This is a genomic window from Blastococcus sp. TBT05-19, assembly GCF_003319095.1.
Taxonomy (GTDB): Bacteria; Actinomycetota; Actinomycetes; order Mycobacteriales; family Geodermatophilaceae; genus Blastococcus.
Genome location: NZ_QOHI01000005.1, coordinates 283,780 through 340,995, shown reverse-complemented (window position 1 = coordinate 340,995; position 57,216 = coordinate 283,780). Strand labels below are relative to the sequence as shown.

Annotated in this window: 54 protein-coding genes (2 of these 54 cut by a window edge); 16 read left to right on the top strand and 38 right to left on the bottom strand. The window is 74.7% G+C overall.

The window, feature by feature from the left end; all coding sequences use genetic code 11:
• A protein-coding gene (locus tag DQ244_RS15260) for a sulfite exporter TauE/SafE family protein (protein ID WP_113812321.1) crosses the window boundary here: on the top strand, positions 1-669 show its 3' portion. Its footprint begins 108 nt before the window's first position; 669 of the gene's 777 nt are visible here — the last part of the coding sequence; its start codon lies beyond the left edge, outside the window; it ends in the stop codon at positions 667-669.
• Positions 666-1,439 carry a sulfite exporter TauE/SafE family protein gene (locus DQ244_RS15255; protein ID WP_113812320.1) on the top strand — a complete coding sequence of 258 codons (774 nt, stop codon included), beginning with the start codon at positions 666-668 and terminating at the stop codon, positions 1,437-1,439. Before DQ244_RS15260 ends, DQ244_RS15255 begins: the two co-directional genes overlap by 4 nt.
• 44 nt (positions 1,440-1,483) lie before the next feature.
• Here DQ244_RS15255 and DQ244_RS15250 read toward each other — a convergent pair whose 3' ends face one another.
• The 4 genes from DQ244_RS15250 to DQ244_RS15235 form a co-directional block, all read right to left on the bottom strand.
• Positions 1,484-2,032, bottom strand: a complete 549-nt coding sequence (locus tag DQ244_RS15250; RefSeq protein ID WP_113812319.1) for a hypothetical protein — start codon at positions 2,030-2,032, stop codon at positions 1,484-1,486.
• Between the two features lie 109 nt (positions 2,033-2,141).
• Positions 2,142-3,812, bottom strand: coding sequence for an alpha-amylase family protein (locus DQ244_RS15245; protein WP_113812318.1), 1,671 nt, complete (start codon positions 3,810-3,812; stop codon positions 2,142-2,144).
• A complete protein-coding gene (locus DQ244_RS15240) occupies positions 3,809-4,801 on the bottom strand; it encodes a TIGR03885 family FMN-dependent LLM class oxidoreductase (protein WP_113812317.1) in 993 nt (330 codons plus the stop codon). Before DQ244_RS15240 ends, DQ244_RS15245 begins: the two co-directional genes overlap by 4 nt.
• 16 nt (positions 4,802-4,817) lie before the next feature.
• Complete coding sequence (locus DQ244_RS15235) at positions 4,818-5,441, bottom strand: LysE family translocator (protein WP_113812316.1); 624 nt, start codon at positions 5,439-5,441, stop codon at positions 4,818-4,820.
• Between the two features lie 77 nt (positions 5,442-5,518).
• Between DQ244_RS15235 and DQ244_RS15230 the strand changes: the two genes are divergently transcribed.
• The 3 genes from DQ244_RS15230 to malQ are packed head-to-tail and all read left to right on the top strand — an operon-like array spanning position 5,519 to position 11,434.
• Positions 5,519-7,069, top strand: a complete 1,551-nt coding sequence (locus DQ244_RS15230; protein WP_113812315.1) for an HNH endonuclease signature motif containing protein — start codon at positions 5,519-5,521, stop codon at positions 7,067-7,069.
• A 20-nt stretch (positions 7,070-7,089) separates the two neighbouring features.
• Positions 7,090-9,567: an ATP-dependent helicase HrpB gene (gene hrpB, locus DQ244_RS15225; protein ID WP_113812314.1), complete on the top strand. Its 2,478-nt coding sequence runs from the start codon at positions 7,090-7,092 to the stop codon at positions 9,565-9,567.
• A 37-nt stretch (positions 9,568-9,604) separates the two neighbouring features.
• On the top strand, positions 9,605-11,434 hold the full coding sequence (malQ, locus tag DQ244_RS15220; protein WP_113812313.1) for a 4-alpha-glucanotransferase: 1,830 nt from the start codon (positions 9,605-9,607) through the stop codon (positions 11,432-11,434).
• Positions 11,435-11,527: 93 nt separating this feature from the next.
• On the opposite strand, the gene DQ244_RS19980 is transcribed toward malQ, so the two are convergent.
• Positions 11,528-16,087, bottom strand: a complete 4,560-nt coding sequence (locus DQ244_RS19980; protein ID WP_233491574.1) for an ExeM/NucH family extracellular endonuclease — start codon at positions 16,085-16,087, stop codon at positions 11,528-11,530.
• A 284-nt stretch (positions 16,088-16,371) separates the two neighbouring features.
• Between DQ244_RS19980 and DQ244_RS15210 the strand changes: the two genes are divergently transcribed.
• Genes DQ244_RS15210 through DQ244_RS15195 form a run of 4 tightly spaced genes read left to right on the top strand, consistent with a single transcriptional unit; the run spans position 16,372 to position 18,142 of the window.
• Positions 16,372-16,680 (top strand): hypothetical protein, encoded by a 309-nt coding sequence (locus DQ244_RS15210; RefSeq protein ID WP_233491569.1) that lies wholly within the window; start codon positions 16,372-16,374, stop codon positions 16,678-16,680.
• A gap of 45 nt (positions 16,681-16,725) precedes the next feature.
• A complete protein-coding gene (locus DQ244_RS15205; RefSeq protein ID WP_113812311.1) occupies positions 16,726-16,926 on the top strand; it encodes a hypothetical protein in 201 nt (66 codons plus the stop codon).
• 41 nt (positions 16,927-16,967) lie between these two features.
• On the top strand, positions 16,968-17,384 hold the full coding sequence (locus DQ244_RS15200) for a hypothetical protein (protein ID WP_233491566.1): 417 nt from the start codon (positions 16,968-16,970) through the stop codon (positions 17,382-17,384).
• The gene (locus DQ244_RS15195; protein ID WP_369832120.1) at positions 17,372-18,142 is read left to right on the top strand and encodes a DUF998 domain-containing protein; all 771 of its coding nucleotides are present in this window, start codon (positions 17,372-17,374) and stop codon (positions 18,140-18,142) included. The genes DQ244_RS15200 and DQ244_RS15195 overlap by 13 nt, the downstream gene beginning before the upstream one ends.
• Before the next feature lie 10 nt (positions 18,143-18,152).
• Here the strand turns inward: DQ244_RS15195 and DQ244_RS15190 are convergent, their stop codons facing one another.
• A complete protein-coding gene (locus DQ244_RS15190) occupies positions 18,153-19,070 on the bottom strand; it encodes a DMT family transporter (RefSeq protein WP_113812308.1) in 918 nt (305 codons plus the stop codon).
• Between the two features lie 103 nt (positions 19,071-19,173).
• Positions 19,174-19,935, bottom strand: coding sequence for an SDR family oxidoreductase (locus DQ244_RS15185; protein ID WP_113812430.1), 762 nt, complete (start codon positions 19,933-19,935; stop codon positions 19,174-19,176).
• Positions 19,936-19,995: 60 nt separating this feature from the next.
• On the opposite strand from DQ244_RS15185, the gene DQ244_RS15180 reads away from it, so the two are divergent.
• Positions 19,996-20,688: an HAD family hydrolase gene (locus DQ244_RS15180; RefSeq protein ID WP_199580421.1), complete on the top strand. Its 693-nt coding sequence runs from the start codon at positions 19,996-19,998 to the stop codon at positions 20,686-20,688.
• Here the strand turns inward: DQ244_RS15180 and DQ244_RS15175 are convergent.
• Genes DQ244_RS15175 through DQ244_RS15165 form a run of 3 tightly spaced genes read right to left on the bottom strand, consistent with a single transcriptional unit; the run spans position 20,648 to position 24,161 of the window.
• Positions 20,648-21,406, bottom strand: coding sequence for an SDR family NAD(P)-dependent oxidoreductase (locus DQ244_RS15175; RefSeq protein WP_113812306.1), 759 nt, complete (start codon positions 21,404-21,406; stop codon positions 20,648-20,650). The two genes, DQ244_RS15180 and DQ244_RS15175, sit on opposite strands and share 41 nt — an antisense overlap.
• A 55-nt stretch (positions 21,407-21,461) precedes the next feature.
• On the bottom strand, positions 21,462-22,220 hold the full coding sequence (locus DQ244_RS15170) for a DUF5995 family protein (protein WP_113812305.1): 759 nt from the start codon (positions 22,218-22,220) through the stop codon (positions 21,462-21,464).
• 3 nt (positions 22,221-22,223) lie between these two features.
• The gene (locus DQ244_RS15165) at positions 22,224-24,161 is read right to left on the bottom strand and encodes a helix-turn-helix domain-containing protein (protein WP_233491562.1); all 1,938 of its coding nucleotides are present in this window, start codon (positions 24,159-24,161) and stop codon (positions 22,224-22,226) included.
• Between the two features lie 260 nt (positions 24,162-24,421).
• On the opposite strand from DQ244_RS15165, the gene DQ244_RS15160 reads away from it, so the two are divergent.
• Entirely contained in the window at positions 24,422-25,426 is a 1,005-nt protein-coding gene (locus tag DQ244_RS15160) for a DUF2877 domain-containing protein (protein WP_113812303.1), read from the top strand.
• 4 nt (positions 25,427-25,430) lie between these two features.
• Here the strand turns inward: DQ244_RS15160 and DQ244_RS15155 are convergent, their stop codons facing one another.
• The 8 genes from DQ244_RS15155 to rpe are packed head-to-tail and all read right to left on the bottom strand — an operon-like array spanning position 25,431 to position 31,248.
• Positions 25,431-25,892 carry an SSI family serine proteinase inhibitor gene (locus DQ244_RS15155; RefSeq protein ID WP_113812302.1) on the bottom strand — a complete coding sequence of 154 codons (462 nt, stop codon included), beginning with the start codon at positions 25,890-25,892 and terminating at the stop codon, positions 25,431-25,433.
• Between the two features lie 11 nt (positions 25,893-25,903).
• Positions 25,904-26,770: an ATP phosphoribosyltransferase gene (gene hisG, locus DQ244_RS15150; protein WP_113812301.1), complete on the bottom strand. Its 867-nt coding sequence runs from the start codon at positions 26,768-26,770 to the stop codon at positions 25,904-25,906.
• A gap of 17 nt (positions 26,771-26,787) precedes the next feature.
• Positions 26,788-27,051 (bottom strand): phosphoribosyl-ATP diphosphatase, encoded by a 264-nt coding sequence (locus DQ244_RS15145; RefSeq protein WP_113812300.1) that lies wholly within the window; start codon positions 27,049-27,051, stop codon positions 26,788-26,790.
• Positions 27,048-27,566 (bottom strand): 6,7-dimethyl-8-ribityllumazine synthase, encoded by a 519-nt coding sequence (gene ribH, locus DQ244_RS15140; protein ID WP_113812299.1) that lies wholly within the window; start codon positions 27,564-27,566, stop codon positions 27,048-27,050. Before ribH ends, DQ244_RS15145 begins: the two co-directional genes overlap by 4 nt.
• On the bottom strand, positions 27,563-28,882 hold the full coding sequence (locus DQ244_RS15135) for a bifunctional 3,4-dihydroxy-2-butanone-4-phosphate synthase/GTP cyclohydrolase II (RefSeq protein WP_113812298.1): 1,320 nt from the start codon (positions 28,880-28,882) through the stop codon (positions 27,563-27,565). The genes ribH and DQ244_RS15135 overlap by 4 nt, the downstream gene beginning before the upstream one ends.
• On the bottom strand, positions 28,879-29,502 hold the full coding sequence (locus tag DQ244_RS15130) for a riboflavin synthase (protein ID WP_113812297.1): 624 nt from the start codon (positions 29,500-29,502) through the stop codon (positions 28,879-28,881). The genes DQ244_RS15135 and DQ244_RS15130 overlap by 4 nt, the downstream gene beginning before the upstream one ends.
• Before the next feature lies 1 nt (position 29,503).
• Positions 29,504-30,580 (bottom strand): bifunctional diaminohydroxyphosphoribosylaminopyrimidine deaminase/5-amino-6-(5-phosphoribosylamino)uracil reductase RibD, encoded by a 1,077-nt coding sequence (gene ribD / locus DQ244_RS15125; RefSeq protein ID WP_199580420.1) that lies wholly within the window; start codon positions 30,578-30,580, stop codon positions 29,504-29,506.
• Complete coding sequence (gene rpe, locus DQ244_RS15120; protein ID WP_233491559.1) at positions 30,577-31,248, bottom strand: ribulose-phosphate 3-epimerase; 672 nt, start codon at positions 31,246-31,248, stop codon at positions 30,577-30,579. Before rpe ends, ribD begins: the two co-directional genes overlap by 4 nt.
• An 84-nt stretch (positions 31,249-31,332) precedes the next feature.
• On the opposite strand from rpe, the gene DQ244_RS15115 reads away from it, so the two are divergent.
• Together DQ244_RS15115 and DQ244_RS15110 are read left to right on the top strand one after the other, a co-directional pair.
• Complete coding sequence (locus DQ244_RS15115; RefSeq protein ID WP_113812295.1) at positions 31,333-31,887, top strand: hypothetical protein; 555 nt, start codon at positions 31,333-31,335, stop codon at positions 31,885-31,887.
• A 47-nt stretch (positions 31,888-31,934) separates the two neighbouring features.
• Complete coding sequence (locus DQ244_RS15110) at positions 31,935-33,407, top strand: aldehyde dehydrogenase family protein (protein ID WP_113812294.1); 1,473 nt, start codon at positions 31,935-31,937, stop codon at positions 33,405-33,407.
• Positions 33,408-33,490: 83 nt separating this feature from the next.
• Here the strand turns inward: DQ244_RS15110 and DQ244_RS15105 are convergent, their stop codons facing one another.
• From DQ244_RS15105 to pyrR, 20 genes are all read right to left on the bottom strand, one after another.
• On the bottom strand, positions 33,491-34,870 hold the full coding sequence (locus tag DQ244_RS15105) for an RsmB/NOP family class I SAM-dependent RNA methyltransferase (protein ID WP_113812293.1): 1,380 nt from the start codon (positions 34,868-34,870) through the stop codon (positions 33,491-33,493).
• The gene (fmt, locus tag DQ244_RS15100; protein WP_233491556.1) at positions 34,867-35,844 is read right to left on the bottom strand and encodes a methionyl-tRNA formyltransferase; all 978 of its coding nucleotides are present in this window, start codon (positions 35,842-35,844) and stop codon (positions 34,867-34,869) included. The genes DQ244_RS15105 and fmt overlap by 4 nt, the downstream gene beginning before the upstream one ends.
• Positions 35,793-36,326 carry a peptide deformylase gene (gene def, locus DQ244_RS15095; protein ID WP_113812427.1) on the bottom strand — a complete coding sequence of 178 codons (534 nt, stop codon included), beginning with the start codon at positions 36,324-36,326 and terminating at the stop codon, positions 35,793-35,795. Before def ends, fmt begins: the two co-directional genes overlap by 52 nt.
• Positions 36,323-37,048, bottom strand: coding sequence for an aspartate/glutamate racemase family protein (locus tag DQ244_RS15090; RefSeq protein WP_113812292.1), 726 nt, complete (start codon positions 37,046-37,048; stop codon positions 36,323-36,325). The genes def and DQ244_RS15090 overlap by 4 nt, the downstream gene beginning before the upstream one ends.
• Before the next feature lie 54 nt (positions 37,049-37,102).
• Positions 37,103-37,774, bottom strand: a complete 672-nt coding sequence (locus DQ244_RS15085) for a hypothetical protein (RefSeq protein WP_113812291.1) — start codon at positions 37,772-37,774, stop codon at positions 37,103-37,105.
• 96 nt (positions 37,775-37,870) lie between these two features.
• Complete coding sequence (locus DQ244_RS15080; protein WP_233491554.1) at positions 37,871-39,859, bottom strand: primosomal protein N'; 1,989 nt, start codon at positions 39,857-39,859, stop codon at positions 37,871-37,873.
• A gap of 43 nt (positions 39,860-39,902) precedes the next feature.
• The gene (locus DQ244_RS15075) at positions 39,903-40,541 is read right to left on the bottom strand and encodes a transcriptional regulator (protein ID WP_113812290.1); all 639 of its coding nucleotides are present in this window, start codon (positions 40,539-40,541) and stop codon (positions 39,903-39,905) included.
• The gene (locus DQ244_RS15070) at positions 40,538-40,918 is read right to left on the bottom strand and encodes a hypothetical protein (protein WP_113812289.1); all 381 of its coding nucleotides are present in this window, start codon (positions 40,916-40,918) and stop codon (positions 40,538-40,540) included. Before DQ244_RS15070 ends, DQ244_RS15075 begins: the two co-directional genes overlap by 4 nt.
• Positions 40,919-40,969: 51 nt before the next feature.
• On the bottom strand, positions 40,970-42,160 hold the full coding sequence (metK, locus tag DQ244_RS15065) for a methionine adenosyltransferase (RefSeq protein WP_113812288.1): 1,191 nt from the start codon (positions 42,158-42,160) through the stop codon (positions 40,970-40,972).
• Positions 42,161-42,249: 89 nt separating this feature from the next.
• Positions 42,250-43,476, bottom strand: coding sequence for a bifunctional phosphopantothenoylcysteine decarboxylase/phosphopantothenate--cysteine ligase CoaBC (coaBC, locus tag DQ244_RS15060; RefSeq protein WP_113812287.1), 1,227 nt, complete (start codon positions 43,474-43,476; stop codon positions 42,250-42,252).
• A 142-nt stretch (positions 43,477-43,618) separates the two neighbouring features.
• Positions 43,619-43,882 carry a DNA-directed RNA polymerase subunit omega gene (rpoZ, locus tag DQ244_RS15055; protein ID WP_113812286.1) on the bottom strand — a complete coding sequence of 88 codons (264 nt, stop codon included), beginning with the start codon at positions 43,880-43,882 and terminating at the stop codon, positions 43,619-43,621.
• A gap of 16 nt (positions 43,883-43,898) precedes the next feature.
• Complete coding sequence (gene gmk, locus DQ244_RS15050; RefSeq protein WP_113812285.1) at positions 43,899-44,501, bottom strand: guanylate kinase; 603 nt, start codon at positions 44,499-44,501, stop codon at positions 43,899-43,901.
• A gap of 41 nt (positions 44,502-44,542) precedes the next feature.
• Complete coding sequence (gene mihF / locus DQ244_RS15045; RefSeq protein WP_104525303.1) at positions 44,543-44,869, bottom strand: integration host factor, actinobacterial type; 327 nt, start codon at positions 44,867-44,869, stop codon at positions 44,543-44,545.
• A 327-nt stretch (positions 44,870-45,196) separates the two neighbouring features.
• Positions 45,197-46,033, bottom strand: coding sequence for an orotidine-5'-phosphate decarboxylase (pyrF, locus tag DQ244_RS15040; RefSeq protein WP_113812284.1), 837 nt, complete (start codon positions 46,031-46,033; stop codon positions 45,197-45,199).
• The gene (locus tag DQ244_RS15035) at positions 46,030-47,352 is read right to left on the bottom strand and encodes a dihydroorotate oxidase (RefSeq protein ID WP_233491543.1); all 1,323 of its coding nucleotides are present in this window, start codon (positions 47,350-47,352) and stop codon (positions 46,030-46,032) included. Before DQ244_RS15035 ends, pyrF begins: the two co-directional genes overlap by 4 nt.
• Complete coding sequence (gene carB / locus DQ244_RS15030) at positions 47,349-50,645, bottom strand: carbamoyl-phosphate synthase large subunit (RefSeq protein WP_113812283.1); 3,297 nt, start codon at positions 50,643-50,645, stop codon at positions 47,349-47,351. The genes DQ244_RS15035 and carB overlap by 4 nt, the downstream gene beginning before the upstream one ends.
• Positions 50,645-51,811, bottom strand: coding sequence for a glutamine-hydrolyzing carbamoyl-phosphate synthase small subunit (carA, locus tag DQ244_RS15025; RefSeq protein WP_113812282.1), 1,167 nt, complete (start codon positions 51,809-51,811; stop codon positions 50,645-50,647). The genes carB and carA overlap by 1 nt, the downstream gene beginning before the upstream one ends.
• Positions 51,808-53,097: a dihydroorotase gene (locus tag DQ244_RS15020; RefSeq protein WP_113812281.1), complete on the bottom strand. Its 1,290-nt coding sequence runs from the start codon at positions 53,095-53,097 to the stop codon at positions 51,808-51,810. The genes carA and DQ244_RS15020 overlap by 4 nt, the downstream gene beginning before the upstream one ends.
• Complete coding sequence (locus tag DQ244_RS15015) at positions 53,094-54,014, bottom strand: aspartate carbamoyltransferase catalytic subunit (protein WP_113812280.1); 921 nt, start codon at positions 54,012-54,014, stop codon at positions 53,094-53,096. The genes DQ244_RS15020 and DQ244_RS15015 overlap by 4 nt, the downstream gene beginning before the upstream one ends.
• Positions 54,011-54,571 carry a bifunctional pyr operon transcriptional regulator/uracil phosphoribosyltransferase PyrR gene (pyrR, locus tag DQ244_RS15010; RefSeq protein ID WP_113812279.1) on the bottom strand — a complete coding sequence of 187 codons (561 nt, stop codon included), beginning with the start codon at positions 54,569-54,571 and terminating at the stop codon, positions 54,011-54,013. The genes DQ244_RS15015 and pyrR overlap by 4 nt, the downstream gene beginning before the upstream one ends.
• Before the next feature lie 244 nt (positions 54,572-54,815).
• Here pyrR and DQ244_RS15005 point away from each other — a divergent pair, with 244 nt between their 5' ends.
• From DQ244_RS15005 to DQ244_RS14995, 3 genes are all read left to right on the top strand, one after another.
• Positions 54,816-55,373: a transcriptional regulator gene (locus DQ244_RS15005; RefSeq protein ID WP_113812278.1), complete on the top strand. Its 558-nt coding sequence runs from the start codon at positions 54,816-54,818 to the stop codon at positions 55,371-55,373.
• A 156-nt stretch (positions 55,374-55,529) separates the two neighbouring features.
• Positions 55,530-56,453: an ABC transporter ATP-binding protein gene (locus tag DQ244_RS15000; RefSeq protein ID WP_113812277.1), complete on the top strand. Its 924-nt coding sequence runs from the start codon at positions 55,530-55,532 to the stop codon at positions 56,451-56,453.
• Positions 56,450-57,216: the 5' portion of an ABC transporter permease subunit gene (locus tag DQ244_RS14995; RefSeq protein ID WP_113812276.1), read on the top strand. 247 nt of this gene lie beyond the right edge of the window; 767 of the gene's 1,014 nt are visible here — the first part of the coding sequence; the start codon lies at positions 56,450-56,452; its stop codon lies beyond the right edge, outside the window. The genes DQ244_RS15000 and DQ244_RS14995 overlap by 4 nt, the downstream gene beginning before the upstream one ends.

Here is a 57,216-nt window from a genome sequence, read left to right as displayed (position 1 = left end):
GTCGGGCTGCCGCCCCTGCCGGCGACGATCAGCAACTCGCTCGGCCTCATCGCCGGGAACCTCAGCGGCTCCATCGGGTACCGCCGGGAGCTGCGCGGCCAGCGGCCGCTGCTGCTGCGGCTGCTCCCGGCGTCGGTCCTCGGCGCGCTCACCGGCGCCTTCCTCCTCCTGCACCTGCCACCGGAGACCTTCGAGGCGGTCGTCCCGGTCCTGATCGGCATCGCCGTCGTCCTCGTCGCCGTCCAGCCGCTCCTGCAGCGCCGGCTCCGGTCCGGCGCCGGGGACGAGCCCGCCCCGCCCGTGCGCGGTCGCCGCCTCGCGGCGCTCCTGGCCGGCGCCTACGCGACCGGTACCTACGGTGGCTACTTCGCGGCCAGCCAGGGCGTGCTGCAGATCGGGATCTTCGGGCTGGTGCTGCGCGAGTCGCTGCAGCGCCTCAACGCCCTGAAGAACGTGCTGACCCTCACCGTCAACACCGTGGCCGCCGGGGCCTACGTCGTCGTCGCCACCGACCGGATCGACTGGGTGGCGGCGGGGCTGCTGGCCGTGGGCTCGCTGGTCGGCGGGGCGGTGAGCTCCCGGTACGGCCGGCGGCTGCCCGCCCCGGTCCTGCGCGCCGCGATCGTGGTGCTCGGCGTCGTCGCCATCGTGGTCCTGGTGACCGGATGAGCGTCGTGGAGTTCGGGTTCCTGGTGCTGGCCGGGATCGGCGCGGGGCTGACCGGGAGCATCGCCGGCCTGGCCTCCCTGATCAGCTATCCCGCGCTGCTGGCCGCCGGTCTCCCGCCGGTGACCGCCAACGTCACCAACACGGCCGCGCTGGTCACCGTGGGCATCGGGTCGGTCAGCGCCTCGCGGCCGGAGCTGCGGGGCCAGGGCCGGCGGCTGCTGCCGCTGGCGGTCGCGGCGGTGCTCGGCGGGGTCGCGGGCGCAGCCCTGCTCCTGCTGACCCCCACGGAGGCCTTCGAGCGGATCGTCCCGTGGCTGATCGGCGGCGCCTCGCTGGCGATCCTGGTCCAGCGGCCACCGCGCGAGCTCGCCGCCGAGGCGGCAGCGGCGTTCGCGGGGCGGCCGCACCGAGACCCCCGGTGGCTCCCGCTCGTGGTGTTCGCGATCTCGATCTACGGCGGCTACTTCGGCGCCGCAGCGGGCGTCCTCATGCTGGCCGCGTTCCTGCTCACGACGGGCGAGCCGCTCGCGCGCAGCAACGCCATGCGCAACGTGATCCTCGGGGTGGCCAACACGGTCGCCGCGATCGGCTTCGTCCTGTTCGCCTCGGTCGCGTGGTCCGCGGCGGTGCCGCTGGCGCTGGGGCTGTTCCTGGGTTCGCTGCTCGGGCCCCGCATCGTCCGCCGGGCGCCGCAGGCGGCGCTGCGCCGGATCATCGCGCTGGCCGGACTGGGCCTCGCGATCCACCTCGGGATCCAGGCCTACTTCTGACCGGGCTCCGTCCCGGCGCCCTGCGGGCGCCGGGACGGGGCGGGCTACCGGCCGACGTAGGCGGCGAGCACCAGGACGACGACGCCGACCAGCAGCAGCAGCCGGGCCGGGGTCAGGCCGTTGACCAGGTCGGCCGTGGCCTCGACCCACTGCGGGCGGACACCCGCGTCGCGGGAGCGCTGCCGGACGATGCGGACCTCGTCGGCCAGCAGCGTGCCGGCCGTGCCCATGACCCCGAGCCCGAGCACCACGAAGACCAGGGCCAGCCGCTGCTCGAAGCTCTCGGCGACGCCGCCCAGGATCGCGGCCACGATCCCGCCGACCACCAGCCCGAGCAGGCCACCGGCCACGGGCGCCCAGGGGCCCATGACCGTCAGGGGTCCGCGGCGCGGCATCCGGGGCGCCGGCCGCACGGTGACCGGGGAGGTCCCGTGCACCTCGGGCGGCAGGTCGCCGCCGGTCGCCGCGGCAGCGGCCGGTGACGGCGTGACCAGCGTGTCCGCCGGGGGCGGCGGTGGCGTGCCGGTGGGCCGGACCACCGGGATCTCGGCGGTCCCGGGACCGCTGGACGTGCTTCCGTTGCGTTCACTCATGACTCGATCACCTCGCCCGCCACGCTAGGCGCAGGCCTCCCACCGGTCCGGGACGCCGCCCCGGCGGGGTGCGCACGCTGCGTGATGCCGCGCCGGGCGACGGCGCAGGTCACACCAGCCGGCGGCTGTCCTGCGCCACGACCCGCAGCCATCGGTAGCCGTAGCCGCCCAGCGCGATCTCCGCGACCCCGCGGTCGGAGACGGGGACCTCGCCCGGCTGCAGCAGGTCGACGAGCCGGTGGGAGTCGTCGCAGCCCTCCAGCGTCAGAGGCACGGTCCGTGGCTCGGGACCGAGGTTGTGCGCGGCCACCAGCGCGCCGTCGTCCCAGGTGCACAGGTGCGCGAGCACCTCCGGGCACGGCTGCTCCAGCACCGTGAACCCGCCCCAGCCGAGCTCGGGGGACTCCCGGTACCGGCGGATCAGCAGCTTCATGAACGACAGCAGCGAGTCGGGGTCGTTGCGCTGGTCGGCGACGTTGACGTACTCGGGCGCGAAGCCACCGGTGACCACCGGCCCGGGCAGCTTGCGCGGCTCGGCGGGCGAGAACCCGCCGTTGCGGCCTGACGTCCACTGCATCGGCGTCCGGACGGCGAGGCGACCCTCGGCCTCGAGGTCCTCCCCCATCCCGATCTCCTCGCCGTAGAAGAGCACCGGGGTGCCCGGCAGCGAGAACAGCAGGCTGTAGACCATGCGCACCCGCCGCGGGTCGCCGTCCAGCATCGGTGGGAGCCGCCGCCGGAGCCCGCGCCCGTACACCTGCATCCGCTCCTCGGGCCCGAACGCGGCGAAGACCTCGGCGCGCTCCTCGTCGGAGAGCTTGTCGAGGGTCAGCTCGTCGTGGTTGCGCACGAACGTGGCCCACTGCGAGTCCGGGTTCAGCGCGGGCCGGCCCTCGAGCGCGGCCGCGAGGGGGCCGGCGTCCCCGCGGGCCAGCGCCAGGTACATCGCCTGCATGCCGACGAAGTCGAACTGCATGGTGAGCTCGTCGCCGTCGGTGCCGCCGAAGAACTCCAGCTGCTGCTCGTAGGGCAGGTTCACCTCGCCCAGCAGGACCCCGCTCCCCGAGCGCCGGCCGACCAGCGCCCGCAGGTCGCGCAGGTAGTGGTGCGGGTCGGGCAACGCCCCGCTGTCGGCCTGCTGCGTCTCCAGGAAGAAGGGGACGGCGTCCACGCGGAAACCCGACAGCCCCAGCTGCAGCCAGAAGCCCATGATCTTGGCGACCTCGTCACGGACCAGCGGGTTCGTGACGTTCAGGTCGGGCTGCTCCTTGTAGAACTTGTGCAGGTACCACTCCCCCGTCTTCTCCGACAGCGTCCAGATGCTGTCCTCCTGGTCGGGGAAGACGACCTGGTCGGAGGTGTCCGGCGGCGGGTCGGACCGCCAGACGTAGAAATCGCGGTACGGGGAGTCCTTCGACTGCTCGGCCGACCGGAACCACGGGTGCTTGCGCGAGGTGTGGTTGACGACGAGGTCGGCGATCACCCGCATGCCGCGGTCGTTGGCCGTGCGGATGACCTCCACGAGGTCGCCGTGGGTGCCGAGACGGGGGTCCACGCCGTAGAAGTCGGTGATGTCGTAGCCGTCGTCGCGCTCGGCGGTCGGGTAGAAGGGCATCAGCCACAGGCAGGTGACGCCGAGGTCGGCGAGGTGGTCGATCCGCTGCGCGAGACCGGCGAAGTCACCGATCCCGTCGGCGTTCCAGTCCATGAAGGTCTCGACGTCGAGGCAGTACACGACGGCGTTCTTCCACCACAGGTCGCTGGTGTCGGTGATCCTCACCGCGGCACCGCCACGGCGGGGGCCGGGACGGTGACACCGAGCTGCGGCAGCACGTGGCTGCCGAACGCGTCGAGGAACGCCTGCTGCTCGACCCCGACGTGGTGCAGGTAGATCTGGTCGAACCCGAGCTCCACGTACTCCTGCAGCCAGGCCGTGTGCTGACCGAGGTCGGCCGAGACGCGCACCGCCTCGGTCACGTCCTCGGGCGCCACGTGCGCGCTGGCCTGCTCGAACGCCTCGGGGCTGTCGAGGTCCCAGCACAGGGGTGGCGGGAAGACGTTGCTGCGCCACTGGTCGTGGGCCATGCCCAGCGCCTTGGCCGGGTCGGGGTCCCAGGAGACGTGCACCTGCAGCGCGAGCGTGCCCCGGCCGCCGGCGTCCCGGTAGGCGGCGATCATCTCGCGCAGCTTGTCGTGCGGCTGGTTGATGGTCACCAGCCCGTCGGCCCAGTCCGCCCCGTTGCGGGCGGTGGCCACGCTGACCGCGGGGGCGATGAGGGCCGGGGACTGCTCGGGGAGCGTGTAGACCTTGGCCCGGTCGACGGTCACCAGACCGTCGTGGCTGACCTCCTCCCCTGCCAGCAGCGCCCGGATGACGTCGACGCACTCGCGCAGGCGGGCGTCGCGGAGCTCCTTGCGCGGCCACTTGTCGCCGGTCACGTGCTCGTTCATCGCCTCGCCGCTGCCCAGCGCGACCCAGAACCGGCCGGGGAACATCGCGCCCAGGGTCGCGATCGCCTGGGCGATGATCACCGGGTGGTAGCGCTGGCCGGGCGCGTTCACGGCGCCGAAGGGCAGCGACGTCGTCGCCAGTGCGGCACCCAGCCACGACCAGGCGAAGCCGGACTCCCCCTGGCGCGGGTTCCACGGCGTCAGGTGGTCCGAGCACATCGCGGCGGTGAAGCCGACCTCCTCGGCGTGCTGGACGGCGCGCAGCAGCGCCGCGGGGTGGACCTGCTCGTGGGAGTTGTGGAACCCGATCACCGGCATGGGTCCATGCCTACGGTCAGCGGGCGGTCAGCGCCAGTCGCACCCCGAACCCGATCAGCGTCATGCCGGTGAGGCCGTCGATCACCCGCACCGTGCGGGGCCGCCGGAGCCACCGGCCGAACGCCGCCGCCAGGCCGATGAGCGCCGCGAACCAGACCACGGACAGCGCCGCGTGCACCCCGGCGAGCAGCAGCCCGCCCAGCAGCGGGTCGCTCCCGACGGGGAGGAACTGCGGCAGCAGCGCCGCGTAGAACACGCCGACCTTCGGGTTCAGCAGGTTCGTGGCCAGCCCCGTCCGGGCGGCCCGCCACGACGAGCCGGCGCCGCCCTCCAGCTGGTCCGGAACCGTGCCACGCCGGGTGGCCCGCAGGACCAGGAGCACGCCGAGGCCGACCAGGTAGGCCGCCCCGGCGAAGCGGAGCACGTCGTAGGCCAGCTGCGATGCAGCGAGCAGGGCCGAGATCCCGACCGCCGCGGCGGCACCCCAGACGAACAGTCCGGCGACGATCCCCGCCGCCGTGGCGGCCGCCTCCCGGCGGCCCCGGGTGAGCGCGGCGCGCAGGACGAGTGCGGTGTCCAGGCCCGGGGTCACGGTGAGCGCCGCGGCGACGACGGCGAAGCCCAGCACGGCGGAGGTCACGGGCCCATCCTCCTCTCCCGCACCTTCCACCGGCCTGGACCAGCGGAGATGTCGTACCCCGGTCCTAGCGTGCAGGCATGCCCCGCGTCTCCGGCTCCTCGACCCTCGAGGGCGTGCTGGTCGACTGGTCGCTGGACCAGCCGGTCAGGCCATCGGGGCTGCCGGTGGGGCTGCTGTCGCAGGAGCAGGCCGCCGCGGAGCTGGTGCGCCACCAGCGACGGCAGGCCATGGCCGCCGCCTACGAGGCGGAGCTGGTCCTGCGGATGGCCGAGCTGACCAGCGACGAGTTCGATCCGGGACCGGGCAGCCCGGGAGGCCGCTCCGCCCGGTGGGCGGACGGCAAGGACACGGCGGGGGTGAGCGAGTTCTTCACCGGGGAGCTCGCGCTGGTGCTCAACCGCGGCCGCGGCACGGCCGCCCACCTGCACTCCCGCGCACTGGTGTGGCGGGAGAAGCTGCCCGCCACCTTCGCCGCCCTGGCCTCCGGTGAGCTCGACGTGGCGCGGGCGGCGGCGCTGGCCGACGTGCTCGGCCACACCGCTGCCGAGCTGGCGCGGGTGATCGAGGCGCGACTGCTGCCCGAGGCGGTCGATCTGTCCGTGGCCCGGCTGCGGGCCCGGGCGCTGGAACTCCTGCTGTCCCTGGACGCCGCGGCCGCGGAGGAACGCCGGCAGCAGGCGGAGAAGTCCGCCGACGTGTTCCTGCAGCCCGTCCAGGACGGGATGGCCACGCTCGGCGCCGAGCTGCCCGCGGACGAGGCCGCCGAGGGCTACGCGATGATCGACGCCCTCGCCCGGATGGCCAAGGCCGACGGCGACGACCGCCCCATCGCCCAGCTCCGCACCGAGCTGTTCTCGCTGCTGCTGCGTCGCCCCGGCGGGGCCGACCAGCCACCGGTCGCCGCGCACCTGACCATCACCGCCACCCTGGATTGCCTCACCGGGGCCTCGACATCACCGGGGTGGGTGAACGGTCTGGTCATCACGGCTGCGCAGGTGCGCGAACTGCTCGCCCGGATCGGCGCGCTCGGCGTGCAGGACCCACCGGCCGGCGGGCTCACCTTCGCCCTCACCGACGCCGACGGCCGGCTGCTGGCCACCACGACCGTCGCCGAGCTGCTGCGGCTGGCCAAGGCCGGCTGCCCCGAGCACCCCGACGGCGCGTGCGGGTGCCCGGTGCTCAGCGCGCCGCCCGCCACCGCGGCCTACGCGCACACGGACCGGCAGGAGCGGTTCGTGACGACCCGCGACCGCGCCTGCCGGATGCCCGGCTGCGGGCAGCGCGTCGGCTGGACCGACCTCGACCACGTCGTCCCGCACGCCTGCGACGGCGCGACGACGTGCACCAACCTGTGCTGTCTGTGCCGCTCCCACCACCGCCTCAAGACCTTCGCCCGCGGCTGGCGCTTCGTCATGGATCCCGACGGCACCCTGCACGTCACCACGCCGTCGGGGATCACCCGCACGACCCGCCCACCCGGCCTGCGCCCACCACCGCCACGACCACCCGACCCGGCACCACCGCAGGGGCGAGGGACACCCAGACGGTTCGGGATCCTGGAGCTCCTGCGGCGCCCGCCGGCGACGCCACCCGGCACCGGATCGGACGGCGACCCGCCCCTCTTCTAGCGCCCCTCCACACTGGACGCGTGCTGCCACCGCCCGGAACACCGGGGACCGACCTGCCCGTGCGGGCGGCCCTCCCCGAGCTGGCCGACGCCCTGGCGAGCCGCGGCACCGCCGTCCTCGTTGCTCCGCCGGGAACCGGGAAGACGACGCTGGTGCCCCTCGCGCTGGCCGGCGAGGTTCCCGGGCGCATCGTCGTCGCCGAGCCGCGCCGGGTGGCCGCACGGGCCGCCGCCCGGCGGATGGCCGCGCTGCTGGGCGAGCCGGTGGGCGGCCAGGTCGGCTACAGCGTCCGCGGCGACAGCCGGCGCAGCGACGCGACCCGCATCGAGGTGGTCACCACCGGTCTGCTGGTCCGCCGGCTGCAGGCCGATCCGGAGCTGCCCGGCGTCGACGCCGTCGTGCTCGACGAGTGCCACGAACGGCACCTGGACACCGACCTGGCCCTCGCCTTCTGCCTCGACGCCCGCGGCGCGCTGCGGCCCGACCTCCGGCTGCTCGCCATGTCGGCGACCGCCCAGGCGCAGCGGCTCGCCGCGCTGCTCGGCGGCGACGACGGTCCGGCACCGGTCGTCGAGGCGGCCGGCGTGCTGCACGAGGTCGACGTGGCGTGGGCACCGGCGACCGGCCCGATCGACCCGCCGCACGGCCTGCGGGTCGATCCGCGGCTGCTCGACCACGTCGCCGCCACCGTCCGCCGGGCGCTGGCGGAACGGCCCGGCGATCTCCTCGTCTTCCTCCCCGGCGCCGGCGAGATCGGCACCGTCGCCGGGCGGCTGCACGGCGTCGGCGCCGACGTGCTCCCCCTGCACGGCCGGCTCCCCGCCGCGGCGCAGGACGCCGCCCTCCGGTCCGGGCCGAACCGCCGGGTGGTCCTGGCCACCGCGCTGGCGGAGAGCAGCCTGACCGTGCCGGGCGTCCGCGTCGTCGTCGACGCCGGGCTCTCCCGGGTGCCGCGGGCCGATCTGGCCCGCGGCCTGGGATCGCTGGTCACCGTCCGCGCCTCGCGGGCGGCGGTCACCCAGCGCGCCGGCCGGGCCGGTCGGGAGGGGCCGGGCGCCGTGTACCGCTGCTGGACCGCGGCGGAGCAGGACCGCCTGCCCCCGCACGACGAGCCGGAGGTGAGCACCGCGGACCTCACGGCATTCGCCCTGGAGCTCGCCTGCTGGGGAGCGCCCGGAGGCCAGGGGCTGGCGCTGCTCGACCCTCCCCCGCGTGCGGCGGTGCTCGTCGCCGAGGAGACCCTGCGCAGCCTCGGGGCGGTCGACGACGACGGCCGCGCGACCGCTCGCGGGCGGGCGCTGACCGCGATGGGGGTGCATCCGCGGCTGGCCCGCGCCCTGCTCGACGGCGCGCCGCGGGTCGGCCGTCGCCGGGCGGCCGAGATCGTGGCGCTCCTGTCGGCCGACCTGCCGGTGCGTGGCGACGACCTCACCGCCACCTGGCGCGGCCTGCGCTCCGGCGCCGACCGCGGTGCCACCGCCCGCTGGCGGGAGGAGGCCGACCGGCTCCAGCGCGCCGTCGCCGACGCTCCGGTCCTCCCGCTCCCCGACGACACCGCCGCCGGCCTGGTGGTCGGCCTGGCCCACCCCGAGCGGCTGGCCCGGCGCCGGTCGGGCAGCGCCGGCACCTACCTCATGGCCGCGGGGACCGGCGCCGAACTGGCTCCCGGGACGGCGCTGACGGGCGCCCCCTGGCTGGCGATCGCCGTGGCCGACCGGGCCCCGGGCCGCCGCGACGCCCGGGTGCGGTCGGCGGTCGCGGTCGACGAGGCGACCGCGCTGGAGGCCGGCGCCGCCCTGCACTCCGACGGCGACCAGGTCCGATGGCGCGACGGCGACGTCTCCTGCACCCGCGTGGAGCGGCTGGGGGCCGTCGTCCTGACCGAGCGGCTCCTGCCCGACCCGGACCCGGCCGATGTCGCCGCCGCCGTCGCCGAGGGCCTGCGGAGCGAGGGGCTGGGGCTGCTGCGCTGGACGCCCGCCGCGGTCGCGCTGCGGGCGCGGCTCGCGGCCGCGCGCGCCGGGCTCGGGGACCCCTGGCCGGCGGTCGACGACGAGGTCCTGCTGTCCGCCGTCGACGTGTCCGGGGCACGCAGCCGCGCCGACCTCGCCCGCGTGGACGTCGTCGCGGCGCTGCGCGCCCTGGTGCCGTGGGAGATCGCCGGCCGGCTGGACGACGTCGTCCCCGAGCGGGTCGAGGTCCCGACCGGCTCCCTGATCCGGGTCGACTACTCCGACCCCGCCGTTCCCACCCTCTCGGTGCGGGTGCAGGAGGTGTTCGGCTGGGCGCGGGCACCGCTGGTCGCCGGTCGGCCGCTCCGGTTGCAGCTCCTCTCCCCCGCCCAGCGGGTCGTCGCCACGACCGCGGACCTCGCCGGCTTCTGGACGACCGGCTATCCGGCGGTCCGCAGCGAGCTGCGCGGCCGCTACCCCCGGCACCCCTGGCCCGAGGACCCGGCAGTGGCACCCGCCACGAAGCGGGCGAAGCCACGATCCTGAGGCTGCAGGCTCGCGCCCGCCCGGCGAGGATCGACCGGTGACACCGAAGCCGACGACAGACGACCGGGGTATCGATGCGAGCTGGCTGGACGCGCTCGACGAGGAGCACCAGGTAGCCCAGGAGACCATCGACACGTTGCGGGAGGTCATCGGCGAACCACCCGCCGACCTCGAGGACCGGGCGCCGATCGTCGCCCGGCCCGGCGACGCGCTGGAGGTCGACGAGGCCACCGTCGTCTGCGAGGACGGCGAGGTCCGGCAGATCGACGGCCACCTGCCCGCCGACTTCCCGCTCGGCTACCACTGGCTGCAGTCCGCCGAGGGACGACGACGCCGGCTCATCGTCTCCCCCGGCCGCTGCTGGCTGCCCGAGGACCGGGCGTGGGGCTGGGCGGTGCAGCTCTACGCCGCGCGCAGCCGCGCCAGCTGGGGCATCGGCGACCTGGCCGACCTGCGCAGCATCCGGCGCATGGCCGAGGACCAGGGCGCGGGCTTCGTGCTCATCAACCCGCTGCACGCCGTCGCCCCCATCGAGCAGCAGGAGGCGAGCCCCTACCTGCCGGCGACCCGGCGCTTCCGCAACCCGGTCTACCTGCGGGTGGACGAGGTGCCCGGGGCCGAGAAGGTGGACCTCGAGGAGGACGCCGGCCGCGCGCTGTCCGAGGGCCCGCTGATCGACCGCGACGCCATCTGGGCCCGCAAGCGCGAGGTGCTGATGCGGATCTTCTTCGCCCACGGCGGCGGCGAGGCCTTCGCCCGCTGGCGGGAGGAGCAGGGGCAGACGCTGCAGGACTGGGCGACCTGGGCGGCCATCACCGAGGAGCACGGCGCGGACTGGCACACCTGGCCCGAGGAGCTGCGCCGACCCGACGGGTCGGCGCCGGCCGCCTACCGGGAGCAGCACGGCGCCGTCGTCGCGTTCCACGCCTGGCTGCAGTGGGCGCTGGACCTGCAGTTCACCGCGGCCACCGGCGATCTGACCGTGATCCAGGACCTGCCGATCGGCTTCGCCGGCGGCGGGGCCGACGCCTGGGCCTGGCAGGAGGTGCTGGCCGACGGCGTGAGCGTCGGCGCACCGCCGGACGCGTTCAACTCCGCCGGCCAGGACTGGGGTTCCCCGCCGCTGATCCCGTGGCGGCTCCGCGACGCCGACTACGAGCCGTTCATCCAGTCGATCCGCGCCACCATGGCCGGCGCCGGAGGCCTGCGGATCGACCACGTCATGGGCCTGTTCCGCCTCTGGTGGGTGCCGGCCGGCGGCAGCGCGGCCGACGGCGCCTACGTGCGCTATCCGGCCGAGGACCTGCTGAACATCGTCGCCCTGGAGAGCCACCGGGCGCAGGCGCTCGTGGTCGGCGAGGACCTCGGCACCGTCGAGGAGGGCGTGCGCGAGGCCATGGCCGAGCACGGCGTGCTCTCCTACCGGCTGCTCTGGTTCGAGGACGACGCCCCGGCGGAGTGGCCTGCCGAGGCGATGGCCGCGATCACGACCCACGACCTGCCCACCGTGGCCGGGCTGTGGACCGAGGCCGACGTGGACGAGCAGCGCGAGCACGGCACGGGCACCGACGAGGAGCTGGAGCGCGGCCGCGGCTCGCTGCTCGCGCACCTGCCCGGGCTGTCCGACGACGCGTCGGTGGAGCAGGCGGTGCAGCGAGCGCACGAGCTGCTCGGCCAGGCGCCCTCGCTGCTGCTGTCGGCCACCCTGGACGACGCCGTCGGCGAGCAGCGCCGGCCGAACATGCCCGGCGCCGACCAGCGGCCGAACTGGTCGCTGCCGCTGCCGGTCCTGGTCGAGGACCTGCCGGGGCACGCTCTGCTGCAGACGGTGGCGAAGACCCTGGCCGACGGGCTCACCGCCGGCTGACGCGACGCCCGTCCGCTCGCGAGCGGGCGGAGAACGACCGGAGGCCGGCCCCCGTGCGGGAGCCGGCCTCCGGCCGTTCGTGCTGTCGTGCGGTCAGTCGGCGGTCTGCCGACGTCGGCGCGCGATCACCAGGGACGCGGCCCCGGCGGCGGTGAGCAGCCCGGCCAGGCCGATCAGCCCGCCGATCTCGGCGCCGGTGTAGGCCAGCGCCTCACCGCCGCTGCGACCACCGGCCGGAGCGGGGACCTTGCCGCCGTGACCGGCGGGGGTACCGCTGCCCGGGGGCGTGACGCCCGCGGCCGGAGGGGTGCCACCCGTGGCCGGAGGCGTACCGCCGTTGCCCGGAGGCGTGCCATCGCTGCCCGGGAGGGTCCCGCCGTCGCCGTCGCCGTCGCCACCGTCACCGTCACCGGTGCCACCGTCGCCGTCGCCACCACCGGTGCCACCGTCGCCGTCGCCACCACCGGTGCCACCATCGCCACCGTCGCCGGTACCGCCGTCGCCGTTGCCATCACCGGTGCCGCCGTCGCCACCGTCGCCGCCGTCGCCACCGTCGCCGTCACCCGGCGGCGGGCAGACCCCGGCCGGGGCCTCGGTGGTGTGGTCGGCCGCCGGCGGGCTCACCGGGGAGTTCGCCCGGAAGTAGGCGACCAGCGCGTCGACGTCCAGCGGACCGGTGGTGTCGGCGCCCGCCGCGAAGGTGGTGAAGGAGTCACCACCCCCGATGAGGAAGGAGTTCGCCGCCACCCGGTAGTCCGCCGCCGGGTCGATCATCTCGCCGTCGAGCATGATCGAGCAGGCGTCCACGCGGTCCCCGTAGGCCCGACTCAGGTCGTAGGAGTACGAGAACCCCTGCGAGGTCCCGAGGATCAGCTGGGACTTGCGCGGCCCGTCGAGCTGGAACTGCTCCTCCAGCAGCGCGTCGATCTCCGCCCCCGTCAGCGTGGTGGCGTTGATCGTGTTGCCGAACGGCTGGACGTTGAACAGCTCCCCGTAGGTCACCTCGCCGGCCAGGATGTTCGCTCGCGTCCCACCCGGGGCCTGGAACCCGATGACCGGGTTGCCGAACTGCTCGTCCTGGAGGGTCTCCAGCGCCACCTGGGCGATCAGGTTGTTGATCGGCGTCTCGGTGTCCCGGTCCGCGGAGGCGTTGGACGTGATGTCGGCCGTGGCCGACCCCACCACCTCGTTGCGGGCCTCGGCCGACTGGCCGACCCAGTAGTCGACGATCGCCTGGATCCCGGCGTCGGGGTTGTCGCGCAGGACCGGCACGTTGGTCGCGCCGTAGGTGTCGTCCCGCACGACGTCGCCGGTGACGCCGTCGACGGTGAACCGGAGGTCGGTCAGGAGCCGGCCGTAGAACCCGGCCTGCGTGACCAGCCGCTCGCCGCCCGCGTTGTCGGGCAGCAGGCAGTTGTACGCGGAGTGCGTGTGCGCGCTGATCACCAGGTCGACCGCGGGCAGCAGCTCCGCGTTGATGTCGACGATGGGTCCGGTCAGGTTCGTGCAGCCGTTGAAGTCACGGCCCTCCACGGTCCCGCCCTCGTGCACCAGCGCACCGATGGCCTGGATGCCCTGGGCCTGCAGCTCCAGCGTGTACCGGTTGATGGTGTCGGCCTCGTCGAGGAACTCGACGTCGGCGACACCGCCCGGGGTCACGATGCCCGGCGTGGTGTCGGTGACGACGCCGATGAGCGCCATCTTCTTGCCACCGCCCAGATCGAAGACCTGGTACGGCGGCAGCATCGGCTCACCGGTCGTGCTGTCGACGACGTTGGCGGCCAGGTACGGGAACTGGGTGCCCGCGAACGGGTCGCCCTGGCTGTCCTCGTAGCACCCGTCGTCACCGGGGGTCACGCCCTCGCAGGCGGTGACGTCGTCGGTGAACGTGCCGTCGGTGACGCCGGAGACGCGCCGCAGCTCGTCGGTCCCGCGGTCGTACTCGTGGTTGCCGACGACGGTGTTGACCAGGCCGAGGGCGTTCGCGACCTCGATGGTCGGCTCGTCCTTGAACACCGCCGACTCGAACGGCGAGGCGCCGATCAGGTCGCCGGCGCTGAGGAACAGCGAGTTGTCCGCGCTGCCCCCACCCGTGGTGAAGTCGCTCCGCTGCTCGGCCGCGGTGGAGGCCAGGTTGGCTGCGCCGCCGACCACGACGTTGCCGTCGTCCGCGTTGCCCGCGGTGCCGTCGGGCCCGGGGCCCTGCCCCGTGAACAGGAGGCTGTCGTTCCCGGTGGTCGGCGCGATCCGGCCGTGGAAGTCGTTGAACGACAGGATCTGCACCGGGATGTCGGCCGGCACGGCGAGGCCGCCGAGGTCGACGCCCAGCACCAGCGGGTCGTGGTCGCTGGAGCGGTACTGGTGGTCGTCGTACAGCCCCGGGGCACCGGTGTACTGGTAGGCGAAGGACTCGACCGCGTTGATGTTCCAGTGGGTCAGGTCCGTGACCTTGCCGGTCAGCTCCTCGGTGGCCATGGCGTGGTCCAGGGACCCCGACATGTCGTCGAAGACGTAGCTGTACCGGCCCTCGTCGAACTCCACGCCGAGGTCGGTCAGACCGGCGTCGCGGAGGATGACGATGGGGTCCTCCTCGGAGTAGGCGTTCAGGTCGCCGAGCGCCAGGACGTCGTCGTCACCCGTGCTGGTGCGCAGGTCCTCGACGAACGTCGCGAGGGCCTGGGCCTGACCGACCCGGTCGGGGTTGGACGCACCCTGGCCGTCGCCCTGGTCGGCGTTGGCGCCGCTGCCGCTGCCCTTGGACTTGAAGTGGTTGGCGACGACGGTGAACGTGTCGCCCTGCGCCTCGAAGGTCTGGGCGATGGGCTCGCGGGCGTTGTCGAAGTTCGTCTCGTCCACCAGACCGACCGGCTCGCCGACGGTCGTGACCGCCGCGGGCTGGTAGATGATCGCGTTGCGGATGACGTCGCGGTCGGTTCCGTGCAGCGCGGCCGGGAGCGGGACGTAGTCCCACTTGTCGGTGTCACCGGCGAACTCGTTCAGCCGGCTCACGAGGTCGGCGATCGCGGCGTCCGCGTCGCCCGGGGTGTAGCCCGTGGAGTCGGTGTCCTCGATCTCCATGAGCGTGACGACCTCGGCGCCGAGGCCGTCGATGGCCGTGACGATCTTGTCCGCCTGCTCCTCGAACTCCGCCGGGCTGGTCGCGCCGCGCGCGTCGGCCCCGGTGAGCGTGAGGAAGTAGTTCAGCACGTTGAAGGCGCCGATCTGGATGTCGCCGCCCACGTCCTGCGGCGACTCCTCACGGGTGTTCTGCGGCGCGAAGGTGCCCTCGGCCGAGCCGTCGGCGGGCTGCAGGCGCCACTGGTTGAAGCCGTGGCCCAGGACGAGCGGCGAACGGAAGTCCAGCGCGTCGCCGACCCGGACCGGGGTCTCCGGCGTCAGGTAGGGAGCCGTCGCCGGCGTGACCCGCGCGCTGGCGCCGTCGTCGAGGACGATGCGGCGCAGCGTGTTGTCGGCAGCGATGGCCTTCGCCGCGTCCGAGTTCGGCCGGGCCAGCTCGGTCGGCTGCACGAGCAGCCCACCCTCGGAGACCGTGAGCTCGCCGAAGCTGGTGAGGTCGAAGACCTCGCTGACCGTGAGCTCGTCGGCCGGGGCCACGCGCATGCCCTCGAGCCGCTCGCGGTCGGCGTCGGCGGCCGGCAGGTCGAGAGCGGCCGCGGCAGGGAGGTTCGCGGCGGTCCCCTCGGCGCACACCGCGACCCTGTCGTCGGCGGTGATCTGCGTCTGGCCACCGAACTCCGAGACGGCGCCGCTCACGGCGACGGTGTCGCCGAGATCGACCGCCGCGTTGCGGCTGAACACGAAGACGCCGTCGGAGGTGGCGGCGTCGCCGTCGCCGTCGGCGTCCTGCAGGTAGAAGCCGGAGAAGCCGGGCAGGTCACCCACGACGACGCCGCGGACGGTGACGGTCTGACCCGCCACCGGCGTCGTCGCGCCGGTGCCCTGGACCGCACCGATCTCGGTCGGGGTCGTCTCGCAGAGGCCGGCCGGCGGCTGCGGCGGGTCGGGCTGCTGCGCTGCGCCGCCGTTGACCGCACCTCGGGTGCTGGTGGCCGGGCCGGACCAGACGAGCGCGTCGCGCCCGGCGTCGTAGGCCCGCGACAGGGACTGGCCCTCGGGGACACCGTTCTCGGCCACCCCGATGTCCGTGCTCGTCATGCCGGCGGCCGGACCGTTGGCGGCGGTGAGGACGCCCTCGTAGGAGAGGAACTCGAGCACCGTCCCGTTGCTCACCAGGGCGATGGCGTCCGGGCCGTTCTGGATGCCGTCGACCGGGTAGTCGAGGACGGCGACGGCGGGCGAGCCCGCGGGCGCGGTGACGTCCGGGAAGGCGTCGGTGTCGTAGGTGATGGCCGCCGCGGCCGCCGCGGCGTTGTTCCCACCGTTGTAGAGGACGGCCGACAGGCCCGCCGTGCTCGTGCCGGCCGGGATCTGGACCTCGATGAACTCACCGGTGTCGCCGCCGGCGTCGTCGTAGTGGATCTCGGAGATGAACGGCGCCGTCGGCGGCGCCGCGGAGGCGGTGAGCGGCATGCCCACGACCGCGACGGAGGCGGCGGTGGTGCCGAGGGCGGCACGGCGCACGAACGCGCGAGCGGCGCGTCGACGCGAGGTGGTGCCGGGGTGTTCGAGCACGCGGGGTTCCTTCCGGGTGACGAGCTGACCGCCGGAACCTAAGAGCGGTGTGTGACTGACGGGTAACGAGCTGGCCACGTCTCGGGCCGGGTCGCGTGTCGATCCGCCCGCGCAGTTCGCCTGTCGTGGTACGTCGCTCACGAAGAGCGACGGCTCGACGGTCGGCGAGGTCGTTACTTAGACGAAGGAACTGCCGGCCACCAGCGTTCACCGATGTGCGGAACATCACGTTCGCGCGAAGGCCGACACGCGGGCCCGCCCGTTCGAACGCATGTTCGGAACTCGTGCAAGACTCGGTCGTGGCCGGAGGGATGAACCGAGGGAGATCGGGGCGCTCGCTGGGTGACCGCGCGGCCAGCTCCGGCATCCCCGTCGACCGGGCGCCCGACCCCGCGCCCGCTGCCGACGACGAGGGCCGGCACTGCTGGGTCCGGGACCCGCCGGAGACGCCCGGCACCTGGCCGGGCCTGCTCGTGGAGTGGCGCCGGGGCGACGACGGCTGGCAGGGCCGGGTGGTCTACACCGTCCCGCGTGCGCGCGGCCCCGTCCTGGTCGAGGCCTGGCTGCCGGCGGCCCGGCTGGAACCGCGGTGATCGCCGTCCCGGTTAACCGGGGCGGCCCCGGGCTATGGGTCGGGGATGACTGAGCCACAGGACCGACCCACCCTCGACGACGTCATCGAGCCCCAGGAGCAGGCGCCCCGCGACCGCCACGAGCACGCGAAGGACCCGCACCTCAGCGACGAGGCCCTCGAGCACCGCACCGAGCACGAGCGCCAGGCCGTCGGCTCCGACGACGCCAACCCCGCCGGCGCCGACCAGCACTCGGCCACCGACTGAGCGAGGAGCTCGTCCGCGCCACCCGGCTGACGGCGGAGGACGTGGCCTGCTGGCTGCTGAAGTCCTCCGTCGTCCCCGGGGTCCTCGCGTCCGCCTGGGAGCCCGGCGAGGAGCTGGCCCTGCACCGGTGCGTGCGGCCCTCCTACCGGCTCGGCCTGATGGCGGCCGGCCGGCCGTGCGTCCTCTGGGTGAGCGGCCGCGACCGGCCCGGGGTGCACGCGCTGGGCACCGTCTCCGGCGAGGTAGAGGACCGGGACGGGCAGCCCGCGGTCCCCGTCCGGCTCCGCCTGCTGGCCGAGCCGATCGACCGGTCCGAGCTGCTGGCCGACCCCGCCTTCCGCGACGCCGAGGTGCTGCGCATGCCGGCCGGCAGCAACCCCTCGTGGCTGAGCGCCGGCCAGTACGACGCCGTCCTGTCCAGGGTCGCGCAGGACGGTTTGGGACCATGGCTCCCGTGACTTTCGCCCGCCTCCGCTGGGGCGCCCTCGTGTGGCTGCTGACCCTGCAGTTCTTCGTGCTGGAGACGGTCGCCGAGGCCCGCTACGCCGCGCCGTACTCGCGCATCGACGACGTCATCAGCGCCCTCGGGGCCGCCGACTCCCCCGGCCGCGCCCTGATGAACGCCTCGTTCGTCGTGCAGGCCGCGCTCATCCTGGGCGGCGCCCTGCTCCTGCGTCCGGCCCTGCGCGGCGCCGCCGGCCGGGCGGCCCTGCTGCTGCTCGGGGCGGCGGCGCTCGGCACCCTCCTGGTGGGCGTCTTCCCCCTCGACGGCAACGGCACGATGCACGCCATCGGCGCGGTGCTGTACTTCGTCGGCGGCGGGCTCGGCCTGATCGCGCTGGCCTACGCCGTGCGCCCGCGCTCGGAGGCGCTGGGGACCAGCGTGGTCCTGCTGGGCATCGTGGCCACGGCGGCGACCATCTTCTTCCTGGCCGGTGTCACCAGCTACCTCGGCGAGGGCGGCACCGAGCGGGCGGCCGCCTATCCCCTGCCGATCGCCCTGGCCCTCACCGGCGTCGTGCTCGCTCTGACCGCCGGCCGAGGCGATCGGCCGAGCGCGGGCGCGGAGCTCCGTGCCGAACGCGCGGAGCAGGAGGCGCGCCGCGCCGAGCAGGCACGGGTCCGGGACGCGGCGCTCGAGGCTGCCGCCCAGCGGTCCGACGGGCCCGACATCGACCCCGACGACCCATGGGCGCCCACCCCCCGGCGACGCTGAACCCGGCAGGTCAGCCGACCGGCGCCTCCGCGGCCGGCTCGACCCGGCGGCGGCTCCGCGTCCGGGAGACCGCGACCCCCAGCAGGCAGACCGCGCCACCCACGAGCGCGAGGGCCGGCGGCGCCTCGCCCAGCAGCAGCCAGCCGAGGAGGATCACCAGCGGCGGGACCAGGTACGTCGTCACCCCCAGCCGTCCGGCGTCCATCCGGGACAGCGCGTAGGCCCACGTGCTGAAGGCCAGGGCGGTGGGCACGACGCCGAGGTAGACCATGCCGGCGACCGACGACCCGGGCGCCCGCTGCAGCTCGCCGGCCAGGGCCCCCGCCCACGGCAGGCAGCAGACAGTCCCGATGGCGCACGCGGTGAAGGTGACCTGCAGCCCCGGCAGCCGGCCCAGCAGCGGCTTCTGGGCGACGACGCCGATCGCGTAGGTCAGCGCGGCCACCAGGCACAGCAGCACCCCGAGCAGGTCGGCACCCGCGCCGCGGGTCGCCAGGCCGATCAGCAGGACCCCGCCGAAGGCGACCGCGATGCCCAGGACCAGCGGCCGCGGGAAGCCCTCGCCCAGCCAGAGCCCGGCGAACAGGGCGATCAGGATGGGCCCGATGTTGACCAGCATCGCCGTCGTCCCGGCGTCGAGGTGCTGCTCGGCGGCGTTGAGCGCCACGTTGTAGATGCCGAACCAGCCGACCCCGCACACCGCGAGCAGGCGCCAGTCGGCCGGCGCCGGCCGCACCCAGCCCCGCCGGCTGAGGAGCAGGCCGAGAACCAGCGTGCCGATGAGCAGCCGCCCCAGGGCCAGCGCGCCGGGCGAGAGGTCGTCCCCCACGGCCCGGATGGCGACGAACGCCGAGGCCCAGGCCAGGACGGTGACGACGACGGCGAGGAAGGTGCGGGGATCGGGGACGGCGGTGCGGGGCGAGCTCACGGACGGACAGTAGAAGACGGGGACGACCCTCGTCCGGCGCTTTCCGGACACCGCGTCAGCGAGGCGGTCCTCGCTCGGAGAGTGGCAGGAACGCTGCGTCCGCTCAGGCCGGCAGCGGCGTGGCGGCCAGGTACTGCGCCCAGGTGGTGCTCCCCCGCGCCCCGCGCTCCGGCACCGCGGCGCCGTCGCGCATGGCCGCGCCGAGCCGGCCCGGGACAGGCGTGGACAGCACCCGGGCGGAGGGGGCGCGCACCGCGGCCCACGCCCGGGCCAGGTCGCCCACCGAGTGCTCCTCGGGGCCGCCGAACTCCACCACCCCGCCGGCGGGCTCCGCGGACGCGAGCCGCACCAGGTGGGCGGCCGCGTCGTCGACGTCGACCGGTGAGACCCGCCAGCCCATCGGGACCGGCAGCAGCGGCCCGCGCCGGGTCGTCTCGAGCAGCTCGTCGGCGAACTCGTGGAACTGGGTGATGCGCACCAGGGTCACCGGCAGCCGCGAGGCCAGCAGCACCTGCTCGGCGGCGTACTTGGCGCGGTAGTAGTTCAGCGGGATCCGGTCGATGCCCACGATCGAGACGTGGACCAGGTGCCGGAGGCGGTCGCGGTCCACCGCCTCCACCAGACGGCGGGTGCCGGCGACGTCGACCTCCCAGGGGTTGCCCCGCGGGTCGCTGGCCGCGTGCACGACGACCTCCGCCCCGGCCAGCGCGCCCGCCAGGTCGAAGCCGGTGGCGAGGTCGCCCCGGACGCCGCCGGGCCCGGTCCCCCGCCGCGACATCTGCCGGACGGAGTGCCCGGCCTCCGACAGCCGGGGAACGAGCCGGCGGCCCAGCCGTCCGGTGGCACCGGTCACGAGAACGTCCACGCGCGCAGTCTGCCGCTCCCCGCCCTCGCCGCACAGCAGGAGCCCCGGCAGCATGTCGGCGTGGCCCCGGGAGTGCGTGCCGTCCTGTTCGACTGGCGGGGAACGCTGGCCTGCACCCTCGACGAGCAGGAGTGGGTGTCGACGGCGCTGCGCCGCCTGGGCCGCCCGGTGGAGGCCGACGGCGTGGCGGAGCTGGGGACGGCGCTGCGGGCGGCCGAGGACGACCTCGACGGGCCGGGGGTCGACAGCGACGCGGACCTGCACCGGCGCACCTACGCCGAGGTGTTCCGGCGGATCGGGCTGGACGACGACCTGGCCGCGGCGCTGTACGCCGTCGAGTCCGATCCGCTGCTCAACCCCTTCGCCGACGACGTCGCCGACGTGCTGGGCCGGTTGCGCGACGCCGGGGTGCGGATCGGCGTGGTGAGCGACGTGCACGTCGACATCCGCCCGGCCTTCGCGGCGGCCGGGCTGGCGGAACTCGTCGACGCCTTCACCTTGTCCGCGGAGCAGGGGATGCAGAAGCCGGACCCGCGGATGTTCACCCGCACCCTCGACGTCCTCGGTGCCGCACCCGCGGAGGCGCTGATGGTCGGTGACCGCTCCGGCCCTGACGGCGGCGCTGTCGAGGCCGGGATCCCGACGCTCCTGCTCCCGCCGCTGCGCGGGCCGCAGGACCGCCGGCTGGACCGGGTGCCCGCGCTCTGCGGGCTCAGCGCTCCTGGTCGGTGGGGCGGACCAGCACCTCGTTGACCGCGACGTGCGGCGGCTGGGAGACGACGTAGAGGACCGCGCGGGCGATGTCGTCGGCCTCGAGGGCCCGCATGTCGGTGTACATCTTCTGCGAGGCGGTCTTCGCGGCGGGCTGGGTGATGTGGTCGGTCAGCTCGGTCGTGACCGCGCCCGGCTCGACCAGGCTCACCCGCACGCCGCGACCGGTGACCTCCTGGCGGAGGGACTCGCTGAAGGCGTTCACCGCCCACTTGCTCGCGTTGTAGACGCCGGCGCCCTTGCGGGCGGTCCGCCCGGCCACGCTGGACATGTTCACGATGTCCCCGCTGCCCTGCTCGACCATCCCGTCGAGGGCCGCGTGCGTCATGTACATGACGCCCAGCACGTTGGTGGAGAGCATCCGGCGCCAGTCCTCGGGGTCGGCTCCCACGATCGTGCCGAGCAGCATGACCCCGGCGTTGTTGACCAGGACGTCGAGGCCGCCCAGCTCCTCGCGCGTGCGGCGGACGGCGCCGGCGCAGGACTGCTCGTCGGTGACGTCGAGGTCGAGCGGGAGCACGGTGGCCCCGCTGTCGCGCAGCCGGCCGGCCAGGGCCTCCAGCCGGTCCTTCCGGCGGGCCCCGATCGCGACGGCGGCGCCCGCAGCGGCCAGGGCGACGGCGGTCGCCTCGCCGATCCCCGACGACGCACCGGTCACCAGGGCGACCTTGCCGGACAGGGGGCGTGCGGCCTCGCTCATGCGGATCTCCTCCCGCGCCGCACCGCGCGACGCACCCTCCCCACCCTGCCCGCGATCAGGCCGGGCCGCCGTCCGGGGCGGGGAGGACGACGCCGAACCCGTGCAGGGCCAGCCGCAGGAGCACCGGACCGGGCCGCAGCAGGTCGGCCACCCGCTCGGCGCTCGCCGTCTCCAGCTGCGCCACCCGGAGGGCGTGGTCCGCGGGGCCGGCCAGCCGGGCGGCGTTCAGCACGCCGGCGTTCAGCCACACCCGGCGCCGCGACTCGCGGAGGAAGCGGACGGCGGCCAGCCGGTTGGCCGGGGTGAGCAGCCGGTCCAGGACGGTGCGGGTGCCGCCCGCCCGGCGGAGCGCGAGGTCCTCCTCCCCCACCCTGCGGGCGAGGATGCCGTCGATCCGCCCGTGGTCGCGGTGCCGCCGGGCGAGCACCTCCGCATCCGCGAAGTCGTCGGGCGGGATCACCTCGACCAGGGAGCGCGGCAGGTCGTAGTTGATGTGCGCGTTCATGCCCAGCAGCACGTGCGCCTCGGGCCGCAGCTGCGGATCGGCGCCGAAGGCCCGCCGCCACGGCGCGGGCGCCGAGGCGGGGTCGGCCCGGTGCGCCTCGAGCGCGTCGAGGTAGCGGTCGGCGAAGTCGACGTCCCAACGGGCCACCCAGTCGGCGTCCTCGAACCGGCCCTCGTCGAGCGCGGCGGACACCGCCCGGGTGGTGCGCAGGTAGGTGCCCAGGAAGAAGCGGGCCGGGTCCCGGGCCCGCTCCAGCTCGCCGGCGAGCGCCGCCATGCGCTCGACGAGCGCGTGCACCGGCGAGCCCATGCGCTAGATCAGGGAGTCGAATCCGTCGTCGGCCAGGAGCCCGGCGTCCAGCGGCGGGCGGTGCGGCTGGTCGAGCCCCCGCATGCGCGCGGCGTGCAGGGCCAGCAGCAGGTTGAGCCGCAGGTTCGGATCGGTGGTGAACGGGCCGAGCATCCGCTCCAGCTTGCCGATCCGGTAGCGCATCGTGTTGTAGTGGAAGTGCAGCCGGCGGGCCGACTCGGCGACGTTGAGGTTGGTCTCCAGCAGCACCCGCAGCGTCTCCCGCAGGTCGGCGGAGTCCGCGTCGACGGCGTCGGCCAGCGAGCCGAGGACCTCGTCGACGTAGGAGCGCAGCTCGCTGCTGTCGGGGATGAGCGACAGCAGGCGGAAGACGCCCAGCTCGTCGAAGTGGGTGACCGAGCCGCCGTGGATCTCCTGCCCGACCCCGAGGGCCCGCTGGGCCTGCCGGTGGGCCTCCGCCAGCTCGGACAACGACCCCGCCGGGCGCCCGATGCCGGTGCCGAGGAGCCGGCCCATCCGGCGCAGCCGGCCGTTGACCCGTGAGGTCACCGCCGAGACCATCGCGGAGAGCTCCTCGGGCGTGCGCCCGTCCAGCGGCAGCAGCGTGACGATCTCGGTGGCCAGGCCGGCGACCGCGGCACCGGCGACCTCGGACTCCAGGGCGGCACGCCAGCCGTCGGCGAGCCGGTCGAGGACGTCGAGGGCGCGGGTCGGGTCGGCAGCGGCCTCGGGGGCGATCTCGGTGGCGGTGACCAGGACCGCGACCGTGCCCTCCAGCCGCCAGCCGAACGAGCGGGTGTGCGCGAGGGTCCGCTCGGTGTGGCCGACGGCGCCGCCCACGAGCCGGCGCACCAGGTCGCCCTGGAACCGCAGCTCGACCGAGTGGACCGCCTGCAGCCGGATCACCGAGAGCGCGGCGATGACCGCGGCCCGCTCCAGCACACCACCGGCCCCCACCATCATCGCGCCGGTCCGGTGCACCGCGACCAGCCAGCCGTGCCGCTGGTCGCCGGCCATGATCGGGGCGACGGCGTACTCGCCCACCCCACCGGGTAGCTGGTGGTGGCCGGGCACCAGCAGGATGCCGTCGGCCGGGGACAGGTCGGCGTCGGCCAGCACGTCGGCCGGGGTGACCACCGTCTGGTCGGCGCGGACGCCGGAGAGCCGCCGGGACGGGGTCAGCTCGGCGAGCGCGTCGTCGGCGGCGGCGTCGAGCAGCCAGAGCCAGTCGCTGATCTCCTCGACGTCGGCCGCGGGGCCCGCGCTGGTGACGATCTCGCGGTCCGGGCCCAGGCCCAGCACCGCGGCGCCGTCGAGGATGACGGCCAGCCGGTGGGAGACCTCCGCGAGGCCACCCCCGGTGAGCGCGACCTCGGTGAAGGCGTCGTCCATGCGCGAGGAGAGCGCCAGCGCCTCGCCCTGCTTGGCCACGACCGTCCCGAGCACGGCGGACACGACCTCGTCCAGCCGCGCGCCCGGGGGCAGCGCCAGGACCGGCAGACCGCGCCGGTCGGCCTCGGCGAGCACCTCGGCGGGCAGCGGTGCCGGCCCGTCGGTGCGCCGGAAGGCCAGGGCCGCGGTACCGACGAGGTCGAGCCGCTCGACCAGCGCGCGGCAGCTGGCGGGATCCGCCGGCGGGAGGCGGGCGCCGAGCACGACCAGGACGTCGGGGCCGGCGGCCGCGAGGGGCTCGGCGGGGTCGTCGACGACCATGTGCCGGACGACCCGGGCCAGGCCCGTCGACCCGGCGGCGACCGTGGTCCCGGCCAGCGCGGGCAGGTCCAGCGCCTCCTCGACGCTCAGGCCCATCCGCTGCTGCCAGCTCGTCCGCTCGTCGCGGACCTCCGGTCGCGGCGACTCGTCGACGGCCCAGTTGCGACGGAACGGGAGGGTTCCATTACTCCGCGTGGAGGTGGCCAGCGGCGCGTCACTCTGGGTCACGAGGTGTGTTCCTTCCGGTCGTCATCCAGGGTGCCACACCTGGGGATCATGTCAGGTGTCCCTGGACGCCGAGACCCATTCTTGGCGAGATCCGCCATAAGAGGGCGTGCGACGCGCCGCTTAGGTTCGACCCGTTCCGCCCGCCCGATGGATCGTAAGCGCTCCCCCCGGGGCCGCGCCCACCCTCCCCGCGAGCGGCCGGATCGAGCGGCAGGGGGCCGACCCACCGGCCTTCTCCGTCCCGTCGGGTGGAGGCAGCAATGCGCGCGATCGACGACACCACGGTCCGGACCGGCACGAGCGAGCCGGTCGAGCTCCGCGGCCGGGCAGCACGCGCAGGCGTGCCGACCATCCCGCTTCCCCGCGAGCAGGCACGGGCCGCTGCCCGCACCGCGCGGCCGGCGAAGGTCGCCACCGCGGTGCCCGCGGCCGCGAGCACCGGCGTCGCCGCGCTGCTCCGCGGGCCCGTGCGCCAGGCGCGCGTGCTCCTCAGCACCCCGACCGCCGTCTACCTGCAGCTCGCCGGCGAGCGGACCGGCACCGAGGTCGTCGGCATCCTGACCAGCGACGCCGTCCGGCTGCCGCTCGGCTGCGTCCTCTTCCGGCCCAGCAACGGGCGGCCGCTGGTGGCGCTGCCCCCGGGCGCGCCCGCGGAGGTCGGCGGCGGACGGATGGTCGTGGGGGACGTCGCCGTCAGCGCGGCGGCCTGGTGGGACCCCCGTCCGCGGCTGCCCGGCGGCCGCCCGGCGCTCCTCCCCGAGGGCGTCCGGCAGCTGCGCAACACCCTCTACGGCGAGGGCGTGCCGCACAGCTCCTTCACGCTCCCCGGGCTGCCCACCGGCCCCGGTGGACCGCTGGCCGCGCTGCGCGGCGCCGTCCGCCGGGCCGACCTGGAGGCCGCGCTCCGCACCGCCACCCGCCTGATCGGCTCCGGCCCGGGGCTCACACCCGCCGGGGACGACGTCATGGCGGGCACGATCGCGGGGCTCGTGCTGCTCGGTCACCCCTCGGCGGCGCGCTTCGCGGCCGGCGTGTGCGGCCTGGCCGCCGGGCGGACGACCGAGCTGTCGGCGGCGCTGCTCCGGCACGCCGCCGCCGGCCGCGTGAGCGCCGAGTACGGCGCGGTCCTGCGCGGGCTCGTCGGCGAGCGTCCCCTGGCGCCCGCCGTGGACCGGCTGCTCGCCGGCGGTGCCACCAGCGGGCGGGCCACGGCGCTCGGGTTGTGCACGGCCATCGACCTCGTGGAGCGCACCACCCGGCGCTGACCGCTCAGCCCAGGGGGTCGGTGACCCCCACCGGGATCGGCAGCACCGGGCCGAACGCGTCCCACTGGGAGATGCGGCAGCCGTCGGTGCGGGACAGCTCGAGCTCGACCGGCTCACCGGCCCAGCGGCCGGTGATGCGGGCGGTCTGGGCACCGCCGTACTGCTCGGTGCACATGAGGTCGTCGGCCAGCGGGGCGAACGGCTCGGTCATGCCCGCGAGGTGGTCGCACGCCGCCTGGGCCTGCGGGTGGCTGCCCTCGACGAAGCCGGCGCAGACCAGCGTCCAGGACTCCGGCGGCGTGCCGTCGCCCCGGTCGACGTCGATCCGCAGGTCGTTCTGCGTCTGCTCGATGCCGGCGACCGTGCCCGGGTCCCCGGACGGAGAGGGAGAGGCGGCGTCCCCGGCCGCCTCGGAGCCGCACGCGGTCAGGGCGAGCACCGCGAGGAGGAGCGAGGTGCGGCGCACGGGGTCCCCTCTCAGATGCGGGAGGCGTGGATGCTGGTGACGAGGATGGCACGCGCCCCGAGCTCCCAGAGCTCGTCCATGACGCGGTTCGTCTCGGCCTTGGCCACCATCGCGCGGACCGCCGACCAGCCGGGGGTCTGCAGCGGGCTGACCGTGGGGCCCTCGATGCCCGGGGTCATCGCGGTCGCCTGCGCCAGCAGCTCGTTCGGGCAGTCGTAGTCGAGCATCACGTACTGCCGGGCCACGAGGACACCGCGCAGCCGGCGGCGCAGCTGGGCGACGGCCGGGATCTCCTCGGCGCCCTCGCGGCGGACCATGATCGCCTCGCTGGCGAGCACCGGCTCGCCGATGATGTGCAGCCCCGCCGCGCGCAGCGTCGTCCCGGTCTCGACGACGTCGCAGACGGCCTCGGCCACACCCAGCCGGCAGGCGGTCTCCACCGCGCCGTCGAGCTTGACGACGTCGGCCTTGATGCCGGACTCGGCGAGGTAGCGCTGCAGGACCACCGGGTAGGCGGTGGCGATCCGCTTCCCGGCCAGCTGCTCGACCTGCTCGATGCCCGACTCGAGCGGGCTGGCGAAGCGGAACGACGAGCGGCCGAAGCCCAGCGGCATGTCCTCGACCGCGGCCGGTCCCTCGCCGTCGGCGGGCGCGGTCTCCAGCAGCATGTCGCGGCCGGTGATGCCGACGTCGAGCGTGCCGGCGGCGACGTAGACGGCGATGTCGCGGGGCCGGAGGTAGAAGAACTCGGTGTCGTTCTCCGGGTCGTAGACCGCGAGGTCCTTGGTGCTGCGCCGCTGGCGGTAGCCGCTCTCCTCGAGCATCTCCGCGGCGGGCTCGCTCAGGACGCCCTTGTTCGGCACGGCGACGCGCAGCACGCGACGGTCTCCTTCGGTCACAGGTGGGTGTAGACGTCGTCGAGGGTCAGCCCGCGCGCCAGCATGAGCACCTGCACCCGGTAGAGGAGCTGGCTGATCTCCTCGGCCGTGCGCTCCTCCCCCTCGTGCTCGGCGGCCATCCAGGACTCGGCGGCCTCCTCGACGACCTTCTTGCCGGCGGCGTGCACGCCGTCGCGGACGGCCGAGACGGTGCCGGACGACGGGTCGCCGTCGGCCACCTTGGCGGAGAGCTCCGCGAAGAGGCTGTCGAAGGTCTTCACGCCCTGCCTCCCGGTCCGGCGGCGAAGCCGGTCTGCCGCTGGGGCGTCCGCAGCTCGCGGAGCACGAGGGCGGTCTGCAGCGCGGCGATCGTGGCCTCCCACCCCTTGTCCTCCGCGGAGCCGGGCAGGCCCGCGCGGTCGCGCGCCTGCTGCTCGTCGTTCGTGGTGAGGACCCCGTTGCCGACCGGCTTGCCGGCGTCGAGGGCCACGCGGGTGAGCCCCGCGGTGAACGAGTCGCAGACGTACTCGAAGTGCGGGGTCCCGCCGCGGATGACGACGCCGAGGGCGACGACGGCGTCGTGCCGCTCGGCCAGCGCCTGGGCGACGACGGGCAGCTCGATGGCGCCCGGGACCCGGACGACGGTCGGCGCGGCGACGCCGGACGCCGCGGCCGCGGCCAGCGCGCGGTCCAGCAGCGTGCCGGTGAGCTCGGCGTGCCAGGTGGTCGCGACGATGCCCAGGGTCAGGCCGGTGGCGTCGACGGGCTGCGCCTCGGGTGCGCCGGCGCCGCTCACGCCGGCTGCTCGTTCTGGCCCAGCGGCACGTCGGTGCCGGGCACGGTCGTGGCTCCGGGGGCGTCGGCCGGTCCGGACTCGGTCTCCGGCTCGATGATGTCGAGCAGGTGACCCATCCGGTCGCGCTTGGTCCGCAGGTAGCCGAGGTTCTCGGCGGTCACGTGGCTGGGCAACGGCACGCGGCCGAGCACGCGCAGGCCGTAGCCCTCGAGCCCGGCGCGCTTGGCCGGGTTGTTGGTCAGCAGCCGCATGGTGTGGATGCCGAGGTCCACCAGGATCTGCGCGCCGGTGCCGTAGTCGCGGGCGTCGGCGGGCAGGCCGAGGTCGAGGTTGGCGTCGACGGTGTCGGCGCCCATGTCCTGCAGCTGGTAGGCCTGCAGCTTGTGCAGCAGGCCGATGCCCCGGCCCTCGTGCCCGCGGATGTAGAGGACGACGCCGCGCCCCTCCTGCGCGACGGCGGCCAGCGCGGCCTGCAGCTGCGGACCGCAGTCGCAGCGCAGCGAGCCGAACACGTCGCCGGTGAGGCACTCGGAGTGCACGCGGACGAGGACGTCGTCGCCCTCGCCGATGTCGCCGTACACGAAGGCGACGTGCTCGCGCTCGTCGTAGGAGCTGCGGTAGCCGACCGCGGTGAAGGTGCCCGGCGCCAGCGGCACGATCGCCTCGGCGACGCGCTCGACCAGCTTGTCGAAGCGCTTGCGGTAGGCGATGAGGTCGGCGATCGAGATCAGGCAGAGGTCGTGCTCGTCGGCGAAGACCCGCAGCTCCTCGGCGCGGGCCATGCCGACGGGGTCCTTCTCGCTGACGATCTCGCAGAGCACGCCCGAGGGGCGCAGGCCGGCGAGCAGGGCCAGGTCGACCGACGCCTCGGTGTGCCCGGGGCGCCGGAGCACGCCGCCGTCCCGCGCCCGCAGCGGCACCACGTGCCCGGGGCGGGCGAGGTCGGCCGAGGTGGTCTCCGCGGCGGCCAGCGTGCGGATGGTGTGCGCACGGTCCGACGCCGAGATGCCGGTGGTCACGCCCTCGCGGGCGTCGACGGTGACGGTGTAGGCCGTGCCGAGGCGGTCCTGGTTCACCCGGTGCATCGGGGGCAGGTCGAGCCGGTCGGCGTCGGACTCGGTCACGGCCACGCAGATGTAGCCGGAGGTGTACCGGACCATGAAGGCGACGAGCTCGGGGGTGGCGAGCTCGGCGGCGAAGATCAGGTCGCCCTCGTTCTCGCGGTCCTCGTCGTCGATCACGACGACCGGCTTGCCGCTCTTGATGTCGGCGAGGGCGGCCTCGATGGAGTCCAGCCGGGTGACGGGCGCGCTCACGAGCGGGCCCCCAGCAGACGCTCCACGTACTTGGCGATCACGTCGACCTCCAGGTTGACGGGCTCCCCCGTGGCGCGCGCGCCGAGCGTGGTCTCGCGGAGGGTGGTGGGGATGAGGCTGACCTCGAACCAGGGCTCGGGGTGGTCCAGGGCGCTGACCGCGCTGACGGTCAGCGAGACGCCGTCGACGGCGATGGAGCCCTTCTCGACGACGTAGCGGCCGAGCTCGACGGGCAGGCCGATGCGGACGACCTCCCAGTGCTCGCCCGGCGTGCGGGACACGATCGAGCCGACGCCGTCGACGTGGCCCTGCATCAGGTGGCCGCCGAGCCGGGTGTGCGGGCTGACGGCGCGCTCGAGGTTGACCGGCGCGCCCTCGACGACCGCGCCCAACGAGCTGCGGCGCAGGGTCTCGGCCATGACGTCGGTGGTCCAGACGCCGCTGCCGTCGTCCTCGGGCGTGACGCCGGTGACGGTCAGGCAGACGCCGTTGACGGCGATCGAGTCGCCGAGCGAGACGTCGGTGAGGACCGTGCTCGCGCGGATGCTGAGGACGGCGGAGTCGCCCTGGTCCTCGCGAGCGGCCAGGGTGCCCACCTCTTCGACGATGCCGGTGAACACCTCAGCTCCCTCCGTCCGATGAGTCCCCGCTGGTGCGGGTGCCCCCACCAGTGTGCCGGGTGGGGTGCAGCCGGATCTGCACGTCCCCGCCCAGGGGGGTGAGAGCGACGACCGAGAAGGACAGCGCCGAGCCGATGCCGCTGATTCCCAGGTCACCCACGAGGGAGGGGCCGGCGCCCAGGAGCTTCGGTGCGAGGTGCACGACGGCCTCGTCCACCAGCCCCTCGCGGAGGAAGGCCGCGGCCAGCGTGGGGCCGCCCTCGAGCAGCACCCGGCGCACATCGCGTGCGAACAGCTCGGCCAGCAGCTCGGCCGCGCCGTCGGCGCGGCTGACCAGGGTGGGGGCGGCGTCGTCGAGCACCCGCGCGGTGGCGGGCAGGCGACCGGACCGGTCGACGACCACCCGCAGCGGCTGCCGGTCGGCGTCCCGGCCGTCGGAGTCGCGGACGGTCAGCTGCGGGTCGTCGGTGAGCGCGGTGCCCGAGCCGACGACGACGGCGTCGCAGCCGGCCCGGATGCGGTGCACCTCGGCGCGGGCCTCGGGGCCGGTGATCCACCGGCTGCTGCCGTCGGCGGCGGCGACCCGCCCGTCGAGGGTGGCCGCCACCTTCCAGATGACGTAGGGCCGCTGCTCGCGCACGCCGGTCAGCCAGCCGGCGAGGGCGCCGCGCTCCGCCGCTTCCTGCTCGACCCCGACGACGACGTCGACCCCGGCGGCGCGCAGGCGGTCCGCTCCCCCACCGGCGAGCTCGGTCGGCTCCGGGACGGCGACGACGACGCGGGCGACGCCGGCGGCGAGCAGCGCGTCGGCGCACGGGCCGGTGCGGCCGGTGTGCGCGCACGGCTCGAGGGTGACGACGGCGGTGCCGCCGCGGGCGCGCTCGCCGGCCTGGTCCAGGGCGACCACCTCGGCGTGCGGACCGCCCGGCGGGTTCGTGGCCCCCTCGCCGACGATCGAGCCGTCCGCGGCCAGGACCACCGCGCCCACGGCCGGGTTCGGGCTGGTCGTGCCGAGCGCGGACTCGCCCAGCTCGCGGGCGCGGGCCATCCCCCGCAGCTCGGCGTCGGTGGCGGTCACGCCGGCCGCGCCGCGGCCGCCTGCGCCCGGAGCGCGGCGATGGCGGCGGCGGGGTCCTCGGCGCCGTAGACGGCGGAGCCCGCGACGAACATGTCGACGCCGGCCTCGGCGGCCTGCTCGATGGTGTCGGCGTTGATGCCGCCGTCGATCTCGACCAGCAGGGTGAGCTCGCCGCTGTCGACCAGCCGGCGGGCCTCGCGCACCTTGGGCAGCACGTCGGCGATGAACGACTGGCCGCCGAAGCCCGGCTCGACGCTCATGACCAGCAGGGTGTCGAAGTCGCGGAGCAGCTCGAGGTGGTCCTCCAGCGGGGTGCCGGGCTTGATCGCCAGGCCGGCCAGCGCCCCGGCGGCGCGGATGTCGCGGGCCACGGCGCGGGCGTCGCGGCAGGCCTCGACGTGCACGGTGACGTTGCGGGCGCCGGCCTCGGCGTACCCGGGGGCCCAGCGCTCCGGGTCCTCGATCATCAGGTGGCAGTCCAGCGGGACCGGGCTGACCCGCTGGATCGCCTCGACGACCGGCAGGCCCAGGGTCAGGTTCGGCACGAAGTGCGCGTCCATGACGTCGACGTGCAGCCAGTCGGCGTCGGCCACCCGCGCCACCTCGTCGGCGAGGCGGGCGAAGTCCGCGGACAGCAGGCTGGGCGCGATCATCGGTTCCCGGGGCACGTCCGCCGAGTCTAGGTGTCACCCGACCGGAGAATTCACGGCTGCTCGGGAGCCCGGACGCTTCGGGCGCCCTAGCCTGCGCACATGACCGAGACGGATGGGTCCGCCGAGGTTGCCGACCTGGAGGCCGCCGACGTCGACGTCGTCGCCCGCGATCTCGCCCGGCGCGACACGCACCACCTCGCGGTCGCACTGCCGTCCTACGCCGTCGGCTTCGCACTGCTGCGCTTCGACCCGGCCCGGTGGACCGCGGTGGGGTGGGCCGGCATCGCTGCCGGCGTGCTCGTCGGAGTGACCCTGATCGTCGCCGTTCTCCGGCTCGGCAGCGGCACGGAGGGGCGACGCCGTCGGTACCTGGTGGAGCACGCTGTCCTCCACCACCTCGATCCCGGTCCGGGCCGGCGGGCAGCGGCTGACCACCGTGCGCGAGACATGGCTCGGGGGGGCTGGCTCCTGGTGATGTGGCCGGCCCTCCTGGCGGTGCAGGCTGCCTCGGGCGACTTCGACCAGCCGGTCGCGGCCGGGTTCGGCATCGCGCTGTTCGGGATCACGCTGGCCTCTCTGGTTCCGTACACAGTCCGCCGGTGGCGGGCAGGACGCCGCTGGCTGGCCGACCCGCCGGGACCGCCGCGCGACTGACCAGGGGTTCGCGTGTCCGTCGTGCGCGACCGGGTAGGGCCCCAGCCATGGCTTCCGACACCCCTTCGCGCTACGACGGCTTCGACCGGATGCCCATCGCCGGCACTTGGCGCCCGGGCAGCTCCGAGAAGACCGCGACCGACACCGACCCCTACACCGGCGAGACGCTGACCGAGATCCGGCTCGCGAACGCCGACGACCTCGACCAGGCCTACGCCAAGGCGAAGGAGGCACAGCGGGACTGGGCCGGCCGGCTGCCCAGCGAGCGCGCCGAGGTGATGCGCCGTGCCGCCCGGATCATGGAGGCGCGCAAGGACGAGATCGTCGACTGGCACATCCGGGAGAGCGGGGCCGCCGCACCGGCCGCCGAGTTCGAGTACGCCATCACGCTGCGCGACTTCCACGAGGCGTCGTCCTACCCCTACCGGGTCGAGGGCCGGATCCTGCCCGCCGACATCGAGGGCAAGGAGAGCCGCGTCTACCGCCGTCCGGTGGGCGTGGTCGCCGTCATCAGCCCCTGGAACGTGCCGATGCACCTCTCCAACCGCTCGGTCGCCCCGGCGCTGGCGCTGGGCAACGCCGTCGTCCTCAAGCCGGCGGGCGACACCCCGGTGACCGGCGGCCTGCTGCTGGCCAAGGTCTACGAGGAGGCCGGCCTGCCCGAGGGGCTGCTGTCGGTCGTCATCGGCTCGGGCAGCGAGATCGGCGACGCAATCGTGTCGCACCCGACGCCGCGGGTCGTCTCCTTCACCGGGTCGACGCCGGTGGGCAAGGGCATCGCGGAGAAGGCCGGGCTGAAGAAGCTCTCGCTGGAGCTCGGCGGCAACGGCCCGCTCGTCGTCCTGGACGACGCCGACCTCGGCTACGCGGTGGACGCGGCGATCTTCGGGAAGTTCTTCCACCAGGGCCAGGTCTGCATGATCACCAACCGGATCGTGGTAGACGACTCGGTGCACGACGAGTTCGTGGAGCGCTTCGTTGAGCGGGCCCGCTCGCTCAAGGCCGGCAACCCGCAGGAGTCCGACACCGTGATCGGGCCGATCATCAACGCCAAGCAGCTCGAGGGCATCCAGGAGAAGATCTCCGCCGCGCTCGACGACGGCGCGCAGCAGCTGCTCGGCGGCGACCCCACCGGCCCGATCGGCTCGGTGCTGCCGCCGCACGTGCTGCTCGGGGACAACCAGGTCGCCAGCGCGCGTCAGGAGATGTTCGGGCCCGTGGTCACGATCATCCGAGCGCGCGACGAGGACGACGCCCTCGCGATCGCCAACGACACTGAGTACGGGCTGTCGAGCGCCGTCTTCACCGAGGACACGCTGCGAGGTGTGCAGTTCGCGCTACGGGTCGAGGCCGGCATGACGCACGTCAACGACTCACCGCTCAACGACGAGAACAACACCGCGTTCGGCGGCGAGAAGGAGTCGGGCCTGGGCCGGTTCGGTGGCGAGTGGGCGATCGAGGAGTTCACCACCGACCACTGGGTGAGCGTCCAGCACACCAAGCGGAAGTTCCCCTTCTGAGGGTTCTCAGCAACGTGCGCTGAGGGCGGGTTCTGGCGCGCGGGACCCGCCCTCGGTGCACATCACCACCCGGCCGGCAGGTCCTAGCGGGTGCGGCGGAGAAGCGCCATGAACATCGCGTCGGTGCCGTGCCGGTGCGGCCACAGCTGCGCGTGGTCCCCGCGCGCGATGCCGGGCACCTCCGGGAACAGCGGCGCGACCGGCAGAACCTCGACGTCGTCGCGGCGGGCCGCCGCGTCCACGACGTCGACGGTCTCGGCGGTGTGCGGCGAGCAGGTCACGTAGGCGACGACGCCGCCCACCCGCACCGAGCGCAGCGCGCTGTCCAGCAGCTGCGCCTGCAGCTCGGCCAGCGGCTCGACGTCCTCGGCGGTGCGCCGCCACCGCACCTCGGGCCGACGGCGCAGCGCGCCCAGCCCGGTGCACGGCGCGTCGAGCAGCACGCGGTCGAACGAGCCCGGCTGCCACGGCGGCCGGGTGCCGTCGGCGGCGAGCACCTCGGTGTCCTTCTCGTCCCGCAGCGCCTGGCGCACCAGGTCGGCGCGGTGCGGCGCGCGGTCGGCGGCGGTGAGCCGGACCCCCTCGGGACGCGTGGCGGCCAGCAACCCGGACTTGCCACCGGGACCGGCGCACATGTCCAGCCACGCGGTGTCCGACCCCTCGAGCGGGGCCCGGGTGAGCAGCAGCGCGGCGAGCTGGCTGCCCTCGTCCTGGACGGCCGCCTTCCCGGTGCGCACCGAGGCCAGCCGGCCGGGGTCTCCCCCACCGAGGCGCACGGCGTGCGGCGACCACGGGCCGGGCTCCCCACCGGACTCGGTCAGCAGCTCCTCGCGCGACGTGCGGCGGGCCACCAGGTGCACCTCGGGCGCCTCGTCGTCGGCGAGCAGCGCGGGCTCGAGCTCGTCGTCACCCCCGAGGGCCTCCCGCCAGGCCCGAACAATCCACTCCGGGTGGTCGGTCGTCAGTGCCAGCCGCTGGTCGCCGTCGGCACCCAAAGCCTCCAGCCACGCCGCCCGGTCCCCGCCGGCGGCGACCTTGCGCAGCACCGCGTTGACCAGGCCCGCGGCGCCGGGACCGACGATCGCGCGGGTCAGGTCGACGGTGGTGTCCACGGCCGCGTGCGCCGGCACCCGCAGGTCGATGATCTGGTAGGCGCCCAGCCGCAGCAGGTCGAGCACCCGCGGGTCGAGCTCCGCGAGCGGCCGGGAGACCAGGCCGGTGAGGATCGCGTCCAGGGTGCCCGTGGCGCGCAGCGCGCCGTAGGCCAGCTGGGTGGTGAAGGCGGCGTCGCGCTCGTCCAGCTTCCGCTCGCGCAGCAGCTGGGGCAGCAGCAGGTTGGCGAACGCCTCCCGCGAGGAGACGGCGTCGAGCACGTCGTAGGCGGTCAGCCGCGCGCCGTCGAGCACCGGACGGCGGGCGGCCGGGTGGCGGCGAGGGCCACGACGGGACGGAGGGCGGGTCACTCGCCCACCTTCTCGCCGGCCGCCGGGCGTGCGCCGCGGGCCCAGTCGGCGGCGGGGAGCATCTTCTTGCCGGCCGGCTGCACCTGGGTGAGCCGGACGGCGCCGTTGCCCGCGCCCACGAGCACCGAACCTGCGTCGACCAGTACCTCGCCCGGGGTCAACGACGGGCCGTCGGTCACCAGCTCGACCGGGCCCACGCGCAGGCGCTCACCGCGCCACGTCGTCCAGGCGCCGGGAGCGGGCGTCACCCCGCGGATGCGCCGGTCGACCACGTACGCGGGGAGCGCCCAGTCGATGCGCGCGTCCGCCGTCTCCACCTTGGGCGCCAGGCTGATCCCGTCGGCCGGCTGGGGCCGCGGCTCCAACGCCCCGGCCTCGATGCCGTCCAGGGTCGCGACCAGGAGGCCGGCGCCGCTGACGGCGAGCCGGTCGAGCAGGTCGCCGGCGGTGTCGCGCGGACGGATCTCCTCGGTGAGGGTGCCGAAGACGGGGCCGGTGTCCAGGCCGGCCTCCAGCAGGAACGTGGAGGCACCGGTCACCTCGTCGCCGGCCATGACCGCGTGCTGCACGGGCGCGGCTCCGCGCCAGGCCGGCAGCAGCGAGAAGTGCAGGTTGACCCAGCCGTGCCGCGGCAGGTCGAGCGCCGCACGGGGCACCAGGGCGCCGTAGGCCACGACCGGCGCGCAGTCGACGGCGAGGTCGGCCAGCTGCTCGAGGAACTCCGGCTCTCGTGGCGAGCGCGGCTGGAGCACGGGGATGCCGGCCTCGTCGGCGCGTTCGGCGACCGGCGAGCGGCTGACCTTCCGGCCGCGGCCGGAGCGGGCATCGGGCCGGGTGAGCACGGCCACGACCTCGTGGCCGGAGGCGATCAGCGCGTCGAGCGAGGGGACGGCCGGGGCCGGCGTGCCGGCGAACAGGAGCCTCAGTGGGGGCTCACCTCCACGCGCGGGAGCCAGGCACCCATGCCCGACCACTCGGTCGCCTCGATCGCGGCCAGCGCGGCCTCGCGCGCCTGCGGGTCGAGGCGGTCGACGAACAGCACGCCGTCGAGGTGGTCGGTTTCGTGCTGCACCGCGCGGGCCAGCAGGTGCGAGCCCTCCACGCGGACCGGCTCACCGTGCATGTTCCAGCCGGTCGCGGCGACGTAGAGGTGCCGGCGGCAGTCGAAGCGCAGGTCCGGGATCGACAGGCAGCCCTCGGGGCCCTCCTCGGTCTCGTCCCCGATCGGCGTGACGTCGGGGTTGACCAGGTGGCCGACCTCGCCGTCGACGAACCAGGTGAAGACCCGGAGACCCACGCCTATCTGCGGAGCGGCCAGCCCGGCCCCGCCGGCGGCGTGCATGGTGTCGGTCAGGTCCGCGACGAGCTGCTGCAGCTCCTTGTCGAAGTCGACGACCGGGGCGGCGGGCCGGTGCAGCACCGGGTCGCCGAACAGCCGGATGGGGGTCACGCTCACCGCACGATCGTAGGCGGGGCTCCCGCACCGCCTTCCGCCAGCGCGATGCGCACGGCTGCGGCCACGTGCAGCGCCGTGGTGGGGAAGGTCGGGACGTCGACGTCGTCCGGCCCGATGAGCAGCTCGATCTCGGTGCACCCGAGCACCACGCCCTGCGCCCCGCGCGCGACCAGCCGGTCGACCACCTCGCGGTAGGCGGTGCGCGACTCCTCCCGGGCGACGCCCAGCACCAGCTCCTCGTAGATGACCCGGTGGACCAGCTCGCGATCGGCGTCGTCCGGCACCAGGACCTCCAGCCCCGCACCCGACAGGCGGTCGACGAGGAACGGCTGCTCCATCGTGTAGCGGGTGCCGAGCAGGCCGATCCGGGTGAGCCCGGCGGCGGTGATCGCCTCGGCGGTGCTGTCGCCGATGTGCAGCAGCGGCACGTCCAGCCCGGCGGTCACCGCGTCGGCGACCACGTGCATGGTGTTGGTGCACAGGACGACGAGGTCCGCTCCGGCCGCCTGCAGCGCCCGGGCGTCGGCGGCGAGGAGCTCACCGGCACGCGCCCAGTCGCCGGCGGCCTGCAGGCGCGCGATCTCCGCGAAGTCCACCGACAGCAGCACGCAGCGGGCGGAGTGCAGGCCGCCGAGCCGCTCGCGCACCGACTCGTTCAGCAACCGGTAGTAGAGAGCGCTGCTCTCCCAGCTCATCCCGCCCAGCAGGCCGATCGTCTTCACGGCCGTGATCCTGGCACCGCACCCGGGCGGTGTTGGGCCGCCCGGGCGCGGGGGTCACTCCGAGAGCGTGACTGCCGACTTCGCGACCTCGAGGTGCTGGCCCTGGCCGTCGAGCATCGCGGCCCCCTCCGCGTCGTCCACCCCGACCTGCGCGGCGAACCCGCCGGCGTGCGCGACGACGGTGCCCTGGAAGTCGACGCTGTCGCCCTCGGTGACCTGGTACGGGGACTCCCCCGCCTCGCCGGTGAGCTGGACCCACACCCGCTCGGTCTCGGACGTGCCGACCCAGAAGCCCTCGTCAGCGGGCACGGACAGCACCTGCACGGCGGTACCGGTCACCGGCTGCCCGGTCACCCCCGCGAGCGCGGCCGGGCCGTCGGCGCCGGCGGCCAGCTCAAGCACGGACCGGCCGTCCGCCGTCCGGATCTGACCGGCACCGGCCGCCGTGCCGCCGCCCGCCGACGGGCTCGCGGTGGCGGAGCCGCCGGTGGCGCCGCCCGTGGCCTCGGAGGTCGAGGACGAGCTGCTCCCACCCGTCGACGAGGCGGGGTCGCGGTCAGCGTCGTCGGAGCCGCACTGGCTGAGCAGCAGCGCGACGAGGAGCAGGATCGCCAGCAGGGCTGCCCCGAGGAGCAGGCCCCTGCGCCGTCCGCCTCCTCGGTTCCCGCCGCCGACGGGGGTGGCGCCGACAGGACGGGCGGGCTCGGACGGACGTGCTGCAGTCACTCGGGTGCTCCTCGGTCGGTGTACGCGCGCTCCCGCTCGGGAGAAGGGAGCCGGTAGCCGAGCCCCCGACGCGCACACTTACGTTGTAAACGGGCGCTAGACCAGGTCGAGCGGGTCCAGCTGCACGCGGACGTGCTCCGGCACCTTCTTCGCGCTGCGCACCCCCTGGACCGCGGCGAGCGCGTGCGCGAGCGCCGCGCCCGAGGCCCGCGGCACGCGCACCAGGTAGCGCTCGCGCTCCCCCTCCTGCCCCGGTCGCGGCCGCTCGGGCACCGGGCCGAGCAAATCGGCGTCCTCGGGCAACCGCAGCGCGGCGAGGAACTCGGCCAGCGCCGCGGGCGACGCGGTCAGCGAGGCCATCCGGGTCACCGGCGGGAACCCCAGCTCGCGCCGGTCGGCCACCTCGCGCTCGGCCAACCAGGCCGGGTCCCAGCGCACCAGCGCCTGGACGACGGGGTGGGCGGCGTCGGCGGCCACGATCACCTGACCCCCCGCCGAGGCGGGGCGCACGAGGGCCGCCGCGTTCATCCAGCGCCGCATCGCCTCCTCCCCCGCGCGCAGGTCCGCCCGGCCCAGCAGCGCCCAGGAGTCGAGCAGCAGGGCCGCGCCGTACCCGCCGTCGGCCACGGGTTCCGCGCCCGGGGTGGCGACAACGAGCGCCGGCCCGGCCGGCACGGTGTCCAGCACGCCGGTGGTGCTGCCGGAGGTCCGCACCACGGCCCCCGGGAAGGCGCGCGCCAGCTCCTCGGCGGTCCGGCTCTCCCCGATCACCGCGGCCCGCAGCTTCGTGCCGAGGCAGTGCGGGCAGTCGAAGGTCGCCGCCGGCCGGGCGCACCAGCGGCAGGCCGGGATGCGGCTGCCCCCGGGACCCGGTCTCGGCGAGATGCCCAGCGGACCCGAGCAGTGCGCGCAGCGGGCCGGCGCCCGGCACCGCGCGCACGACAGCGAGGGCACGTAGCCCCGCCGCGGCACCTGCACCAGCACCGGGGCGCCGTCGGCCAGGGCCTTGCGCGCGGCCGTGTGCGCGAGGGACGGCAGCCGCGCCGAACGCGCGGCGGGGTCGCGGGCCAGCTCGAAGTCGTCGCCCAGCGCCTGCACCCGTGGCGCGGCGGCCCGCAGCGCGGCCCGGTCCGCGACCAGCTCGTGAGCCCAGCCGGACTCGACCAGGACGGCGGCCTCAGCGGTGCGGGACGTCCCCGCGACCACCGCCGCGCACGAGTCCAGCCACGCGCGCTGCACCAGCACGTCGCGGGCGTGCGGGTAGGGCGCGTGCTCGTCGGCGTGCAGGTCGTCGCCGTCGTCCCAGATCACCACGAGCCCGAGGTCGCGCACCGGGGCGAACATCGCCGCCCGGGTGCCGAGGACCACCTGGGCGGCACCGCGGGAGGCGGCGAGGAAGCGGCGGTAGCGCTTCTCGGGCGAGTCGTCGGCGCGCAGCACGGTGAACGAGTGCTCGGGCAGCAGCTGCTCCGCCGCCGCCGTCAGCCGGTCGAGGTCCCTGCCGTCGGGGACGACGACCAGCGACCCCCGCCGTCCGGACAGCGTGGCCCGGCACAGCTCCACCAGCCGGGTCGGCCAGTCCTCCCCCGGCAGCGCGGTCCACACCGCCCGGGCGGGGCGGCCCTCCGCGAGCGCGGTGAGCAGCGCCGGGCCGGCCGGGTAGCGGGCGAAGCCGGCGGGGTCGGGCGCCTCCGGCAGCGCCGCCGGCGTGGGCGCCTCCCGCTTCTCCGCGGCGGCGCGGCGCGGGGGCAGGGCCAGTCGCAGGACGTCGCTGGCCGTGCCGGCGTACCGGTCGGCGACGGCGCGGACCAGGCGCGCGACCTGCGGGGTGAGCACCGGCTCGCCCGAGGGGACGTGCGAGAGGGGCTGCAGCGTGCCGGCGAAGTCGGTCGTGTCGGCGAGCTCCCACACCACGCCGTCGACCAGCCGGCCGTGGAAGCGCACCCGCACCCGGCAGCCGGCCTGCACGGTGTCGGCGAACTTCTCCGGGACGGCGTAGTCGAAGGGCCGGTCCAGGTGCGCGAGCGGCACGTCCACCACCACCCGCGCCACCACCGGGGCGGGGGCGGCGGGGGCGTCTGGCACGTCGGAGAACGCTACCCAGGGGCTGCGACAGAGTGCGCGGACCTCAGCCGTCCGTGCCGCGCTCGATCCCCAGGCTGGCCAGCAGGTCCTCGTGGAACTGGATCCACAGCAGGTGCAGCGAGTCCTGCTCGGGTGCGTCGACCCAGCGCCGCTCCCCCGCCTGGACCCGTCGGAGCGCCGCCGAGTAGCGCTGCCCGTAGCCGTCGAAGCGCTCCAGCCGGTCGGCCAGCTCCGCGCACAGCGCGACGAAGCTCCGCTCCACCGAGCTCAGCGTGCGGAGCACGCGTTCGTCCCAGCGCCAGTCGGTGTGGTCGTTGGCGGCCATCGGGTCCAGCCGGTCGGGGCGGATCTGCCAGTCGGTGCAGGCCGCCCCGAACCGCCGGTTCAGCGGCCGGAAGCGGGCGTGCACGTCCTGGACCGCCGGCCGGGCGCCCACCAGGTCGAGCTCACTGGCCAGTCGCCGCTCCCCCTCGGCCCGTCCGGCGTCGGTCAGCGACCAGCCGGAGCTGCCGCCGAAGGACGTCTGCTGCGCCCACCCCCGCGCCTCGGCGTCGAGCAGCGCCTCCTCCACGGCCGCGCGGTCCAGGCGCCACCGCCCGGCGATGCGACCCGGCGTCGGGAAGCCGAGCACCCGCACGCCGTGCAGGGCGAGGTCCTCGAGCGCCGACGGGTGGGCTCTCACCCGCGTCCGTCCAGCCGGCCGCTCACGCGGTCGAAGCGCTGTTGAGCGGCCTGCGGCGAGCTCAGCCCGAGCGCTGCGGAGATCCTCGACCAGGACAGCCCCGCCGCCCGGGCGGTGAGCAGGACCCCGGCCTCCAGCTCGTCGGCCTCCGCCCGGACGGCCGGCAGCAGCGCGAGCGCGGCCAGGACCGTGTCACGGTCCGGGGAGCCGTCGGCGGCCCGCCACAGGGCGAACCGGACGAGCTCGGAGGCCGCCGGCGGCTGGGCGCCGCGCGACCAGGGTGGCCGTGGCAGCGCGTCGCCACCGGCGGCGAGCAGGCTCCCCCGGGCGTCGGCCTCGCGCGCGGCACGGGCCTGGTCGTCGTCATGGGGTGCCATGACGACCAGGCTGCTGCTTCAACGGACCGTTGTCAACGATCCGTTGAAGAGTCAGACGGCCGCGCGCAGGGCCTCGACGCGGTCCAGGCGCTCCCAGGGCAGGTCCAGGTCGGACCGGCCGAAGTGGCCGTAGGCGGCGGTCGGGGCGTAGATCGGCCGCAGCAGGTCCAGGTCGCGCACGATCGCGCCCGGACGCAGGTCGAACACCGAGGTGATCGCCTTCTCCAGCGCCTCGTCGGCCACCTTCCCGGTGCCGAACGTCTCGACGAACAGGCCGACCGGGTGGGCCGCCCCGATCGCGTAGGCGACCTGCACCTCGCAGCGCTTGGCCAGGCCCGCGGCGACGACGTTCTTGGCGACCCAGCGCATGGCGTAGGCGCCCGAGCGGTCGACCTTCGACGGGTCCTTCCCGGAGAACGCACCGCCGCCGTGCCGCGCCATGCCGCCGTAGGTGTCGACGATGATCTTGCGGCCGGTGAGCCCGGCGTCGCCCATCGGACCACCGATGACGAACTTGCCGGTCGGGTTGACCAGCAGGCGGTGGCCGGTCGTCGGCAGGCCGAGGGCCGCCAGCTCCGGCTCGACCACGAGCTCCTCGATGTCGGGGGTCAGCAGCGTCTCGATCGAGATGTCCTCGGCGTGCTGGGAGGAGACCACCACGGTGTCGACGGCGACCGGCCGGTCGTCCTCGTAGACCACCGTGACCTGCGTCTTGCCGTCGGGCCGCAGGTAGGGCACCGAGCCGTCCTTGCGCACGGCCGACAACCGGCGGGACAGCCGGTGGGCCAGCGCGATGGGCAGCGGCATGAGCTCGGGGGTCTCGTCGGTGGCGTAGCCGAACATCAGGCCCTGGTCACCGGCGCCCTGGCGCTCGATCTCGTCGTCGGCCGAACCGGAGGTCCGCGCCTCGTAGGCGGTGTCGACGCCCTGGGCGATGTCCGGCGACTGGGCGCCGATGGAGACGCTGACACCGCAGGACGCGCCGTCGAACCCCTTGCGGGAGGAGTCGTAGCCGATGCGCAGCACCGTCTCGCGCACGATCGCCGGGATGTCGACGTACCCGGCCGTCGTGACCTCGCCGGCGATGTGCACCTGACCGGTGGTGATGAGGGTCTCGACCGCGACCCGGCTGCGCGGGTCCTGGGCCAGCATCGCGTCCAGGATCGAGTCGCTGATCTGGTCGGCGATCTTGTCCGGGTGGCCCTCGGTCACCGACTCGGACGTGAAGAGGCGGCGTGGCACTCGGTACTCCCTGGGATCGGCGGCGCTGACGGGGACTGCGGGTGCGCACGTTACCGGCGGGGGGCGACGGGAGGCGCCCCGGAGTGCTCTCAGCCCTCGGCGGGCGTACCGAGCCGGCTGCTGACCGCGGTCCAGATCCCGGCGGCGACGGCGTCCTTGGCGCCCGGCGGCACCTCGGTGGCGGACCCGTCGGACGCGAGCACGACGACCGCGTTCTCGGCGCGGCCGAAGACCTGCCCGCCCGAGACGTCGTTGACCACGAGCAGGTCGCTGCCCTTGCGGGCGAGCTTGGCGCGGGCGTGGGCGAGCACGTCGCCGTCGGCGTCGCCGGTCTCGGCGGCGAAGCCGACGACGAGCTGACCCGGCGTCCGCTTCGTGACCAGCTCGGCCAGCACATCGGGGTTGCGCACCAGCGGGATCGAGTCCGGCTCGCTGGCCGAGCCCTTCTTCATCTTGGTGGTGGCAACCTCGGCCGGGCGGAAGTCGGCGACAGCGGCGCTCATCACGACCACGTCGGCGTCCACCGACTCCGCCAGCATCGCGGCGCGCAGCTCCTCGGCGGTGCCTACGGGCACGACGCGGACGCCGAACGGCGCCGGGAGCTCGACGTTGGCCGCCACCAGGACGACGTCGGCGCCCCGGGCGGCGGCGACGCGGGCCAGCGCCCAGCCCTGCTTGCCCGAGGAGCGGTTGCCCAGGTAGCGCACCGGGTCCAGCGGCTCGCGGGTGCCACCGGCGCTGACGACGACCCGGCGTCCGGTCAGGTCCTGGGCGAGCGCGTCCGCGCCGTGCTCGAGCACGACCGCGGCGAGGGCCGCGATGTCGGCGGGCTCGGGCAGCCGCCCCGGACCGGAGTCGGGACCGGTCAGCCGGCCGACCGCCGGGGGCAGGACGACCGAACCGCGGCGTCGCAGCGTCGCGACGTTCTCCTGCGTGGCCGGGTGCAGCCACATCTCGGTGTGCATCGCGGGGACGAAGACCACCGGGCAGTGCGCGGTGAGCAGCGTGGCGGTGAGCAGGTCGTCGGCGCGCCCCGTCGCCGCGCGGGCGAGCAGGTCGGCGGTTGCCGGGGCGACGACGACGAGGTCGGCCTCCTGGCCGATCCGCACGTGCGCGACCTCGGGCACGTCGGTCCAGACGTCGGTGCTCACCGGGTTGCCCGACAGCGCCTCGAAGGTGGCGGCGCCGACGAAGTGCAGCGCGCTGGGGGTGGGGACGACGCGCACGTCGTGCCCCGACTCGGTGAACGCGCGCAGCAGCAGCGCGGCCTTGTAGGCGGCGACGCCACCGCTGACGCCCAGCACGATGCGGCTCATCCCGCCATCATCCCGCAGACACGACGACGCCCCCAGCACAGGCCGGGGGCGTCGTCATCAGTTCCAGTGACGTGCTGGAACGGCCCTGCTGCAGGGACCCACCGCGAGCGGAGCGAGTGGTGGGGGGCAGCGGGGTCCTTCTTTAGTTCTCGCCGGCGGTGTGGGCCAGCAGGCCCTCGTTGATCTCGCGCAGCGCGATCGACAGGGGCTTCTCCTGCGGAGCGGTGTCGACCAGCGGGCCGACGTACTCGAGCAGGCCCTCGGAGAGCTGGCTGTAGTAGGCGTTGATCTGGCGCGCGCGCTTGGCGGCGAAGATAACCAGGCCGTACTTGCTGGTGGTGCGCTCGAGCAGCTCGTCGATCGGCGGGTTGGTGATGCCCTCGGGGGCGGGTGCGACTCCGGACACGGGCGGGCGTGCTCCTTCAATCTCGAGATGCGCGCCCGTGCACTGGCAGGTCGGGCGACGGCGCAGTCAGCAATCCTACCAACTCGTCGGCGGCGCGGGCCACGTCGTCGTTGACGACCACCACGTCGAACTCCCCGGAGGAGTCCAGCTCGGCCTGCGCGATGCGCAACCGCTCGGACTGGACGTCGGCCGACTCGGAGCCCCGACCGGCCAGCCGGCTGACCAGATCGGCCCACGACGGCGGGGCCAGGAAGACCAGCTGGGCCTCCGGCGCCCGGGCCCGGACCTGCCGGGCGCCCTGCAGCTCGATCTCCAGCAGCGCCGGACGACCCGAGGCCAGCTGGACCCGGACCGGCTCGACCGGGGTGCCGTACCGGTTGCCGGCGTAGGCGGCCCACTCCAGCAGCCCGTCGGTGGCGATCAGCCGGTCGAACTCCTCGTCGCTCACGAAGTGGTAGTGCGCACCGTCCACCTCACCGGACCGGGGACGACGAGTGGTGACCGACACCGACACCCACACATCGGGGTGCCGGCGCCGGACCTCGGCGACGACCGTGCCCTTGCCGACCCCGGAGGGCCCCGAGAGAACGGTCAGTCGTGCCGGTGTCGCTGCTGCCACTCGTCGTCCTCGCCCGGTCGTGCGTGCGTCCTCGGCCCGGGTCAGACGACCTGGTCGCCGCCGAACTCGGACTCCAGCGCACGGCGCTGGTTGGCGCCCAGACCCCGCACGCGACGCGTCGGGGAGATCTCCAGGCGTTCCATGATCTTCGCAGCCCGGGCCTTGCCGACTCCTGGCAGGGACTCCAGGACGGCGGAGACGCGCATCTTGCCGATCACCTCGTCGGTCTCGCCCTGCTTGAGGACGTCACCGACCGTCGCGCCCTTGCTCTTCAGCCGCTCGCGGAGCTCGGCCCGCGCCTTCCGGGCGGCGGCGGCCTTCTCCAGTGCTGCTGCACGTTGTTCCGGGGACAGGTCAGGGAGGGGCATGGTGCAACCCAATCGTGTCGACGTCGGCCAGGAGGCCGACCGTGTTTCCGCTGGTACTGAGGTCGTGCAACGTGCTTCCGGAAGCGTGTCCGCCACCTGGGATTCCGGCAAATTCGCAGGTCAATGCCCCGCGGACCGACAGGGTGTCGATTGCGGCGTGTCGCCGTCGGCACGCAGGCATCAGAATCGGTCACGCAGCGTGATTCACCCTGTTCAGGGACGAAGTCGGCCGTTCCGGTATCGGAACGCGCTCGACGAGCCGCGCCGGCTCCTCATCCCGACACGCCGAGGATCCGACACGCCGTGAGCCCGCCTGGGACGCCGAGCTCAGGCGGCCAGCGCCTCGGCCCAGCGCTCGGCCGCGGTCCGCAGCGCGGCCGGTTCGGGCCCGGCGCCGAGCACGTCGCGGGACACGGTGGGGACGACCGCCGTCCCCGCGCCGAACAGCCGCCGCAGGTCGCTGACGGTCCCGCCCTGGGCGCCGAGCCCCGGCGCGAGCACCGGGCCGCGCAGGGCGGTCAGGTCCACGTCCAGCTCGGGCAGCGTGGCACCGACGACGATGCCGAACGAGCCCAGGGAGGGGCCGAAGCCGGCGGCCGCACCGGCCGGGTTCCAGCCGCCCACCGTGTCGACGACGGCCTGCGCGACGCTGCGGTCGCCCACCCGCGCGTGCTGGAAGGTCGCCGCGTCCGGGTTGGACGTTCGGGCCAGCACGAACAGGCCGCCGCCGGAGCGCTCCGCGGTGCTCACCGCCGGCGCCAGCGACTCCGGCCCGAGGTAGGGGCTGACGGTCATCGCGTCGACCTGCATCGGGTGCCCGGCGCGCAGGTAGTCGGCGTAGGCGGCCATGGTCGAGCCGATGTCGCCGCGCTTGGCGTCCAGCAGGACCAGCGCCCCGGCGGACCGGAAGGCGACCACGGCCTCCTCCAGGACGGCGAGACCGCGGGACCCGAAGCGCTCGTAGAAGGCCATCTGCGGCTTGACCACCGACACCGAGCCGGCCAGCGCCTCGACCACGGCGTCGGTGAACCGGCGGAGCCCGTCGAGGTCGTCCCCGACGCCCCAGCCGACCAGCAGCTCCCGGTGCGGGTCCAGGCCCACGCACAGCGGCCCGCGGTCGGCCACCGCCTCGGCCAGGCGCCGTCCGAAGGGGTGCTCGGTCACAAGGTCTCTCCCAGCTCGGTGATGCACTTCTGCGCGAGGAGCGGATCGGCGAACGCGCCGGCGGCGGACTGGACCGCACCGGCACCGGCGGCGATGAGCGCCTCGAACGACGTCGGGTCGGTCACCCCGCCCATCGCGAGGACGTCGAACCGCGCGCCGCCCGCGTCCCGCAGGGCGACCAGCCGGCGGGTGAAGTCCAGCGCGGGGTCGCGCACGGCGATGCCGGAGAGCCCGGCCAGCTCGCGCCCGGGGAACGTGGCCGAGCCGTCGCTGCGCCGCACCCGGCTCTGCACGGTGTTGATGCCGGCGATGCCGTCGACCAGCGGGGCCAGCCGCGGCACGAGCGCGGACAGCCGCTGCTCGTCGAGCCAGGAGAGCTTCGCGACCAGGCCGGTGCGGTCGTCCAGCGACCGGCGGACGTGCTCGACGACCGCGACGGTGGCGTCGGCGTCCAGGCACAGCGGCGGCTTCACCCCCGACGTGCTGAGCGTGTTCGGGCAGGAGAGGTTCAGCTCGACCACGGTGGCCCCGGCCTCCTGGGCCATCAGCGCGGTGCGGGCGAAGTCCGCCGCGAGGTCCTCGCCCTCCCCCATGACGCTGACCAGCAGGAGCTGCTCGTCGCCCACGGCCGCGAGCGCCCGCGAGAGGTCGGCCATCCACTCCGCCGGCTCCGGGGAGGGCACGCCGAACGAGTTGACGCTGCTGATCGCCGCTGACCCGGGCGCCGCCCAGTCCCAGGGGTCCGCGACGACGTCGGCGTCGGCCCCCGGGGCCAGGCTGGCCGTCTCCCGCGCGGCGACGACCCAGTTGGGCTGCTCGTTGGGCGGGTGGGCCCGGCCGCGCACGGTCTTGTAGGTCAGCACGTTCCAGCCGTTGGCGACGTTGTGCCGCACCCACGCCTCGCTGCCGTTGAGCACGCAGGCCGGGATGCCGATCGGGAAACCGACCGTGCGGCCGAGCAGCGGCCAGCGGCGGCGGGTGGTGGGCCGCTCCGGCAACCGGGGGCCCAGCGGTCGGGCCAGGTTGTCCCGGAAGGAGCCCAGGACGTCGTAGGCCGGGCTGAGCACGCCGTGGGCGGCGAGCAGGTCGGCGTGCCCGGCGACGTACAGCACCCGGGTCAGCAGCGGCAGGTCGCCGTCCCCCGTCTCGCCGGACGCCAGGCGCCCGGCGAGACCGGCGACGTCAGCTGCCAGCCGGTCCAGCTCCTCCTGCGGCGGCCGGCCGAACCGGGTGATCCCGGCGAGGAACGCCGCGGGCAGCCCGTCGACCAGCCCGCGGCCGACGAGCTCGTCCCGCAGCGTCCGGACGGCCTCCGTCACGGGCGGGGCCCGGCGAGCGCCGCGTGGACCTCCTGCAGGCTCCGCACCCCGATGCCGCCCTGGCGCAGCGCCTCGATCCCCTGCACCGCGGCGGCCATGCCCTGCACCGTGGTGATGCACGGGATGCCGGCGCTCACGGCCGCGGTGCGGATCTCGTAGCCGTCCAGCCGCGGGCCGCTGTTGCCCGGGGCGCCGAACGGGGTGTTGAACACCAGGTCGACGTCGCCGGCCTGGATGCGCTCGACCACGTTGCCCGGGCCCTCGCTGAACTTGCCGACCACCTCGGCGGCGACGCCGTGGCGGCGCAGCACCTGCGCGGTGCCGGTGGTCGCCAGCAGCGTGAAGCCGAGGTCGGCCAGCCGCTTGATCGGGAAGACCGCCGAGCGCTTGTCCCGGTTGGCCAGCGAGACGAAGACGGTGCCCTCGGTCGGCAGCGAGCCGTACGCGGCGGCCTGCGACTTCGCGAAGGCGGTGCCGAACCCGGCGTCCAGGCCCATGACCTCGCCGGTGGACTTCATCTCCGGGGACAGCACGGTGTCGACGCCGTAGCCCTCGACGGTGCGGAAGCGGTGGAACGGCAGGACCGCCTCCTTGACCGCGATGGGGGCGTGGTCGGGGAGGTCGGTGCCGTCCCCGGTGGCCGGCAGGACCCCGGCGGCCCGCAGGTCGGCGATGGACTCCCCCACCGCGACGCGGGCGGCGGCCTTGGCCAGCTGGACCGCCGTCGCCTTGGAGACGAACGGGACCGTGCGGCTGGCCCGCGGGTTGGCCTCGATCACGTAGAGGATGTCGTCCTTGATCGCGTACTGGACGTTCATCAGCCCGCACACGCCGATCCGCTCGGCCAGCTTCTCGGTGGCGCTGCGGATCTTGAGCAGGTCCGCCGAGCCGAGGGTGATCGGCGGCAGCGCGCACGCCGAGTCGCCGGAGTGGATGCCGGCCTCCTCGATGTGCTCCATGACGCCGCCGAGGTAGAGGTCGGCGCCGTCGTAGAGGGCGTCCACGTCGATCTCGACGGCGTCCTCCAGGAACCGGTCGACCAGCACCGGGTGCGCGGCGCTGACGTCGGTCGCCTTGGCGATGTAGGCCTCGAGCGTGGCGTCGTCGTAGACGATCTCCATGCCGCGGCCGCCCAGCACGTAGGAGGGGCGCACCAGCACCGGGTAGCCGATGGAGCTGGCGATCTGGTGCGCCTCGGCGAACGTCGTCGCCGTGCCGTGCTTGGGCGCGAGCAGCCCGGTGTCGGCGAGCACGCGGGAGAAGGCCCCGCGGTGCTCGGCGTCGTCGATGGCCTCCGGCGAGGTGCCCAGCACCGGGACGCCGGCGTCCTTGAGCCGCTGGGCCAGGCCCAGCGGGGTCTGGCCGCCCAGGGTGCAGATGACCCCGGCCACCGGGCCGGCCGCGCGCTCGGCCTCGACGACCTCGAGCACGTCCTCGAAGGTGAGCGGCTCGAAGTAGAGCCGGTCGGCGGTGTCGTAGTCGGTGGAGACGGTCTCGGGGTTGCAGTTGACCATCACCGCCTCGTAGCCGGCGTCCTGCAGCGCCATGACGGCGTGCACGCAGGAGTAGTCGAACTCGATGCCCTGACCGATCCGGTTCGGCCCGGAGCCGAGGATCAGCACGGCCTCCTTCTCGCGCGGCTGCACCTCGGTCTCCTCGTCGTAGGAGGAGTAGTGGTACGGCGTGCGGGCGGCGAACTCGGCGGCGCAGGTGTCGACCGTCTTGTAGACCGGGCGGACGCCGAGACGCCAGCGCAGCGCCCGGACGCCGTCCTCACCGGCGAGCTCGGGGCGCAGGGCCGCGATCTGCCGGTCGGAGAGGCCGTGCCGCTTGGCCCGGCGCAGCAGCGCGGCGCTCAGCGACGGGGTCTCGCGGACCTCCTCGGCCACCTCCTGGACCAGCGCGATCTGGTCGACGAACCACGGGTCGAACCCGCTGGCCTCGGCCACCTGCTCGACGGTGGCGCCGGCCGCGAGCGCGGCCTCCGCGGTGTAGAGCCGGCCGTCGACCGGGGTGCGGAGCGCCTCGAGCAGCTCCTCGGCCGACCGGGTCTCCGCCGGCGTCGTCCAGAAGCCGGAGGCCTTGGTCTCGGTCGACCGCATCGCCTTGCCCAGCGCCTCGGCGAAGTTGCGGCCCATCGACATGACCTCGCCGACGCTCTTCATCGTCGTGGTCAGCCGCGGGTCGGCGCCGGGGAACTTCTCGAAGGCGAACCGCGGGATCTTCACGACGACGTAGTCCAGCGTCGGCTCGAACGCGGCCGGGGTGACGCCGGTGATGTCGTTGGTGATCTCGTCGAGGGTGTAGCCGATGGCGAGCTTCGCCGCGATCTTGGCGATCGGGAAGCCGGTGGCCTTGGACGCCAGCGCGCTGGACCGGGAGACCCGCGGGTTCATCTCGATGACGACCAGGCGCCCGTCGGCCGGGTTCACCGCGAACTGGATGTTGCAGCCGCCGGTGTCCACGCCGACCTCGCGCAGCACCGCGATGCCGACGTCGCGCATCCGCTGGTACTCGACGTCGGTGAGGGTCATCGCGGGGGCGACGGTCACCGAGTCGCCGGTGTGCACGCCCATCGCGTCGATGTTCTCGATCGAGCAGATGACGACGACGTTGTCGCTGCGGTCGCGCATGAGCTCGAGCTCGTACTCCTTCCAGCCGAGCACCGACTCCTCGATGAGGACGGTGCCGACCGGGGAGTCGGCGAGGCCGTGCGAGGCCATGCGGCGCAGCATCGGCTCGTCGGTGGCGAAGCCGGACCCGAGCCCGCCCATGGTGAAGCTGGGCCGGATGACGACCGGGTAGCCGACCTCCTCGGCGGTCTCGATCGCCTCCTCGACGGTCGAGCAGACCCGCGAGCGGGGGGCGTCGGCGCCGATCGAGCGGACGATGTCCTTGAACTTCTGCCGGTCCTCGCCGCGGTTGATCGCGTCGACGTCGGCACCGATCAGCTGGACGCCGTACTTCTCCAGGACCCCGTTCTCGAAGAGGCCGATCGCGATGTTGAGCGCCGTCTGCCCGCCCAGGGTCGCCAGCAGCGCGTCGGGCCGCTCCTTGGCGATGACCTTCTCGACGAACTCGGGCGTCAGCGGCTCGACGTAGGTGGCGTCGGCGATGTCGGGGTCGGTCATGATCGTGGCCGGGTTGCTGTTGACCAGGCTGACCCGCAGGCCCTCGGCCCGCAGCACGCGGCAGGCCTGGGTGCCGGAGTAGTCGAACTCCGCGGCCTGACCGATGAGGATCGGCCCGGAGCCGATGACCATGACGTGCTGGATGTCGGTGCGCTTGGGCATCAGGCGTTCTCCCCGGTGGTGTGCTCGACGACCGGGGCGGGCCCGCCGGCGTGCACCTCGTGCGACCGGGCCTCCTCCATCAGGTCGACGAAGCGCTGGAACAGCGGTGCGGCGTCGTGCGGGCCGGCGGCGGACTCGGGGTGGAACTGCACGCTGAACGCGGGCACCTCCAGGCAGCGCAGGCCCTCGACGACGTCGTCGTTGAGGCCGACGTGGCTGACCTCGACCTGGCCGTAGGGGGTGTCGGTGGGCCGGTCCAGCGGCGCGTCGACCGCGAAGCCGTGGTTGTGGCTGGTCACGCGGACGGTGCCGCTGACCCGGTCGAGCACCGGCTGGTTCAGGCCGCGGTGGCCGAACTGCAGCTTGTAGGTGCCCAGGCCCAGCGCCCGGCCGAGGATCTGGTTGCCGAAGCAGATGCCGAACAGCGGCCGGCGTGCGTCGAGCACGCCCTTGACCGCCTCGACCGCGTAGTCGGCGGCGGCCGGGTCGCCCGGCCCGTTGGAGAGGAACACGCCGTCCGGCCCGGCCGCGAGCAGCTCCTCGGCGGTGGCGGTGGAGGGCAGCACGTGCGTCTCCACGCCGAGCTCGGCGAGGTGCCGCGGGGTGGCGGTCTTGATGCCGAGGTCGAGCGCGGCGATGGTGAACCGCTTCTCCCCCACCGCCGGGACGACGTAGGCCTCGGTCGTGCTCACCGTGGGCGCGAGGTCCGCGCCCGTCATGCCCTCGGCGGCGGTGACCCGGGCCAGCAGCTCGTCGGCGGAGAGCTCGGTGCTGATGCCGGCGCGCATCGCGCCCCGGTCGCGCAGGTGCCGGGTGAGCGCGCGGGTGTCGATGCCGCTGATGCCGACGACGCCCTGGGCGATGAGCTCGTCGTCCAAGCTGCCGGTGGCCCGCCAGTTGGCCGGGCGGCGGGCGGGGTCGCGCACGACGAAGCCCGCGACCCACATCCGGCTGCTCTCGTCGTCCTCGTCGTTGACCCCCGTGTTGCCGATGTGGGGTGCGGTCATGGCGACGATCTGCCCGGCGTAGCTCGGGTCGGTCAGCGTCTCCTGGTAGCCGGTCATGCCGGTGGCGAAGACCGCCTCGCCGACCGTCGTCCCGGTCGCGCCGTAGGACTCGCCCCGGAACGTGCGCCCGTCCTCGAGGACGAGCAGAGCCTCACTCACTTGACTGCCTTTCCGTCCAGAACGGTCGGCGTCCCCCGGAGGAACGTCGCGACCACCCGGCCGGGGAGCTCCCGGCCGGCATAGGGGCTGTTGCGGCTGCGGCTGGCCAGCGCCGCGGGGTCGACCGTCGAGCGCGTGGTGGGGTCCACCAGCACCAGGTTGGCCGGCTCGCCGGGGGCGATGGGACGACCGTGCCCGTCCAGGCGGCCGATCGCCGCGGGCCGGACCGACATCCGGTCGGCGACCCCGGCCCAGTCGAGGCGGCCCGGCTCGACCATCGTCTCGATCACCACCGAGAGCGCCTGCTCCAGCCCGAGCATGCCGGGCCGGGCCGAGGCCCACTCGCTCTCCTTGTCCTCCACCGCGTGCGGGGCGTGGTCGGTGCCGACGGCGTCGATCGTGCCGTCGGCCAACCCGAGCCTCAACGCGACCACATCCACGTCCGTCCGGAGCGGCGGGTTCACCTTGAACACCGGGTCGTAGGACTCGGCGCACTCGTCGGTGAGCATCAGGTGGTGCGGGGTGACCTCGGCGGTCACCTGCACGCCGCGCGACTTGGCCCAGCGGAGGATCTCCACGGAGCCGGCGGTCGAGACGTGGCAGACGTGCAGCCGCGCGCCGACGTGCTCGGCCAGCAGCACGTCGCGGGCGATGATCGCCTCCTCGGCGGCGGCCGGCCAGCCGGTGAGGCCGAGCCGCGCCGAGCGGTCGCCCTCGTGCATCTGGGCGCCCACGGTCAGCCGGGGCTCCTCCGCGTGCTGGGCGACGACGCCGTCGAAGGCCTTCACGTACTCCAGCGCCCGCCGCATGAGCGCCGGGTCGGAGACGCAGTGCCCGTCGTCGGAGAACACCCGCACGCGGGCGGCGGAGTCGGCCATCGCGCCGAGCTCGGCCAGCCGCTCCCCCGCGAGGCCCACCGTCACCGCGCCGACCGGGACGACGTCGACCAGGCCCGCCTCCTGGCCCAGCCGCCACACCTGCTCGACGACGCCGGCGGTGTCGGCGACCGGGTCGGTGTTGGCCATCGCGTGCACCGCGGTGAACCCGCCGAGCGCCGCCGCGCGGCTGCCGGTCTCGACGGTCTCGGCGTCCTCGCGGCCGGGCTCGCGCAGGTGCGTGTGCAGGTCGACCAGGCCCGGGAGCGCGATCAGCCCGTCCGCCTCGACGACCTCGGCGCCGGTGGCGCTCAGCGAGTCGCCGATCGCGGCGATCCGGCCGTCTTTCACCAGGATGTCGACGGCGTCGCCACCGAGGGGCTTCGCGCCCTTGATCAGGTAGTTCGTCACTGGGGCGAGCCTCCGAGCAGCAGGTACAGGACGGCCATCCGGGTCGAGACCCCGTTGGCGACCTGCTCGACGATCGTGGAGCGGACGGAGTCGGCCACCTCGGCGGCGATCTCCATGCCGCGGTTCATGGGCCCCGGGTGCATGACGATGGCGTCGTCGGGCAGGGCGGCCATCCGGCGGGCGTCCAGGCCGTAGCGGCGGCTGTACTCGCGGGCGCTGGGGAAGAACGAGGCGTTCATCCGCTCCCCCTGCACGCGCAGCATCATCACGACGTCGCTCTTGGGCAGCACCGCGTCCAGGTCGTAGCCGACCTCGGCCGGCCAGCTGCCCACGCCCACCGGGAGCAGCGTGGGCGGCGCGACCAGGGTCACCTCCGCGCCCAGGGTGTGCAGCAGACGGACGTTGGAGCGGGCCACGCGGCTGTGCAGGACGTCGCCGACGATCGTCACCCGCACGCCCTCGAGCCGGCCGAGCCGGTGGCGGATCGTGTACGCGTCGAGCAGCGCCTGCGTGGGGTGCTCGTGGGTGCCGTCACCGGCGTTGACCACGCTGCCCTTGACCCAGGAGGCCAGCCGGTGCGGGGCCCCGGAGGCGGAGTGGCGGACGACGACGCCGTCGGCGCCCATGGCCTCCAGCGTCAGCGCGGTGTCCTTGAGGCTCTCGCCCTTGGAGACGCTGCTGCCCTTGGCCGAGAAGTTGATGACGTCGGCCGACAGCCGCTTGGCCGCCAGCTCGAAGGAGATCCGGGTGCGGGTCGAGTCCTCGTAGAAGAGGTTCACCACGGTGCGCCCGCGCAGGGTGGGCAGCTTCTTGACCTCGCGGCCGGCCAGGGCCTGCTCGATCTGCGCCGCGGTGTCGAGCACCAGCGTCGCGTCGTCCCGGTCCAGGTCGGCGGCCTCCAGCAGGTGGCGCTTCACCGTGCCCCCTCCTCCACGAGCACCTCGTCGGTGCCGTCGATCTCCGCCAGGTGCACCCGCACCTGCTGCGACCGCGACGTCGGGACGTTCTTGCCCACGTAGTCGGCCCGGATCGGCAGCTCGCGGTGGCCCCGGTCGACGAGCACGGCCAGCTGGACCGCCTGGGGGCGGCCCAGGTCGCGCAGCGCGTCCAGCGCCGCGCGCACCGACCGGCCGGAGAACAGGACGTCGTCGACCAGGACCACCAGCCGGTCGTCGATGCCGCCGTCGGGGAGCACCGTGGACTCCAGCGCCCGGACCCCGCGCAGCCGCAGGTCGTCGCGGTAGAGCGTGATGTCGACCGTGCCGACGTCGACCGACACCCCGGAGAAGGCCTCGATGCGGGCGGCGAGGCGGCGGGCCAGCGGGGCACCGCGGGTGGGGATGCCGACCAGCACGAGCTGCGGGAGGCCGTCAGCGGCCGTGGCGGCGCGCTCGATGAGCTGGTGCGCGATCCGGTCGACGACGCGGGCGACGTCGGCGGCGGAGAGCAGGGCAGGCTGGGGCGTGCGGGCCATCAGGCCTCCTTCCCCGCCTCACTGGACGGGTCGTTAAAGGAGTGGTCGGACCGGCTGCGACGGTACTGCACCCGGCCCCCGCGACCGCCGCCGGGCCAGGGCGTACGCGCGTCCGGCCACGGTCCGTGGCGGCGCGCTCACCCCCCTCGCGGGTGAGCAGGCCGCCTGTTGTGATCCAGGCTCGGCCAGTACGCTGCGTGACGACCAGCACCCATCCGAGACGACGGACAGTGAGCAGACGCAGATGAGCACCGACTACTCACGGGCCCTCGGCGCCCGGCTCCGCGCGATCCGCAACCAGCAGGGCCTGTCCCTCCAGGGCGTGGAGGACAAGTCGCACGGCCGCTGGAAGGCGGTCGTCGTCGGGTCCTACGAACGTGGCGACCGCGCGGTCACCGTGCAGCGCCTGTCGGAGCTCGCCGTCTTCTACGGCGTGCCGGTCTCCGAGCTGCTGCCCGACCCGCGGCCCAGCTCCGCGGTGACCTCGACCAACAAGATCGTGCTGAACCTCGAGTCGCTGGGGTCGCTGCCCGCCGACGAGGCCGGCCCGCTCGCGCGCTACGCCTCGACCATCCAGGCGCAGCGGCACGACTACAACGGCAAGGTCCTCTCCATCCGCGCCGAGGACCTCAAGTCGCTGGCGATCATCTACGACATGAGCCCCGACGAGCTCACCTCGCGGCTGATCGAGTGGGGCGTCCTGTCCCCCGGCATGGAGGGCATCGTCGGCTCCGGTGGCGACGACGACCTCGAGGAGGACGTCGACGACTCCTGGGGCGACCGCCGGCGCTCGCCGCGCTGATCCGCTGACCGAGGGCCCCTGCCGCACGACGCGGCGGGGGCCCTTCCTCGTTCCCGGCTCCGCTCCGACACGCGCGCCGGACGCTGTCCCCGGCTCGGCCGTTGTGCCAGGGTGCTCGCACTCCGGGCCGCGTGCCCGCTGCTGAGGAGGACAGGCATGCCGGCAGTGGAGATGGTGGGCGTCTCGAAGACGTACCGCCGACGGGGCGGTCAGCCGTTCCGCGCGCTCGACGACCTGCACATGACCGTGCAGTCCGGCGGCGTGCACGGCCTGCTCGGGCCGAACGGCTCGGGCAAGACGACGTCGATCCGCGTGCTGCTGGGCCTGGTGCGCCCCGACGCCGGCGCCGGGCAGATGCGGCTGCTCGACCGCCCCGTGCCCGCGGAGCTGGGCGGCGTGATCGCCGACGTCGGGGCGCTGGTCGAGACCCCGCTCTTCTCCCCGGGGCTCTCCGGCCGGATGAACCTGCGGCTGCTGGCCGAGGCCGCGGGCGTCTCCCGTGCCCGGATCGAGGAGTGCCTGGACCTCGTCGACCTGCGCGACCGCGCCGGCGACCGGTTCAAGGGCTACTCGCTCGGCATGAAGCAGCGGCTCGGCATCGCGGCCGCCCTGCTCAAGGCGCCGCGGCTGCTGATCCTCGACGAGCCGAGCAACGGGCTGGACCCGGCCGGGATCAAGGACGTGCGCGAGCTCGTCCGGCGGCTCGGCCACGACGGCCGCACCACGGTGCTGGTCAGCTCGCACCTGCTCGGCGAGGTGCAGCAGATGTGCGACTCGGTCACGATCCTCGCCCGCGGCCGCCAGGTCGCCTCCGGCCCGGTGGCCCAGGTGCTGTCCCGCGCCGGCACGGGCGACGTCCGCGTGGGCGTGCCGGATCCCGCGGCTGCGGCCGCGGTCCTCGCCGCCGCCGGCTACTCCGTCTCCCCCGCCCCGGACGGCCAGGTGCTCGTGCACGGCTCGCCCGCTCCCGGCGCCATCACCCGCGTGCTCGCCGAGCACGGCCACTACGTCGAGGAGCTGGTCCGCGTGACCCCCGACCTGGAGAGCGCGTTCCTCGCCATCACCGGGGCGCAGGCGTGAGCGCGGCTACCCAGCAGCCGAAGGCGCCGGCCGGGCCCGAGGGCGACCGGCGCGGCGGCAGCCTGCTGCGCAGCGAGCTCCTCCGGTTCACCACGCGCCGGTTCATCCAGGTGCTCCTCGGCCTGGCCGTCCTCGGCTGGCTCGGCGCCATCGGCATCGGTCTGGCCTCCTTCGACCACCCCACGGAGGCCGACTACGCCGTCGCGCAGGAGACCTTCGAGCAGGCGCGCGAGGACGACGAGCAGTGGCGGGAGGAGTGCGCCGCGCAGGCCGAGGAGGCCGGGCAGGCGGTCGACGACTTCTGCGGCCCGCCGATGACGGTGGAGGACTTCCTCCAGGTGCAGCCGTTCGACCTGGCCTCGAACGCAACCCCCGGGACGATGGGCTTCGCCGCCGCGGCCTCGGTGCTGGCCTTCCTGGTGGGCGCCACCTGGATCGGCGCCGAGTGGTCGAACCGGTCGATCGTGGCGCTGCTGTTCTGGGTGCCGAACCGGCTCACGGTCATGGGCGCCAAGGTCGTCGTCCTGGCGCTCGCCGCCGCGGTCATCGGTGCCGCGGCCCAGGCTGCCTGGCTGCTGATGGCCTGGATCCTGGACTCCGCGGCCGGCTCGGGCCGCGAGCTGCCCGACGGGTTCTGGGACGAGCTGCTGGCGGCGCAGGGACGCGCGGTCGTGCTCACCGTGCTGATCGCCCTGCTCGGCTTCGGGCTGGCCAACCTCACCCGGAACACCGGCGCGGCGCTGGGCGTCGCCTTCGTCTACTT

What these genes read in the sequence shown, in the direction of transcription:
- mihF (WP_104525303.1), bottom strand. Translation starts at nt 44,869, where the DNA reads ATGCCCCTCCCTGACCTGTCCCCGGAACAACGTGCAGCAGCACTGGAG.
- DQ244_RS15000 (WP_113812277.1), top strand. Translation starts at nt 55,530, where the DNA reads ATGCCGGCAGTGGAGATGGTGGGCGTCTCGAAGACGTACCGCCGACGG.
- DQ244_RS15070 (WP_113812289.1), bottom strand. Translation starts at nt 40,918, where the DNA reads ATGGCACCCCATGACGACGACCAGGCCCGTGCCGCGCGCGAGGCCGAC.
- DQ244_RS15255 (WP_113812320.1), top strand. Translation starts at nt 666, where the DNA reads ATGAGCGTCGTGGAGTTCGGGTTCCTGGTGCTGGCCGGGATCGGCGCG.
- DQ244_RS15195 (WP_369832120.1), top strand. Translation starts at nt 17,372, where the DNA reads ATGGCTCCCGTGACTTTCGCCCGCCTCCGCTGGGGCGCCCTCGTGTGG.
- DQ244_RS15230 (WP_113812315.1), top strand. Translation starts at nt 5,519, where the DNA reads ATGCCCCGCGTCTCCGGCTCCTCGACCCTCGAGGGCGTGCTGGTCGAC.
- DQ244_RS15110 (WP_113812294.1), top strand. Translation starts at nt 31,935, where the DNA reads ATGGCTTCCGACACCCCTTCGCGCTACGACGGCTTCGACCGGATGCCC.
- DQ244_RS15170 (WP_113812305.1), bottom strand. Translation starts at nt 22,220, where the DNA reads ATGGGCTCGCCGGTGCACGCGCTCGTCGAGCGCATGGCGGCGCTCGCC.
- DQ244_RS15205 (WP_113812311.1), top strand. Translation starts at nt 16,726, where the DNA reads ATGACTGAGCCACAGGACCGACCCACCCTCGACGACGTCATCGAGCCC.
- pyrR (WP_113812279.1), bottom strand. Translation starts at nt 54,571, where the DNA reads ATGGCCCGCACGCCCCAGCCTGCCCTGCTCTCCGCCGCCGACGTCGCC.
- DQ244_RS15115 (WP_113812295.1), top strand. Translation starts at nt 31,333, where the DNA reads ATGACCGAGACGGATGGGTCCGCCGAGGTTGCCGACCTGGAGGCCGCC.
- coaBC (WP_113812287.1), bottom strand. Translation starts at nt 43,476, where the DNA reads ATGAGCCGCATCGTGCTGGGCGTCAGCGGTGGCGTCGCCGCCTACAAG.
- DQ244_RS15160 (WP_113812303.1), top strand. Translation starts at nt 24,422, where the DNA reads ATGCGCGCGATCGACGACACCACGGTCCGGACCGGCACGAGCGAGCCG.
- DQ244_RS15175 (WP_113812306.1), bottom strand. Translation starts at nt 21,406, where the DNA reads ATGAGCGAGGCCGCACGCCCCCTGTCCGGCAAGGTCGCCCTGGTGACC.
- DQ244_RS15250 (WP_113812319.1), bottom strand. Translation starts at nt 2,032, where the DNA reads ATGAGTGAACGCAACGGAAGCACGTCCAGCGGTCCCGGGACCGCCGAG.
- DQ244_RS15240 (WP_113812317.1), bottom strand. Translation starts at nt 4,801, where the DNA reads ATGCCGGTGATCGGGTTCCACAACTCCCACGAGCAGGTCCACCCCGCG.
- DQ244_RS15005 (WP_113812278.1), top strand. Translation starts at nt 54,816, where the DNA reads ATGAGCACCGACTACTCACGGGCCCTCGGCGCCCGGCTCCGCGCGATC.
- carB (WP_113812283.1), bottom strand. Translation starts at nt 50,645, where the DNA reads ATGCCCAAGCGCACCGACATCCAGCACGTCATGGTCATCGGCTCCGGG.